Source organism: Asticcacaulis excentricus, from assembly GCF_003966695.1.
GTDB classification, from domain to species: Bacteria; Pseudomonadota; Alphaproteobacteria; order Caulobacterales; family Caulobacteraceae; genus Asticcacaulis; species Asticcacaulis excentricus_A.
Map to the genome: position 1 here is coordinate 1,535,228 of NZ_AP018827.1, position 54,773 is coordinate 1,590,000.

52 protein-coding genes, 3 tRNA genes and 2 rRNA genes (2 of these 57 running past the window's edge) are annotated in these 54,773 nt (G+C 62.4%); 15 read left to right on the forward strand and 42 right to left on the reverse strand.

Annotated elements, in window-relative coordinates; translation table 11 throughout:
- The 18 genes from EM6_RS07115 to EM6_RS07195 form a co-directional block, all read right to left on the reverse strand.
- Positions 1-1,703: the 5' end (the start) of a baseplate multidomain protein megatron gene (locus EM6_RS07115; RefSeq protein ID WP_126421409.1), read on the reverse strand. The gene continues 1,963 nt to the left of window position 1, outside the view; the window shows 1,703 of its 3,666 coding nt (coding positions 1-1,703); it begins with the start codon at positions 1,701-1,703; the stop codon falls past the left edge of the window.
- Positions 1,691-2,230 (reverse strand): peptidase P60, encoded by a 540-nt coding sequence (locus EM6_RS07120; RefSeq protein ID WP_126421411.1) that lies wholly within the window; start codon positions 2,228-2,230, stop codon positions 1,691-1,693. The genes EM6_RS07115 and EM6_RS07120 overlap by 13 nt, the downstream gene beginning before the upstream one ends.
- Positions 2,227-2,805, reverse strand: coding sequence for a baseplate hub protein (locus EM6_RS07125; RefSeq protein ID WP_331875735.1), 579 nt, complete (start codon positions 2,803-2,805; stop codon positions 2,227-2,229). The genes EM6_RS07120 and EM6_RS07125 overlap by 4 nt, the downstream gene beginning before the upstream one ends.
- A 120-nt stretch (positions 2,806-2,925) precedes the next feature.
- Positions 2,926-3,528, reverse strand: a complete 603-nt coding sequence (locus EM6_RS07130; protein WP_126421415.1) for a DUF2460 domain-containing protein — start codon at positions 3,526-3,528, stop codon at positions 2,926-2,928.
- Between the two features lie 3 nt (positions 3,529-3,531).
- Positions 3,532-4,050, reverse strand: a complete 519-nt coding sequence (locus EM6_RS07135) for a phage tail tape measure protein (RefSeq protein ID WP_126421417.1) — start codon at positions 4,048-4,050, stop codon at positions 3,532-3,534.
- The gene (locus tag EM6_RS07140) at positions 4,043-4,216 is read right to left on the reverse strand and encodes a phage tail assembly chaperone (protein ID WP_126421419.1); all 174 of its coding nucleotides are present in this window, start codon (positions 4,214-4,216) and stop codon (positions 4,043-4,045) included. The genes EM6_RS07135 and EM6_RS07140 overlap by 8 nt, the downstream gene beginning before the upstream one ends.
- Positions 4,209-4,496 (reverse strand): GTA-gp10 family protein, encoded by a 288-nt coding sequence (locus EM6_RS07145; RefSeq protein WP_126421421.1) that lies wholly within the window; start codon positions 4,494-4,496, stop codon positions 4,209-4,211. Before EM6_RS07145 ends, EM6_RS07140 begins: the two co-directional genes overlap by 8 nt.
- The gene (locus EM6_RS07150) at positions 4,486-4,893 is read right to left on the reverse strand and encodes a phage major tail protein, TP901-1 family (protein ID WP_126421423.1); all 408 of its coding nucleotides are present in this window, start codon (positions 4,891-4,893) and stop codon (positions 4,486-4,488) included. The genes EM6_RS07145 and EM6_RS07150 overlap by 11 nt, the downstream gene beginning before the upstream one ends.
- Positions 4,894-4,932: 39 nt before the next feature.
- Positions 4,933-5,358: a DUF3168 domain-containing protein gene (locus tag EM6_RS07155; protein WP_126421425.1), complete on the reverse strand. Its 426-nt coding sequence runs from the start codon at positions 5,356-5,358 to the stop codon at positions 4,933-4,935.
- Between the two features lies 1 nt (position 5,359).
- On the reverse strand, positions 5,360-5,683 hold the full coding sequence (locus EM6_RS07160) for a hypothetical protein (protein WP_126421427.1): 324 nt from the start codon (positions 5,681-5,683) through the stop codon (positions 5,360-5,362).
- The gene (locus tag EM6_RS07165) at positions 5,680-5,949 is read right to left on the reverse strand and encodes a head-tail connector protein (protein WP_126421429.1); all 270 of its coding nucleotides are present in this window, start codon (positions 5,947-5,949) and stop codon (positions 5,680-5,682) included. Before EM6_RS07165 ends, EM6_RS07160 begins: the two co-directional genes overlap by 4 nt.
- Positions 5,950-6,075: 126 nt before the next feature.
- Entirely contained in the window at positions 6,076-7,284 is a 1,209-nt protein-coding gene (locus tag EM6_RS07170) for a phage major capsid protein (protein ID WP_126421431.1), read from the reverse strand.
- Between the two features lie 27 nt (positions 7,285-7,311).
- The gene (locus EM6_RS07175) at positions 7,312-7,740 is read right to left on the reverse strand and encodes an HK97 family phage prohead protease (RefSeq protein WP_126421433.1); all 429 of its coding nucleotides are present in this window, start codon (positions 7,738-7,740) and stop codon (positions 7,312-7,314) included.
- Entirely contained in the window at positions 7,740-7,964 is a 225-nt protein-coding gene (locus EM6_RS07180) for a hypothetical protein (RefSeq protein ID WP_126421435.1), read from the reverse strand. The genes EM6_RS07175 and EM6_RS07180 overlap by 1 nt, the downstream gene beginning before the upstream one ends.
- Positions 7,957-9,153 carry a phage portal protein gene (locus tag EM6_RS07185; protein ID WP_126421437.1) on the reverse strand — a complete coding sequence of 399 codons (1,197 nt, stop codon included), beginning with the start codon at positions 9,151-9,153 and terminating at the stop codon, positions 7,957-7,959. The genes EM6_RS07180 and EM6_RS07185 overlap by 8 nt, the downstream gene beginning before the upstream one ends.
- Positions 9,154-9,169: 16 nt before the next feature.
- The gene (locus EM6_RS07190; protein WP_232037017.1) at positions 9,170-10,396 is read right to left on the reverse strand and encodes a DNA-packaging protein; all 1,227 of its coding nucleotides are present in this window, start codon (positions 10,394-10,396) and stop codon (positions 9,170-9,172) included.
- Positions 10,371-10,763: a hypothetical protein gene (locus EM6_RS17345; RefSeq protein WP_172961157.1), complete on the reverse strand. Its 393-nt coding sequence runs from the start codon at positions 10,761-10,763 to the stop codon at positions 10,371-10,373. Before EM6_RS17345 ends, EM6_RS07190 begins: the two co-directional genes overlap by 26 nt.
- 291 nt (positions 10,764-11,054) lie before the next feature.
- Complete coding sequence (locus EM6_RS07195) at positions 11,055-11,966, reverse strand: SDR family oxidoreductase (protein ID WP_126421441.1); 912 nt, start codon at positions 11,964-11,966, stop codon at positions 11,055-11,057.
- A gap of 79 nt (positions 11,967-12,045) precedes the next feature.
- Between EM6_RS07195 and EM6_RS07200 the strand changes: the two genes are divergently transcribed.
- The gene (locus EM6_RS07200; RefSeq protein ID WP_126421443.1) at positions 12,046-12,651 is read left to right on the forward strand and encodes a TetR/AcrR family transcriptional regulator; all 606 of its coding nucleotides are present in this window, start codon (positions 12,046-12,048) and stop codon (positions 12,649-12,651) included.
- Between the two features lie 105 nt (positions 12,652-12,756).
- On the opposite strand, the gene EM6_RS07205 is transcribed toward EM6_RS07200, so the two are convergent.
- Positions 12,757-13,224 carry a YcgN family cysteine cluster protein gene (locus EM6_RS07205; RefSeq protein WP_126421445.1) on the reverse strand — a complete coding sequence of 156 codons (468 nt, stop codon included), beginning with the start codon at positions 13,222-13,224 and terminating at the stop codon, positions 12,757-12,759.
- A gap of 151 nt (positions 13,225-13,375) precedes the next feature.
- On the opposite strand from EM6_RS07205, the gene EM6_RS07210 reads away from it, so the two are divergent.
- Positions 13,376-15,184, forward strand: a complete 1,809-nt coding sequence (locus tag EM6_RS07210; protein WP_126421447.1) for an ABC-F family ATP-binding cassette domain-containing protein — start codon at positions 13,376-13,378, stop codon at positions 15,182-15,184.
- A 147-nt stretch (positions 15,185-15,331) separates the two neighbouring features.
- Here the strand turns inward: EM6_RS07210 and EM6_RS07215 are convergent, their stop codons facing one another.
- From EM6_RS07215 to EM6_RS07225, 3 genes are all read right to left on the reverse strand, one after another.
- The gene (locus tag EM6_RS07215) at positions 15,332-15,700 is read right to left on the reverse strand and encodes a hypothetical protein (RefSeq protein ID WP_126421449.1); all 369 of its coding nucleotides are present in this window, start codon (positions 15,698-15,700) and stop codon (positions 15,332-15,334) included.
- Positions 15,701-16,076: 376 nt separating this feature from the next.
- Positions 16,077-16,685, reverse strand: coding sequence for a DUF2846 domain-containing protein (locus tag EM6_RS07220; protein ID WP_126421451.1), 609 nt, complete (start codon positions 16,683-16,685; stop codon positions 16,077-16,079).
- A gap of 51 nt (positions 16,686-16,736) precedes the next feature.
- A complete protein-coding gene (locus EM6_RS07225; RefSeq protein WP_126421453.1) occupies positions 16,737-17,315 on the reverse strand; it encodes a hypothetical protein in 579 nt (192 codons plus the stop codon).
- Positions 17,316-17,556: 241 nt separating this feature from the next.
- Here EM6_RS07225 and EM6_RS07230 point away from each other — a divergent pair, with 241 nt between their 5' ends.
- Together EM6_RS07230 and EM6_RS07235 are read left to right on the forward strand one after the other, a co-directional pair.
- A complete protein-coding gene (locus EM6_RS07230) occupies positions 17,557-18,870 on the forward strand; it encodes a hypothetical protein (protein ID WP_126421455.1) in 1,314 nt (437 codons plus the stop codon).
- Positions 18,871-18,879: 9 nt separating this feature from the next.
- Complete coding sequence (locus EM6_RS07235; protein WP_126421457.1) at positions 18,880-19,965, forward strand: DUF2336 domain-containing protein; 1,086 nt, start codon at positions 18,880-18,882, stop codon at positions 19,963-19,965.
- Between the two features lie 113 nt (positions 19,966-20,078).
- Here the strand turns inward: EM6_RS07235 and EM6_RS07240 are convergent, their stop codons facing one another.
- Positions 20,079-21,419, reverse strand: a complete 1,341-nt coding sequence (locus EM6_RS07240) for a hypothetical protein (RefSeq protein WP_232037018.1) — start codon at positions 21,417-21,419, stop codon at positions 20,079-20,081.
- Positions 21,420-21,517: 98 nt separating this feature from the next.
- Complete coding sequence (locus tag EM6_RS07245) at positions 21,518-21,997, reverse strand: Lrp/AsnC family transcriptional regulator (RefSeq protein ID WP_126421459.1); 480 nt, start codon at positions 21,995-21,997, stop codon at positions 21,518-21,520.
- Positions 21,998-22,165: 168 nt separating this feature from the next.
- Between EM6_RS07245 and EM6_RS07250 the strand changes: the two genes are divergently transcribed.
- The 4 genes from EM6_RS07250 to EM6_RS07265 all read left to right on the forward strand — a co-directional run bounded on the left by EM6_RS07250 (position 22,166) and on the right by EM6_RS07265 (position 28,724).
- The gene (locus EM6_RS07250) at positions 22,166-25,591 is read left to right on the forward strand and encodes an indolepyruvate ferredoxin oxidoreductase family protein (RefSeq protein ID WP_126421461.1); all 3,426 of its coding nucleotides are present in this window, start codon (positions 22,166-22,168) and stop codon (positions 25,589-25,591) included.
- Entirely contained in the window at positions 25,584-26,621 is a 1,038-nt protein-coding gene (locus EM6_RS07255) for a Leu/Phe/Val dehydrogenase (RefSeq protein ID WP_126421463.1), read from the forward strand. Before EM6_RS07250 ends, EM6_RS07255 begins: the two co-directional genes overlap by 8 nt.
- Positions 26,622-26,806: 185 nt before the next feature.
- Positions 26,807-27,964, forward strand: a complete 1,158-nt coding sequence (locus EM6_RS07260; RefSeq protein ID WP_126421465.1) for an enoyl-CoA hydratase/isomerase family protein — start codon at positions 26,807-26,809, stop codon at positions 27,962-27,964.
- Between the two features lie 82 nt (positions 27,965-28,046).
- Entirely contained in the window at positions 28,047-28,724 is a 678-nt protein-coding gene (locus EM6_RS07265; protein ID WP_172961158.1) for a CAP domain-containing protein, read from the forward strand.
- On the opposite strand, the gene EM6_RS07270 is transcribed toward EM6_RS07265, so the two are convergent.
- From EM6_RS07270 to EM6_RS07290, 5 genes are all read right to left on the reverse strand, one after another.
- The gene (locus tag EM6_RS07270; protein WP_126421470.1) at positions 28,725-29,621 is read right to left on the reverse strand and encodes a hydroxymethylglutaryl-CoA lyase; all 897 of its coding nucleotides are present in this window, start codon (positions 29,619-29,621) and stop codon (positions 28,725-28,727) included.
- 150 nt (positions 29,622-29,771) lie between these two features.
- A complete protein-coding gene (locus EM6_RS07275) occupies positions 29,772-30,932 on the reverse strand; it encodes an isovaleryl-CoA dehydrogenase (RefSeq protein ID WP_126421472.1) in 1,161 nt (386 codons plus the stop codon).
- 124 nt (positions 30,933-31,056) lie between these two features.
- Positions 31,057-32,766, reverse strand: a complete 1,710-nt coding sequence (locus EM6_RS07280) for an acetyl/propionyl/methylcrotonyl-CoA carboxylase subunit alpha (RefSeq protein WP_126421474.1) — start codon at positions 32,764-32,766, stop codon at positions 31,057-31,059.
- Positions 32,766-33,542: an enoyl-CoA hydratase/isomerase family protein gene (locus tag EM6_RS07285; RefSeq protein WP_126422950.1), complete on the reverse strand. Its 777-nt coding sequence runs from the start codon at positions 33,540-33,542 to the stop codon at positions 32,766-32,768. Before EM6_RS07285 ends, EM6_RS07280 begins: the two co-directional genes overlap by 1 nt.
- Positions 33,543-33,546: 4 nt before the next feature.
- Complete coding sequence (locus tag EM6_RS07290; protein ID WP_126421476.1) at positions 33,547-35,151, reverse strand: carboxyl transferase domain-containing protein; 1,605 nt, start codon at positions 35,149-35,151, stop codon at positions 33,547-33,549.
- A gap of 287 nt (positions 35,152-35,438) precedes the next feature.
- Here EM6_RS07290 and EM6_RS07295 point away from each other — a divergent pair, with 287 nt between their 5' ends.
- Positions 35,439-36,335 (forward strand): LysR family transcriptional regulator, encoded by an 897-nt coding sequence (locus EM6_RS07295; RefSeq protein WP_126421478.1) that lies wholly within the window; start codon positions 35,439-35,441, stop codon positions 36,333-36,335.
- Here the strand turns inward: EM6_RS07295 and EM6_RS07300 are convergent.
- Genes EM6_RS07300 through EM6_RS07325 form a run of 6 tightly spaced genes read right to left on the reverse strand, consistent with a single transcriptional unit; the run spans position 36,314 to position 43,403 of the window.
- A complete protein-coding gene (locus EM6_RS07300) occupies positions 36,314-37,948 on the reverse strand; it encodes a thiamine pyrophosphate-binding protein (protein ID WP_126421481.1) in 1,635 nt (544 codons plus the stop codon). The genes EM6_RS07295 and EM6_RS07300 overlap by 22 nt on opposite strands.
- The gene (locus tag EM6_RS07305) at positions 37,945-39,045 is read right to left on the reverse strand and encodes a CaiB/BaiF CoA transferase family protein (RefSeq protein WP_126421483.1); all 1,101 of its coding nucleotides are present in this window, start codon (positions 39,043-39,045) and stop codon (positions 37,945-37,947) included. The genes EM6_RS07300 and EM6_RS07305 overlap by 4 nt, the downstream gene beginning before the upstream one ends.
- Positions 39,042-39,398, reverse strand: a complete 357-nt coding sequence (locus EM6_RS07310; RefSeq protein ID WP_126421485.1) for a hypothetical protein — start codon at positions 39,396-39,398, stop codon at positions 39,042-39,044. Before EM6_RS07310 ends, EM6_RS07305 begins: the two co-directional genes overlap by 4 nt.
- A complete protein-coding gene (locus EM6_RS07315; RefSeq protein WP_126421487.1) occupies positions 39,398-40,567 on the reverse strand; it encodes an acyl-CoA dehydrogenase in 1,170 nt (389 codons plus the stop codon). Before EM6_RS07315 ends, EM6_RS07310 begins: the two co-directional genes overlap by 1 nt.
- The gene (locus tag EM6_RS07320) at positions 40,560-42,071 is read right to left on the reverse strand and encodes an aldehyde dehydrogenase family protein (RefSeq protein WP_126421490.1); all 1,512 of its coding nucleotides are present in this window, start codon (positions 42,069-42,071) and stop codon (positions 40,560-40,562) included. Before EM6_RS07320 ends, EM6_RS07315 begins: the two co-directional genes overlap by 8 nt.
- Before the next feature lie 42 nt (positions 42,072-42,113).
- Entirely contained in the window at positions 42,114-43,403 is a 1,290-nt protein-coding gene (locus tag EM6_RS07325) for an NAD(P)/FAD-dependent oxidoreductase (RefSeq protein ID WP_126421492.1), read from the reverse strand.
- Between the two features lie 96 nt (positions 43,404-43,499).
- On the opposite strand from EM6_RS07325, the gene EM6_RS07330 reads away from it, so the two are divergent.
- The 3 genes from EM6_RS07330 to EM6_RS07340 all read left to right on the forward strand — a co-directional run bounded on the left by EM6_RS07330 (position 43,500) and on the right by EM6_RS07340 (position 46,059).
- On the forward strand, positions 43,500-44,396 hold the full coding sequence (locus EM6_RS07330) for a LysR family transcriptional regulator (protein WP_126421494.1): 897 nt from the start codon (positions 43,500-43,502) through the stop codon (positions 44,394-44,396).
- Positions 44,397-44,404: 8 nt separating this feature from the next.
- Positions 44,405-45,289 (forward strand): quinate 5-dehydrogenase, encoded by an 885-nt coding sequence (locus EM6_RS07335; protein ID WP_126421496.1) that lies wholly within the window; start codon positions 44,405-44,407, stop codon positions 45,287-45,289.
- A 221-nt stretch (positions 45,290-45,510) separates the two neighbouring features.
- Positions 45,511-46,059 (forward strand): class I SAM-dependent methyltransferase, encoded by a 549-nt coding sequence (locus tag EM6_RS07340; protein WP_126421503.1) that lies wholly within the window; start codon positions 45,511-45,513, stop codon positions 46,057-46,059.
- 10 nt (positions 46,060-46,069) lie between these two features.
- Here EM6_RS07340 and EM6_RS07345 read toward each other — a convergent pair whose 3' ends face one another.
- The 3 genes from EM6_RS07345 to EM6_RS07355 form a co-directional block, all read right to left on the reverse strand.
- Positions 46,070-46,387 (reverse strand): helix-turn-helix domain-containing protein, encoded by a 318-nt coding sequence (locus tag EM6_RS07345; protein ID WP_126421505.1) that lies wholly within the window; start codon positions 46,385-46,387, stop codon positions 46,070-46,072.
- A gap of 107 nt (positions 46,388-46,494) precedes the next feature.
- Complete coding sequence (locus tag EM6_RS07350) at positions 46,495-47,271, reverse strand: hypothetical protein (protein ID WP_126421507.1); 777 nt, start codon at positions 47,269-47,271, stop codon at positions 46,495-46,497.
- A 152-nt stretch (positions 47,272-47,423) separates the two neighbouring features.
- Positions 47,424-47,497 (reverse strand) — tRNA-Gly (locus EM6_RS07355).
- Positions 47,498-47,871: 374 nt separating this feature from the next.
- Here EM6_RS07355 and EM6_RS07360 point away from each other — a divergent pair.
- From EM6_RS07360 to hppD, 3 genes are all read left to right on the forward strand, one after another.
- The gene (locus tag EM6_RS07360; RefSeq protein WP_126421509.1) at positions 47,872-48,390 is read left to right on the forward strand and encodes a GcrA family cell cycle regulator; all 519 of its coding nucleotides are present in this window, start codon (positions 47,872-47,874) and stop codon (positions 48,388-48,390) included.
- 109 nt (positions 48,391-48,499) lie between these two features.
- Entirely contained in the window at positions 48,500-49,513 is a 1,014-nt protein-coding gene (locus EM6_RS07365; RefSeq protein ID WP_126421511.1) for a LacI family DNA-binding transcriptional regulator, read from the forward strand.
- Between the two features lie 89 nt (positions 49,514-49,602).
- The gene (gene hppD / locus EM6_RS07370) at positions 49,603-50,664 is read left to right on the forward strand and encodes a 4-hydroxyphenylpyruvate dioxygenase (protein WP_126421513.1); all 1,062 of its coding nucleotides are present in this window, start codon (positions 49,603-49,605) and stop codon (positions 50,662-50,664) included.
- Positions 50,665-51,007: 343 nt separating this feature from the next.
- On the opposite strand, the gene EM6_RS07380 is transcribed toward hppD, so the two are convergent.
- From EM6_RS07380 to EM6_RS07395, 4 genes are all read right to left on the reverse strand, one after another.
- A tRNA-Met gene (locus EM6_RS07380) sits at positions 51,008-51,084 on the reverse strand.
- Positions 51,085-51,289: 205 nt separating this feature from the next.
- Positions 51,290-51,404 (reverse strand): 5S ribosomal RNA (gene rrf / locus EM6_RS07385).
- Between the two features lie 217 nt (positions 51,405-51,621).
- Positions 51,622-54,399, reverse strand: a 23S ribosomal RNA gene (locus EM6_RS07390).
- A 336-nt stretch (positions 54,400-54,735) separates the two neighbouring features.
- Positions 54,736-54,773 (reverse strand) — tRNA-Ala (locus EM6_RS07395); it runs 38 nt beyond the window's last position.

A 54,773-nucleotide genomic window follows, 5' to 3' on the forward strand; every position in this document is an offset into this window, starting at 1 on the left:
ACGCCCGCCGGACGATCGTGATGGAGATGACTCCACCAACCATGAATATCCTTCGGGCGGAACATCCAGTCTTCGCCAAAGGCTCCATCGGCGATAGGTGAACGGACCTGTCCGTCTCTGTCTGCCTGAGAGGCATAAAACCAGTCAAACCCCTCACCGCCACGCACGCGCGAGCGCAGATAGTCGGGATCATAGGGCGTCTGCGCCAGCGCCGCATCGAGGTGCACACCATCGCGCCAATCCGTGAGCGGAGCGTACCAGTCGATGCCGACAAAGTCGATATTCGCATCGGCCCACAGCGGGTCGAGGTGAAACACAGCATGAGTGCCGACGTGATGACCGAAATATTCGCTCCAGTCGGCGGCATAGGACAGCTTTGTCTGCGGCCCGACGATGGCGCGAATGTCCGCCGCCAGCGCCTTGAACGCGGCCACCGCCGGATAGGTGACGGCATCCGAGCGCAGGGTGGTAATCCCGCGCAACTCAGAGCCCAAAAGCAAGGCATCGACGCCACCCGCCGCGACCGCCAGCTCGGCCAGATGGCGCACAAACCGCCGCAGCCCCCAGCCGTCCGCCGTGCCAAAAAAGCTGTCCACGTCCAACGCCGCCTGCGGTGTCAGATTATGCGCCGAAATGATGCGCCCTCGCCAGGGAAAGCCTTCGCAATCCATCAGGATGAAGGGCACCAAAGTCACTTCGTAACCGCGCTGTTTCAGCAGACGAATTGCGGCGATCACTGACGCATCGGACGGCGTGCCCCCATAGACAGGGCGACCGTCCTGCGTGCTGATCAGGTGCGCCGCGTCGCGTCCGATGCCGGCCACGGACCACACTTCGGGTTCTGTGCGCTTGATCGCCTGTTCGACACCGGGCCGCAGGCGGCATACACCGGCCTCCAGACTGTCACCAAACCAGCTTATGATCAGATTGACGCGCTTTACGTTGGGCAGGTGCGCCTCAAGCTGATCGAGCGAGACGAGAAAATCCGGCCGCCCGTCGGCGGTGTTCAGCGTCTCCCAGCGCGCGCCGCTCAGGCCTTCGCGCACGGCATTGTGCGTCGTCGCATAGACGAACTCCCCCGCGCCGGGGATCAGGCACACCCCGTCGATCAGCGTCTCAAGCCCCTCACCCGGCGGGCGTCGAAACACCTCTACCGACAGGTTGGGCGGACGATTGCCAAAGGCGGCCAGCGGCAGGTCTTCGAACACCAGATAAGCCAAGCCGCGATAGGCCGGCGCATCGCCTTCGATGGCGCTGATCAGCGGATCGGGCATCTGATCCGCTTCGCCGCGATAGAGCCGATAAGACAGCCCTGTCTGATCGAGCAACTGCCCATCGGCCCAGATGCGCCCGATGCCGTCAATCGGGCCTTCGCACAGGCCAACGGCAAAGGACAGCGAATAGCTGAAACTTTCCGTCTGCGGCGTACTCTTGGAGGCGCGCGTCCTTGTGCGGTTTTCTTTCAGCCGCGCGCTCCACAGCACGGTCCCGGCGACGCGCCCGCGTCCATAGACCTGCGCCATCGGCGCGCCCTGATCGGCGGCGGCCACGCGCACGCCCTGCAAACGCGGCCTGACCTGCCGCACGGGCGACAGGCCATTGATCAGTGTGCGGTCAATGGCATTGCCGATCAGCCCGCCAATGGCCGCACCCACCGGTCCACCCAGGGCCCCGCCCAATGTACTCAGCGTCAGTTGTGCCATGATAAATCTCTGCGAAAAGCGCCTCCCCTAATTTTAGGGGAGGTGGATTCGAGACCGTCCCGTCTCGAAGACGATGGGGTTAAATGTGCGGCGTCCGGATAGGCGTAGGCCGCGACCAGATGCCGTCGCCACCAGCGCCCCAGCCAGGTTTCGGTCACCGCGTGACCCCAATAGGCGTGGATCAGTTGCGCGCGCGGGTCTTCGATAGGGCCCGTGCTGAGGATCGCCGCGTGCTTAGCCACCGCCGTGTCACGCATACGGAAGATCAGCACGTCCCCCGCCTGTGCGGCCGTGAGCGCGACGGGCCGCAGCCAGCGATCACAGGCCGTTTTCAGCCGCTCCTCACCGCTACATTCCGCCCAGTCGCCGGTGTACGGATCAAGCGCCCACGGCTCAGGCCCGTAGAGGCCGCGCCACACGCCGCGGATCAGCCCCAGACAGTCGCAACCGACGCCACAAACGCTTTGACCATGCTGATAGGGCGTGCCGAGCCAGCGCCGCGCCTCGGCCACGATCTGCCGCCTCACAGCCGCCCCGTCCCGCCGCGCGACGCACCATCCAGCGCGTCCCCTGAGCGCGGATAGAGGGTGATAAAATCCTCACCGGGCAGGTCCGGAAAACCGCGAAAATGGAGGGTATTGGCAAACACATCGCGGCACGTCGCATAGCGTTTGTCGCAGGTGCCCACCGGATCGCTGAGCCCACAGCGCGCATCGCCCAGTTGCGCGTCACACAGCGGTGTATAGCGCCGCCCGATACTCCGCTGAAGCCGCGCCGCCGGACCTTCGACATGGGCGACGAACGCCGCCTGATCCTGCCCGCGCATTTCGATGCGCGCCAGCGTGCCGGAACTCACGGGCACGAAGATGTCGCTGTTGCGCCAATCCACCGCATAGGTGTCGATCTGCGCCCCGTCATAAAGCCCGGCGCGGATATCCTCAGCCCGCAGATCAACGTCCGAAAGCACGCCAGAGACAGACCTATCTCCATTGTCCAGACCCAGCTCGCTGCGCGCCGCTCCGGCGGTCCAGCCGCTGCTGGCCGCGCAGGTGACGCCCTGAACGTGCAGGTCCTGATCGTGGTCGGTGAAGCCCCGCTTCACCCCATCGGCGCGGGTCAGTATTCACACCTGACACAGCGTCACGGCACCGCTGTCGAAGGCCGCCGAAAGAGCGGCAGGTATCTCACGCATGACGGGTTCCCCTCCTTGCGAATATGCCGGTCATACCCGGATCTCGATCAGCGGTATGGCCGCCACGCGACCGGCGTCGAACCCTTCCAGGGTCAGGTCGATGCGGTCACTGTCGAAGCGCACCGGCACATCAAAGTGAAAGCCGGCGGTGACCGTTGCCCCTTCTGCGGGGGGCACCGCAAACCTCACCATACCGGTCGTGTGATCCATGTCGAAACCGCTTAACCGTTCGACGCCATTGACCGCCACACGCACGCTGTCCGCGACGGGTTTGCGGATGGGCCGAACCACCGCGCCATAGGTTTTACAGAGCTGAAAGTCGCGGGTGTGGCCATCGCCCGTGCCGATCACCTGATCGGTCGGCGCGGCGGTAGGACCGCTACGGCCGTCGCTGAAATCGTGGAAGCGAAAACCGAATAACGGCCCTTCGCGCGCCTCGAAGAAATCCAGTAGCGCCGAGGCATCGGCCATACGCCGGATACCCGCGCCGATCAGGTAGCGCCGCCGCCCCAGCGCCCAGCTACTCACCCGCTGCTCATAACCCGACGCCAGAGTCGTCACGCGCACGCGGCGTTCGATCGCGGCCCCTGAGCCGAAGGCCAGCCGCGCCGGAAAGGTCACTTCGTGGAACATGGCCTACCTCATCCCCAGACGAACCGCGCGTTGCAGCGCCGTGGCGATCTGTGTTTCAGATCGGACAAGACTGTCTTGTCCACCGCTCAGATTAAGCGTCAGATGCACCGTTGGCCCCGTGGCCGTGTCGATTTGCCCCGACGTGGCCGGGCGGAACCATTCCGGCCCGCGCTCCCCGACCAGATAGGCGCCGCCCGCGGTCACCGGACCACCGTCGGCGCGCGCCCCGGCGAAACCGGACAGGCCCGAAAACACCTCCCCCAGCACCGCGCTGAGCGATCCGCTGCTTGAGGTGGCGCCCGCCGCATTGAGGGCGCTGATCAGGGCCGAGGCCAGTTCATTGAGGCTGATTTCACCGTCCTTCGCCGCGCGGCTCAGGCTGCGCGCCAGCGACTCCCCGGCCTTGCCGAAGGCGGCTTCGATGCTGGCCGCCGTCTCCTCCGCCGGGCCTTTCAGCGCCTGCAAGGCGACGGCGGCTTCATTGGCCTGTTGCGTCAGACCGCTCAAGGGGGTGTCAGTCATCGGGGAAGGCCTTCTTCATTGTTTCGAACACGTCACGTGACAGGACTGGGCGTGTTGGCGTGGCTGTCAGCCACAGCCATTCACGCCAGCTTAAGCGCCAGAAATCGGCAGGCCTCAGATGGCACTCGCGCACGGCAAAGCGCAGCATCGCCGCCCACTCAGTCATGGGTCATGGCCCGCACGGCGGCGACGATGGCGACGACGGCTTCGCTCAGGCTGAAAGCGTCGGGCGGCGGCAGATCATCCAGCGCCAGCGCGCTCAGAACAACGCAGACATCCTGCGCCCCCATCTGCGTCAGGGCCTGCCCCAGGGCGGCAAAGCCGCGCACGCCGAAATGCGCCTCAAGCTGCGCCAGCGCCCCCAGTGTCACGCACAGACGCACAGACTGTCCGCCCAGCGTCGCCGACACTTCGCCACGCGCGGTATTGGCGGGCTCACAGCGCATCAAAGGCCACCTCCCCCGCCGAAGCGAGCGTCAGGGCGAAGGTCGCCTCCGCGTCGTGCTCACCGGCATATTCCAGCGCGGCGATCAGAAACGCCCCGCTGAAGACGCCGAAACCGGGCACGACGATCTGCCAGGTGCGGGCCGTCTGGGCGAAGAAGGCGTCGCGCATCTGCGCATCGGAGGCGGCGTCTTTGAACACGCCGGAACCGGAGACGGACAGCGACCTGACCCCCGCTCCGGCCAGCAGTTCGCGCCAGCCATTGGGGCTGTCGGAATCGGTGACATCGACGGTGCGGGCATTGAGCGACACGGTGCGCGCCCGCAATCCGGCCACGGTGACGAAGCCCGTCCCGTCCGAAATTTTCAGCAGCATGTCGCGGCCTTTTTGCAGGGCCATGTGAGCGTTCCTTGTTTTGAAAAATCAGAGTCGGAAATGTCAGATCGGTTCTGTCACAGCCCTCAATCGCAGAAGCGCAAAGACCGTCCGATCCGCGCCGCGAAACACATCGAGATAGGTGACACGCAGGCTGACCAGATGGTGGCTGTCGAGCGGCACCTGCGCCTGATCGAGCGCCACGCGCAGTTCGCTGGCGATGGCGCGCGCCTCTTCGGTGCCGTCGAAATCGGAGACGACGCGCAACGTCACCGCCTGTTCGGTCGCGGCGACGCCGACACCGCCGAAGGGTTGCGCTTCGACACGATCTACGAGCACGTAGGGATAGACGGGCTCAGGCGGCACAGCGTCGTGGATACGCACCTGCGCCCCCAACCAGGTTTGCAACGGCGCGTGGTCTTTGAGATGCGCGATGAGCCCTTTTTGCAGGTCGCGCAAAGGGTCGAGCGGTTGAGGATCGAGCGGCATCTTACCGCCTCCTTTCGAGGGTCATCAGGGTTTGGTCATCGGCATCCGACGACACAGACAGGACGGTCCAGTCTTCGCCACGGATCGTCAGCACGCTGCCGCGCACAGCAGGAGCCGCCGACCGGCAGGTAAATTCCGCGTACTGACGAAAACGCAGGACACCCTCACCCGCCGGCGCTTCGGTGGGTGGGCGTGGGGTAAATTCGCCCCAGGTGACGCCTTCGAAGCGGCGCGTTTCGGTGATGCCTCCGAAGGGCGTTTCGGTGCGCAGAAGGGTGAACACCCGCGCCGGGGTTTTGAGTTGCGCCGTGGACAGCCGCGTCACAGCCGCACCTCACGATAGGGCGCGATCCACGGCTCCAGACCATCGAGCGAGACCGTGCCTTCGCCGCGCGTGTCATAGGCGCGCGCGATCAGATCGAGCACAGCCAGACGCAGGGGCGCGGGCGACCCGGCCTCCAGCCTCAGGCCCAGCGCGGTTTCCAGTCGCGCTACGGCAGCGGCTATAAGGGTGGTGATCAGCGCGTCTTCCTCATCGTGAGTGACGCGCAAAAACAGCTTCGCTTCAGCGAGCAACACAGGATCAGACATGAGGGAGGTTCCTATACATCTCAACGTGTTGAGGTCAGGGGTGGGATCTAAGACACCCCACCACCACATCTCGCCTTCGGCTCGTGCGGTCCCCCTCCCCGCCAGAGGCAGGGAGGTGTAATCCGACTACGACGCCGCCACTTTCAGGAGTTTGAGCGCATCGAAATTCTGCACCCCGCCACCGACGCGCCGGGTGGTGTAGAAGAGCACATAGGGCTTGGCCGAATAGGGGTCGCGCAGCACGCTGAGGCCCGCGCGATCGACGATCAGATAGCCGCGCGCAAAATCGCCAAAGGCCACCGGCGTGGCATTGGCGGCGATGTCCGGCATGGCCTCGATCTCCTGCACCGGATAGCCGAGCAGTTGCGGCAACTGCCCCGCCTGCTGGGTCGGCTGCCAGATGTAGTGACCGTCGGCGTCCTTGAACTTGCGGATCGTCGCGGCCGTGCGGCGGTTCATCACAAAGTGCGCGTTCGGACGATACTGTGCCGCCGGGGCGTAGATCAGGTCCATCAGCGCGTCGGTCGGGGCCGATGCGGCGAAGCCCGACGCCGCGCCGCTGGCCACATAGCCGATCTGCCCCCAGCTCGCGGAAGGATTGGCCGCCGTCGCATAGCTGAGGAAGCCCTTGGGCTTGTTGACGCCGTCACCGGAGACGAAGGCCGCGGTTTCCTGTGCCGCGAAGCTATCTTCGATTTCCGCCGCCAGCCATTCATCGAGATTGATGAAGCTGTCGTCCAGAAGCGCCTGAGTGGCCGCCGGCGAGGCGTAAAGCTCGGCCGCCGGAAACTCCATCAGCGACAGGGTGGCCGGGTCGGTTTCCGGGCGGCTGGCCGTTTCCGCCACCCAGCCCGCCGCGACGCCCGCCGTCGAAATCGGCTTACGGAAGGTGGCCGCGCCGACGGTCCGCACCGTGGCCAGAGACCGCATCGGCGACACCTGCGCCAGACGGCGTTCGATAAAACGCTCGGTCTCATAGGGGGCCAGCGCGCCGGTGCCGGAACCGGTCGAAAGCCCGGCCTTCAGCTCAACCGTCACCCGGCCAGAGCGCATATAGCTGTCCCAGGCGGACTTGGTTTCGTCCGGCTGAGGCGACGGGGCCGACAGCTCGGGGCGCGCCTTTTGGCTCATCAGGCGATCGAGCCGCGATTGCGCGCTTTGCAGACCCTGTTCGATGCGCTCGACCTTATCGTCGATCAGCGGATCGGACGACTTCTTTTCGAGCGCGCTGAGGCGCTGATCATTGGCGGTCTTGAAGGCCTCGAAGGCCGACAGCACGTCGTGCAAAGCCGCACGCACCTCGGTCGAAGCGACCGCGTGTTTGGTTTCTTTCATTGATGTCTCCTGAAAATCCGCTCTCCCTCAGGGGAGACGCGAAGAGGTTTGCGCCACGCGGAACCGCGCGCTGGGCAGCATGGGGAAGGTCACCAGCGACACCTCCCACAGAGATACGGCGCTTAAGACCCGCAGGCGGCCCGTGGCGTCGGGGCGCGTCTTTTGCGCCTCAAAACCGATACTGAGCCCGTCGATCAGGCCCGCTTCGGCGACACTGGCCGCCATGCGGGCTTCGGGTGTGACAGGAATGATCCGTCCCCGGACGAACAGGCCGGTCTCATCCTCATACACCTCGTCCCACACGCCTATGGGGGTGCGGACAGTGTGTTGATAGAGCATCCGCACCCCTTCGGGCCCGGAACGGATCAGGCTGTCGCGAAAGGCGCCTGGCACCACCACATCGTCATTGAGATCGCGCTCAAAAAAGCGCGAGGCATAGCCTTCGATGGGCACCATCAACCACGCTCCTGATCGAGCTTGGCCTCGATGCGCGACAGTGCGGCACGGGTGGCCAGCGCCTGTTCCTCCAGCCGCGCCAGACGCTCAACCACGCCCGCCTGCTGTTGCAGGCGCGCCTCCAGCGTATCGAGCCGCGCGCTGGCGCGACCGAACCACATCAGGGCCGCCGCCGATTGCAGGACGATGGTGACGATGACGCCACCGGTGAAGATGTCAGTCATCGGCCCTCCCCTCAGGCTTTTCCGCTGCACTCAGCCCCGCCAGCCGCCGCTTCTCGGCTTCGCTGACAAAGGCCGCCGCGTTGAGCCGCGCCCACAGGGCTTCGCGCTCCACCGACAGGGCGGGCAGCGCATCCAGCTCCGGCACGAGCCGCGCCTGCGGATATTTGGCCGCCAGCCAGTTGGACAGGCCACGCGTCGTCCGTTCGACCAGCGGCAGGACTGTGTGTCGCCAGAAGGCGGCATTGGCTTCGCGGTAATTGGCGTAGCTGTTGTCGCCGGGTATACCCAGCAGTTGCGCCGGAATGCCAAAGGCCAGGGCGATTTCGCGCGCCGCCGCGTGCTTGCCCGCGATAAAGTCCATTTCCGACGGCGACAAGGACATCGGCTTCCAGTCGAGCCCGCCTTCCAGCAGCAGGGGCCGCCCGGCATTGTCCGTACCCGTATGGGTGTCGTCCAGTTGCGCCTTCAGCCGCTCAAACTGATCTTCGGTCAGGCGCTCAGACCCCTTGCCGCCATAGATCAGGGCGCCGGACGGTCGCGCCGAATGGTCGAGCAGCGCTTTGTTCCAGGCACCAGACGCATTGTGCACGTCGATGGCAAAGACGGCGGCTTCCAGCGGCGAAAAGCCGTACCAGTCATCGAGCGGGTGCCACTGTTTGAGGTGCAACACCTTCGGCCAGCCCTCATTATCGCGCCCGATACGCACCGATCGTCCGTCCACACCGTATTCATAGGCGTCGGGCCAGCCGCGCGCATTGGGCACGACCTTCACGCGCTCCGGGCGCAGGGCCCACAGCTCCCTCTGACCGTCCGGGCGTTCCGCCGCCTCCAGATAGGCATTGCCGGCGGTTTGCAAAGACGCATACAGCGCCTCACGCAGGTCGGCCCCGCCCTGCTCGCCATTGGGCCGCTCCATCAGTTGCGCCAGCGGATGCGTGGGGTCGTGACGACCATTGACATCGACGCGCAGCGGTACCGAGGCCGCCGCCTCGGCAATCATCCGTACACAGCGATAGGCCACGGCGTTGCGCGCAAAGCCTTCGCGCGCCAGCGCCTCATAGGCGCGTGGCGTCCACTGCGGCCGCCCGGCCCCGGTCAGGGCGATCAGGGCGCGCGAGGCCGACTCCTTGGTTTCCGGGATTTCGGGCGCACGGCTTCGCCGCCCGAACAGGTCGTTAAGAAAGGTCATAGTGTCCTCAAAAACGTTACATCCGCCGCAGTCGCGGCTCGGCGCGACCGTCGATCAGCAGGGCCGTGATGGCCCAGACCAGCGCGTCGGCACGGTCCGGCGAATGATCAAGCGACCCGTCACCCAGCCCCATCAGCTCCTCTTCGAGCAACGGAAACTGACCCACATGCACCACCCGCCCCTGCTCATAAAGCGCCGCCACCGGCTCAGCGCGCAGCCGTTTGCCGACGCGCGCCCGCACCTTATGTACGGGCACCTCAACGCCCGCGCTTTTGAGCACCGTCTCGACCATATCGCCGCCCTGATTGACTTCGGCCACCACCCGCCGGACGGCGTGCTCACGCACCAGAGCCGCCGCTTGCGTCGCCCATCCGGTGGGCGAGCGGCCGGACACCGAAGCGTCCTTCAGCACATAGGCGCGATCGCCCCGCCGTCCGGCGACGATCAGGCCGCACGCATCGCCATTCTGGGTCACGGGCGGGTCCACCGCCACGATCACCTCATCGAAGGTGGCGGGTGCATTGCCGCGGCAGGCCTCGAAATCCGCCGCGCGCCACAAGGCGCGATCGGAATTTTCGACCACCTGCCCGTCCAGCTCCTGCGCCGCCAGCCGCGTGCCGCCATAGAGGGTCTCAAGGCCGGACAGAAAACTGTCCGACAGAAATTGCGCGTTCTCCTTGGTTGCCGCGCGGCGGATTTCCAGCCCCGGCTCAGCCATCAGTTTGCTCAGCGCCGCCACGGGTTTGGGCGTCGTGGTGACGCACAAACGGGGCCTTTGGCCCAGCCGCAAGCCCATGCGCAACAGCGCCAGAGTCTCCGCCGGCTTGCGCCAGACGCAGAATTCGTCCGCCCACGCATAATGAAACTGCGGCCCGCGCAAACTTTCCGGGTCTTCGGCAGAAAAGGCATAGGCCATCGCCCCGTTGGGCCAGATGAGCCGCCGCCGCGAAATTTCGTATTCGGGCCGCCCGTCGTGCGCTGCGATGGCTTTGAGGCCCGACGGCCCGTCGATCATCACTTCGCGCACATCGTGCAGACTGGGGCCGATCAGGGCGATCCGCACGCCCGGTTCGGCCATTTCCTGCACCCATTCGGCCCCGGCGCGCGTCTTGCCCGACCCGCGCCCGCCCAGCAGCAGCCAGGTCATCCACTCGCCTTCCGGCGGCGTCTGGTGCGGGTGCGCCTGCGTGCCCCAGCGATCGAACCAGTCTAAATCCTCATCCGATACCAGATGCTGGTCCATCCACTGATCCAGCTTGCTCTGCCAGGTCGGCACGCATTCGAGTTGCGATATCAATGAGTTTAGCCCGGACCTCAGCGCGCCGGGTTTCATATCGAGCCTTGCGCTCTTCGGGGCTGAGAAGGGGGGTTGTGGTGTCACCGTCATCCATTTCCGTTTCTCCGAAACGGCTAATGAGCTCATGCACCCCCTGTACGGCCTTGGTTACAAGGGCGAGGTTTTTCGCCTTGCGTTCGATCCCGGCCTCGTCTTGGGAATGTTTGACGCGGGCGAAATCGCGTATCAGCTCCTGACCAAAAGCCAGTAGTTCTGACTGCTGCGATTGCATTTCGATCCGCATTTCTGAGAGTGTGAGCGCATGTCCGTCCATGCGCCCTTTATAGCCCGGCCCCGGAATGCGGGGACAAAACGGCCTTTATAAAAATCAAGTCAATGATCTGATTTATGAAATTCGGACGGATAGCGGGGACAGGTCGTATGCCCAATTTGCATATAACCTGTAAAAAGCTGTCACAATGTTATGCTACCTGTTGTCTCGCACAGATTGGCGATGCGGCGGTTTTCAGCATCATTGGTTTTTTAAGCGTACTTTACCCATTTTTTTCAAAGTCGGGCCGCAGGCAACTGCGGCCCCTTTCTTTTTGTATGGCGACGCGCCGCCTCAGAAGGTCACGCCGGTCAGGGCCTGAGAGGCGTCCCACAGACGCGCACAGGCTTTTGCATCAAGAGCGGCCTTGGGGATGCGGGCCTCGGTCGGATAGCCGCGCACCTCGCTCAACCCATCAGGCCCGTAATAGCCGCCCGAGCGCGCCAGAGGTGAGGTGGCCGCAAACAGGGTCGGCAGCGCGCCCTGCCATACCGGCTGGAACAGGAACCACAGGGCGCTGCGCGTGAAGCCCATGGCGCTGTTGCGGCCCGGCGCATTGTGCAGCAGATCGGTGCGCGCGACACCCGGATGCGACGCCATACTGGCCACGCCCCACCCGGCGGCCTCGCTGCGGTGATGCAGTTCCAACGCGAACATCAGGCAGGCCAGCTTGGACTGGCTATAGACGCGCATCGGATTATAGGCGCGTTCGGCATTGAGATCATTGAAATCGATGACGCCACTGCGTGCCGCGACGCTGGACAAACTGATGACGCGCGCCTGATCCGCCTTTCGCAGCAGGGGCATAAGGCCGGCCGTCAGGGCGAAGTGCCCCAGATAGTTGGTGCCCATCTGCACCTCGAGCCCGTCTTCAGTCTCCAGCCGCCTGGGCGGCATCATGACCCCGGCATTATTGATCAGCAGGTCGAGATGATCGGTCTGGGCACTCAGTCTCTGACAAAAGGCGGCAACCGAGCGCAGGCTGGCGAGATCGAGCGCCTCAAAGCGGACCTGCGCAGTCGGCAACAGAGTGCGTATCTGGCTGACCGCCTGCGTCCCCTTGTCAGCGCTGCGCCCGGCGATGATGACTTCGGCCCCGGCCTTCGCCAGGGCGAGCGCATCCTCGTAGCCCAGCCCGCCGGTGCCGGTAACGACGGCCAGACGGCCCTTCTGCGACGGTATGTTGGAGGCGGTCCATCTGACCATCGGCTTTCCCTTTCAATGAAATTACACTTGGTGTAAAATAGAATTACACTAAGTGCAATTTTACACCAAGAGAAATTTTATGCCCCCCGACACAGAACCGAAAGCCCCGCCCAAGGACGGGCTACGCGAACGCAAGCGCCGCGAAACCTTGCAGCGCATCACCGATGTTGGCATGGGTTTGTTTCTGCAAAAGGGTTATGAGACGACGACTCTGGATGAGATCGCTGCCGCCGCCGGCATTTCGCGCCGCACCTTCTTCTATTATTTCAAGTCCAAGGACGACATCCTGCTGTCGCTGCAAAACGGTATGGGCGAAGTGATTGTGGCGGCCCTGAAAGCCGAAACCGCCGATAAACGCCCGCTCGATGCGGTGCGCGACGCGGTGATCGCCGTGTGCGCCCGCTTTCCGGCCGACGAGATGAGGGCGATTGACCGGCTGATGCGCTCTATCCCGGCCGTACAGGCGCGCAAGCAGGCGAGCTATGTTCAGCATGAGGACGATCTGTTTCGAGCCCTGCGTCAGCGCTGGCCCGACCCGCAGCGCGAAACCGGGCTGCGGCTGGTGGCCATGCTGTCCATGGGGGCGATCCGCCTGTCGTTCGAAGCACTGAACCGCGAAAACGGCAAACGTCCGATTGCCGATCTGCTGCACGAAGCCTTTGCGGCGCTGAAGGCGGAAATCTAGAGCGATATGTCGAAAAGTGTGAGCGGTTTTCGACAAAAATATCGCGATAAAACAAAAATTTAGAGCGGGATGAGGCTTACATTCAAAATCATCCCGCTCTATACCCTACTCGCCCTTGTTGGACATGTCTTCCAGCAGGTCGAAGGCGGCAAAATCGAGTGCGTCTTCCGGATATTCCAGTGCCGTTTCGGAAATCGTCTGCCCACGGACGGACACACCGCGCCGGTGCACCTCTTCGCGGTCGCCGCAGATCAGATAGTGCCAGACAGGCAGGTCTTTCCCTTCGTGCAGGCGGCGATAGGCGCACGAAGCCGGCATCCATTCCAGCGCCTCGATATTGTGCGGCGTCAGCTTGATGCAGTCCGGCACGTATTTGTGCCGCTCCGGGTAGTTGGAACAGGCGCAGGTGCCGGAATCGAACAGGCGGCAATGGACGCGCGTCGGGATGATTTCGCCCGTGTCTTCGTCTTCCAGCCGGATCAGGCAGCACAGACCGCAGCCGTCGCACAGCGACTCCCATTCGGGCACGGTCATTTGCGAAAGGGCCTTGGTCTGCCAGAAGGGTCGGGTCATCACGAACTTACTATGGTGTTTCGCCCCCTCACCCGGCCCTGCGGGCCACCCTCTCCCTTGAGGGAGAGGGTTGAGGTGAGGGGGACTTTCGTACGCATTATCCTATATCGAAGCGCTTTGCAAAGAACACCGAAACCGCTACACCCGCCCCATGAATACACGCGCCCCCCTGCTCGCCCTGAAAGACGTCCGCCTGATGGACGGCCTTAACCCGCTGTTTGACGGTGTCGATATCGCGCTGGAACCGCGCGTGCGGGCCTGTCTGGTCGGGCGTAACGGCGCGGGCAAATCGACCCTGATGCGGCTAATGGCCGGGCTGATCGAGGCCGATTCCGGTGAGCGCGTCGTCATGCAGGGGATGCGTTACGCCTATGTGCTTCAGGAGCCGCAGCCCGTCGGCGACACGGTGCTCGACTGGGTGACCTCTGACGGAGCGGAGCATTACACCGCCGAGGCCGAGCTTTACACCTTCGGCCTCGACCCGACGACGAAGTGCGCCTCTCTGTCCGGCGGCGAAAAGCGCCGCGCCGCCTTGGCAAAAGCCTTTGCCGAAGACCCGGACCTGATCTTTCTTGATGAACCGACCAACCACCTCGATATTTTTGCCATCGAGGCGCTGGAAGACCAGTTGCGTCAGTTCAAGGGCGCGGCCCTGATCGTCAGCCACGACCGCACCTTCCTAGAGCGCGTCACCCAGCGCTGCTACTGGCTGCACGACCGCCGCATCATGCGCCTCGATTCCGGCTATGCCAGCTTTGAAGCCTGGTCGGAAAAGATCATGGAGGAACAGGCTGAGTCGCTGCGCCGTCTGGAAAAGGCCATCGAGCGCGAAACCTATACCTTCTACCGCTCGATCACGGCGCGGCGCACACGCAACGAAGGCCGCGCCGCGCGGCTTCAGGCCATGCGCGCCGAAAAGATGGAGCGCACCAAGCAACTGCCGCGTCAGTTGGAAATGAGCATTGATTCCGGCGGCACGTCGGGCAAGCTGGTGGCTGAGCTGAAAAACATCTCCAAAGGCTTTGGTGACAAGGAGCTGCTGAAAGGCTTTTCGACGCGCATCCTGCGTGGCGACCGGCTGGCTATTGTCGGGCCGAACGGCGCCGGCAAATCGACCCTGGTCAAGCTTTTGATCGGGCAGATCGCGCCGGATGAGGGCGAAATTCGTCTGGGGACGGCGCTGGAAGTCGCCTATCTCGATCAGGGGCGCGACACGCTGAAAGGCGATGAGACCCTGTGGGACGCGCTGGCCAATTCCGGCTCGGATCAGATCATGGTGCAGGGGCAACCGCGCCACGTCGCCGCCTATGCCAAGGACTTTCTGTTTCGCGAAAACCAGTTACGTCAGCCGGTGAAATCCCTGTCGGGCGGCGAGCGCAATCGCCTGCAACTGGCCCGCGCGCTGGCCTCTGCCACCAATCTGCTGGTGCTCGATGAGCCGACCAACGACCTTGATATGGACACGCTGGACCTGCTGGAAGAGATGCTGGCCGACTATGACGGCACGCTGATTCTGGTCAGCCACGACCGTGACTTTATCGACCGACTGGCCACCTCGACGCTCGCGCTGAATGGTAAGGGCAAGGCGGTGGAAACCCCCGGCGGCTGGCAGGACTTCCTGCGGCAAAATCCGGACTTTTTCGAGCAACTGAGCCACAAGGCTCCGGCAGGGAAGACCGCGACCAAAACCGCAACGCCCGCTGCCCCTACGCCCAAGGCCCCGGCCAAAAAGCTCAGCTATAAGGATCAGAAGCGCCTCGAAGACCTCGACAAGCTGATGCCGCAATGGCAGGCCGAGATCAAAAAGCTGGAGGCGACGCTGAACGACCCCAACCTCTACGCCAAGGACCCCAAACGCTTCGACGCCACCATGAAGGCGCTCGAAAAGGTGCGGGCCGATCTCGAAAACGGCGAGATGGAGTGGCTGGAGCTTGAGGAAAAGCGCGAGACGTTGAAGTAAAGCAGGTTTGCAGCCAAGGCAGGTGTGCGTAAAATTGCCGAGCCTCGGAGTTTGATCAATAACAAAGTATTATATCTCAATATATTTTCAGTAATTTCAGCTTTTGGAAAGTGGCGACAAGCGGCTTGGGTAGGCCACTGACTCTGTCTACCAGGCGCTGATTAATGCCCGGAGCGCGCGCTCTTGGCTTCCGGAAAAATAAGGGAAGATAAAAGAGAACATGAGCCAAAATGAAAGTGCCGGTAAATATCCGTAAACATTATTCAATTTCTGTCCAAATATTATCGTTACCCCAGACAACAATACAATCATCATTGCGATATGTATGGCGGAATATCTTTGCCAGACTTCAATCCGTGTGCCGCCCGGCACCTTTTTCAACCTTCCTAAAGATACAACTGGGGAATATGAGCGCCCATGAGAAAACGTTGATATCACGTTTCGTATTTTAAACCTATTAGCTTCTATTTTGCCTTGCCATGGCCTCGTGTCTTCGGGCATGTAAACCAATGCCATATCCCGATCCGTTTGAGAATTCAAAATTTCAAATATGTTTTCAGGATCTATATTTAAATAGATTTTATAACTACAGATTGGGAAAATAAATTTTAATATATTCATACAAATCACATCCCCTAATGTTTATTTTTTATTTAAAATATTAATGCATCAGCATCAATAGCGCTATTTCTGATTAATTTATCCCGAATATTATCCATATTCAAAGAATTTGGAGCAATTGCGTTTGCAATAGCGCACCCCATTGAGCCGTCTGAAACAGACCCAATTATTTTCGGCGCAACACAATCAGCCGGAACTTTGAGGAACTGTTTCTAAAAAAAGCGAGACGGTCAAACCGACCGTCCCACTCAAATCAAACTTCAAGCTCGCCCTACTTGCGATCCGTCGCCTTGGCCTTGGTGACCTTCAGCTTCTTTTCCTGAAACGCCTCTTCGGTCGAAGGGGTCAGGTTTGGACGCGCGCCGATCACGCCCATGGCGATGGATTGGATGACGTAATAGGTCTCACCGGCTTCCACTTCGAGACGCAGCGTATCGCGCGTTTCGAAGGAGATATTGTATTCGTGCGTGCCCGGTTCGGCGACATGCACAAAATAGGTGCCGTTGGTCAGCTTGCCGATGCCCGTATCGCCTTCACGCACCGAAAAGCTGACGGCCGCGCCGACAAAGCGCGAGGGACGGAAGAAGACGATCTGACCCTTGCCTTCCGGCACCGGATCGACGGGGTTCAGCTTGGCCACCGCCTCGCCCGGGGCGGCCGTTGCAGACGCCGAAGACGACGCACTCGACGAGGCGGAAGACGACGAGGCCTCGGACGAAGACGAAGACGAAGACGAAGACGAAGACGACGAAGACGAAGACGAAGACGAAGACGAAGAGGACGCCGTTTGCGGCTCAGTGGTCTGGGCCCAGACGCTGGTGCCCATCAGGGTCAGGCTCAGGCAAAGCGCCATGACCGTTTTCGCGTTGATGTTTTTCATAAAAGTAACCCCCATTTGTGGCTTTTGAAAAAGTGTAGGACCTCGCCATGCCTATTGTGAGGCAGGCGGTGTAGCGGGCGTGAAATCGGCCGCCAGCTTGGCCGAGGCCCGCGTACCGGGCAGGGCCTCCATATGGCCGCCAGTCACCGCCAGACCGAACACGCCCACGGCGATTGTGGTCGCCACGGCCGCCCCCGAATTATCCTTAGCCCCCAGCCCCAGCTTGAGCGCGCGGATAGGAATCTGACGGCCTTCGAATTCGAGATAACGGGCGGCCAGCACCAGCTTGCCGGGCTTCCCCCCCATGCCGGGCTTACCCGTATCAACCACCTGCCCTTTACCGGGCGTGCCTTCGGGTATGACCACGGCGCCATTCAACAGAACCGGTTCTGCCAGCTTGAGCGGGAACATGTCGCCGACCGTGGCGGTGCGTGTGGAGACCAGCTCGGTGATTTCAACCACGATCGGCGTGCCATTTGGCACGACCGCCGCAGCCGGGGCCGCCACGGGCTCAGCCACCGGGGCAGCCGTCGTTTCGGACGGCGGGGTTTCGGTGGATTGCGCCCACACGGTCACAGGCATAAGCGCGGTTAGCGCCGCCAGAACAGCCGCTGTCAGGATTTTAGGCATCTGAATAAAGTCTCCCCCGGTCGTCTTTCGCCGTCTCCGGCACCCCGCACTCGTTTTAACAGACTATCGGGCACCTGCAAATCGTTTTCCGTAGCACGTCGCTGCGCGCTGCGGCTGCAGAGCCGCGTCGTAAAGCACTATTATACCTAAAGGCCGGCAATATCGGCGTTCCATTAGGGCAATATTAAGCGGCGGAGCTTAGGTTAAGCCCGTTGCAACCTTACCGGAACCCGCGCGCCTGATGACCCGCACCCGTCGAACCCGTCTGTCTGCCCCGTCTCAGGCTCTTGTGGGCGTGGCCCTTTTGAGCCTGAGCGTCCACGCGCCCGCCCTGGCGCAGGCTCAAGCTCAGGCTCAGGCACGCCCGTATCTCGACTGGCCCGGCAAGCGCGCGCCGCAAGAATCGACACCGCCCGCCGCACCGGAAACCGCCCCCGCTACGCCGCTGCAACACGCCCTGCCCAATGCCGCCACGGGTCAGCCGGGCTTTGACATCCCGCCGTCGCCCTATGGGCAGGTCGGCAACCCCTATCGCCACGAACTGAACTGGCGCGGTAAGACCGCCCCGGTCACCGCGCAGGCCGCCGCGCCTCAGACGGCCCCGCAAACCGCCCCGAAGACCGAGCTGGCCTCCAACTGGACGCCCGTGCCGCAAACGCGCTTTGACGCGCCGCGCCGCGCCGCGCCTGCACCGGTCGCGCCCCCGGCTCAGCCCGCCCCTCAAAAGGTCGAAGCCGCACCGCTGCCGACACCCCGGACGCCCGAAACCATTCCGGCGCGCGTCGCCAATCCGCTGCCCCTGCCGCAGCCCAAGCCGCCCGTCGTCAGCGCCGAAACTATCGCGCGCGAAACCGCGCCGGTGGCCACGGTGAAACCGGCCCCGACTCCGCCGGTCCCGACCCCACCGGTTCAGGCGCAGGCCGAGCCGAAACCCCAGCTTCCGGTTCAGGTTCAGCCGCAAGCTCAGCCCCAGCCGCGTCCCGACAGCGGCTACCGTCTGCCGGCCAACAGCAAATATGCCGGTCGCGTGTCTCCGGAGTTGGAGGGCCGCCCGGCGCTCCCCGCACAGGCCGCCGCGCCCGTAGCGCAAAAGCCGGATGCCCCGGCCCAAACCGCCCCGCAAACCACCGCTGAGGCCAAACCGGCCGCAACCGCCCAGACTCCGGCAGCCAAGACGCCCGCAGCAAAGGCTTCCGCGCCAAAGGCTGGGGCGAAAACCACAGACACCAAAACCGCCGAAGCCAAGCCGGCGGACGTCAAAACCGCCACCGCTCCGGCCGCCACCGCCCCTCTGGCGCAGGCCGCTGAGCAGGAATCGGCCGAGCCCTACACCCCCTTCGTGCCGGGCAGCCGCGCCACCACGGCGTCGCAGGCCCCGCGCTTCTATTCGCTGCACCGCGCCTATGGCTATGAGCCCGATCCGGCCCCGCATACGGGCGGCGATCTGGCGCTCGATCCCGGTGCCGTGCAGACTCCCGCTCCGGACAAGGCGTCCGAAGGGACCAGCAGCGCGCAAAAAACCAATACGCCCCCCGCCAAAGACAAGACGCTTTAAGGCTCGCCCATGTCCTCGCCCCTGAAACACCTGATTGATCTGGCCAAGGAACCCTCTTCGGAGAAGCGCCGCGAACTGCTGCGTCAGGTGACCACCGTCTTCATGGCCCACCCGGAACAGGTCGAAGGGCCTGAGATGGCCCTCTATGACGAGGTGATGAGCCAGTTATCGTCCGAAATGGAAATGGTCGTGCGCGCCGAAATCGCGCGCAAGCTGGCCGAAGCCAAGGTCGCCCCGCTGGGTCTGCTGCGCCGTCTGGCCTCCGACGATATCGAGGTCGCCGAAGCCATTCTGGTCCGCTCAAAAGCCCTGACCGAAAGCGACCTGATCCACGTCGTTTCGACCAAGGGTCAGGACCACCTGCGCGCCGTCTCACGCCGCGAAGAGGTGCCGGAATCGGTGTCGGGCGTCATCGTCGATCGCGGTGACGACACCACGGTCAACACGCTTTTGCGCAACGACGGGGCCCGCCTGTCGCGCGCCACCAACGAAGTGGTCGTTCAGCGCGCCCAGACCAGCCCGGCCCTGCACGACGCCATCGTCAACCGCAAGGACTTCCCTATCGACCTGATGAACGACATGTATTTTGTCGTCGAAGCCCGCCTGCGCGAACGCATCATGCAGGAAAACGCCCGCGTCGATCCGGCGGTTCTCGAACAGGCCCTGTCGAAGTCGCGCAATACGGTGGCCATTGCCCACGGCTCGTTCCCGCCCGACTATGAAAAGATCATGGCCGAGGTGGAAACCCTCTATAATAATCAGAAACTGACCCCCGCCCTGCTGGCCCGCTATATGCGCGATCCGAACCCGACCTGGTTCCTCTGTGCGCTGGCCATCATGGCCGATATCGACTTCCTGACGGCGAAGCACGTGGTGGATAAGCGCGAACTGGACGCGCTGGCTATCGCCTGTAAGGCCGCGAATCTCGAAAAGTCGCTGTTCCTGACCTATGCCATGATCATGCTGGCCGCGCAGGACAATGCCATGGGCAAGGCCGCCGAATACGGCAAGCTCTATGAGCAACTGCCGCGCGATACGGCGCTGCGCACCATCCGCTTCTGGCGGATGCGCCGCGCCGAAGGCCACGCGGCTTAATGGCCGATTATACCTCCCCAACTTGTTGGGGAGGGGGACCGCACGAAGCGAAGCTGAGATGCGGTGGTGGGGGTGAAATCGTGGGAAACCGCTTTACCGTGCGATCCTAAGCCCTACGCCTGCTCCCGAACCCGATTCAGGTTTTCCAGCGCCGTTTCGGCCAGCGACTTCAGACCGTGTTCCACGAAAATCTCGTGCGCGGCCTCCAGCGCATAGGCGGCTTCGGCGCGATCCAGCATAAAGCCGGTAATGTCACCGCGTGCCACATAGAGACGCCCCAGATTGGTCTGAAGGATGGCCCAGCCGACCGGGTCTTCGCCCGGCTTGACCTGACGCAGCTCCGCCTTGAACGCCGCTTCGGCGTCTTCGAGCGACAGGAGATCGCCCTTCAGCTCGGCCTGGCGCGCCAGACAGGCGGCGCGGTTATTGACGATCTGCGCCCGGATCGACAGGGGTTTGGCCAGCGCCTTCGACAGAGCCAGATCGAAGGCTGCCACCGCCTGTTCCGCCAGCCCGTCCTCCTGAATCAGCTCCGACAGGGCCTGTAGCGCCAGAGCGCGGAAATGCGTCTGCGCCACCCAGTCGAGCGGCGTGTGTTCATAGGTCACCACCTCTTCGGGCGGCGTCAGAAGCGCGATGCCTTCGTTGATCATCTGCGGCTGTCCGTCGATCTGCCCCGCCCAGACGTGGGCCAGCGCCAGACGCTGCGTCACGCGCACAAAGGTCACCGGCTCATAGTCGGCATCAAGCCGCGCCAGAAGCGCTGTCAGATCGTTGATCACCGCCGTCATCAGCCGGCTGTCGTGACGATCAAGCCCGACCAGCATCAAAAGATCCGCGCGTTCCAGCCGCGCATCGGCGGCGCTGATCTTGTCCTTGGCGGCCTTGGTCTGGCGCACCAGCGCGTCGAAACGTTCGATGGCGCGGTCGATATGGGCCATGGCCACCAGCGCCGGTTCAAGGTCTTCGCCAATGCCGTGCCGCACGGCCAGACGCGCCGCCAGCCGCCCTTCGGTCAGGGTAAAGGCCGCCAGCAAGGGCGCATCACCGCCAATGGCACCGCGCCCGGTGGCCACCAGCGTTTCCGCCGAAACCAGCAACTCCGCCGTTTCAAACAAATCATAGCCCAGCAGGCAGATTTCCGCCTGCACCAGCGCCGCACTGGCGGCCTCGCTGAGGGTCTTGGCGGCCTTGCCCGCCGACTCCGCCGCCGTGGTGGCCTTGCTGAGCGCCAGCGTGTCGCCGGTGCGTCGCGCGTATTCGCGCCACACCAGTGCCGATTCGAGATAGGGCTCAAAACGGCTGCGCGTCGAAACACGCCCGCCTTCAACATCCAGGCCGCGCCCCTGCGTGATCAGCAGTTCCAACGTCATCAGCTCATAGAGGCTCACATCGGGCTCATACCGCCCGCCCTGCCCCATGATGCGCCTCAGTTCACGGCCAAATTCAAACATGAAAACTACCCTGCGGCGCGGGTCACCCAATCGTCCCAGAACGGAACGTCCGGCCCTTGCCTATGGGCTGTCTTGCAACTGTGTTGCCGCCACAGACCCTAAACCGACGGAGACGGTTCGCGTTTCAGGCGGCGCAGGCAGAAGGTCGAGCGCGTGTGGCGGATGCCGGGGAATTTCAGCAGCTTCTTGCGCAGGAACTGCTCATAGCCCTCTGTGCCATCGACGGCGGCGATCAGCACATAGTCGTATTCGCCCGTCGTCAGATAGGCGTCGGTCACTTCGGGCAGGTTCAGCACATAGCGTGAAAAGGCTTCGATGCGCTCATCGTCGTGCGACTCGATATTGATTTCGACGATCACCGTATCGGGCTTACCGACCTGTTCCGGATCGAGCAGGGCGACATAGCCGGTGATGACGCCATTTTCTTCCATCCGCTTGATGCGCGACCAGCAGGGGGTGGGCGACAGGCCCACCTGATCGGCGATTTCCTGCGTCGTCAGGCGACAATTGCTGCGCAGCAATCGCAGGATTTTGCGGTCGGTATCGTCAAGGCCACGGCCTTCAGAACTGCGTGACATGGGCATTCCATCTGTAGCAGGCATCCCATTCTGCGGCAAAGCGCCGCAACGGAATGTCATTTTGTCTATGCCCTCAATAGCACGAAATTCGAAAATTCATTCTCCTGATTTCGTGTCATCCTGCAAAAAAATTCCGCGATAGACGGATTGCCTAGCAGGGATGATTAAATGCGCGATCAGGTTTCCTTAAGCGACAAGTACGTCCTCGAAGAGGGCCGCGCCTTTATGAGCGGGGTTCAGGCGCTGGTGCGGTTGCCGCTGATGATCGCGCGGCGCGACCGGCGGGCGGGCCTCAACACAGCGGGCTTTATTTCCGGCTATCGTGGTTCACCGCTTGGCAATTACGATCAGCAGCTACAACAGGCCAAATCCCTGCTCGATCCGCTGAACATCGTGGTGCAGCCGGCCATCAACGAAGACCTGGGGGCCACCGCCGTGTGGGGCACGCAGCACGTGCCTTTGTTCGAAGGTGCGCGTTACGACGGCGTCTTCGGCATCTGGTACGGCAAGGGGCCGGGCGTGGACCGCTCAGGCGACGTGCTTAAACACGCCAATATGGCCGGGACGACGCCGCTGGGCGGTGTGCTGGCCGTGGTCGGCGACGACCATGCGTGCAAATCCTCGACCCTGCCCAATCAGTCGGAACTGGCCTTTATCGACGCCGAAATCCCGGTCTTGAGCCCCGCCACCATCGCCGAGGTGTTGGAATACGGCGTCAAGGGCCTTGCCCTGTCCCGATTCTACGGCGGTTGGGTGGCGCTGAAGACGATTTCCGACCTGATGGACGCTTCGGCCGCCGTCGATCTCAGCGACCGTTTCGACACGCGCGACCCGGTGATCGACCTGCCCACCGATGGTCTGCACATCCGGGCCAAGGACACCCCCGCCGAAAAGGAAGCGCGTCACCGTCATTACCGCCTGCCCGCGGCTTCGGCCTTTGCGCGGCTCAATGGTTTTGACACGGTGGTCTGGCCCCAGGCGCGCCCGCGCATCGGTATCGCCACGGCCGGTAAAGCCTTCACGCAGGTGATGGAGGCGCTCGACCTGCTGGGCATCACCGAGGCCGAAGCGCGCGACATCGGCCTCAGCGTGTGGAAGGTCGGCATGGTCTGGCCGCTGGATGCGCAGGGCGCGCGTGCCTTTGCCGGTGGCCTTGAAAAGCTGCTGGTGGTCGAGGAACGGCGCGAGGTGATCGAGCCGCAACTGCGTTCGGCGCTTTATGCCCTGCCGGATGGTCGTCGCCCGCTGATCCTCGGCAAACGGGGCTTAAGCGGTGAGCCGCTGATCTCCGACGTGCTTGAGCTTGATACGCTTCAGGTGGCGCTGGCGCTGTACGACCTTCTGCCGGAAGCCGCGCGTAATGCTCAGCGGCATGAGCGCGCCGAAGGCTTCCGCCTCCGCCTGACGACCAAGGACGCGCTCAAACCCGACCATATCCGCGCGCCGTTTTTTTGCGCCGGATGCCCGCACAATGGATCGACCGTGGTGCCCGAAGGCTCGCGCGGTCTGGCCGGGATCGGCTGTCACTACATGGCGACCTTCATGCCGCGACGCACCGATATCTGCACCCATATGGGCGGCGAAGGCGTGACCTGGATGGGGCAGGCGCCCTTTACCGACGAAGGCCATGTCTTCACCAATCTGGGCGACGGCACCTACTTCCATTCGGGGCTTTTGGCCATCCGTCAGGCCATCGCCGCCGGGGTCAATATCACCTACAAGATCCTCTATAACGACGTGGTGGCCATGACCGGCGGGCAGTCGGTCGATGGGCAACTGACCCCCGTCAAGGTGGCGCAGCAGGTGCGCGCCGAAGGGGTGGAGCGCATCGCGCTGGTCTCCAATGATCCGGAGCGCTGGGAAGGGGAAATGCCATCGGGCACCACCTATGCCCACCGCGACGATCTGGAGGCCGTGCAGACCGATCTGCGCACGCACAAAGGGGTGTCAGTGCTGATCTATGATCAGGCCTGCGCCACCGAACTGCGCCGCCGTCGCAAACGCGGCACGGCCCCCAAGCCCGCCGCCCGTATCTTCATCAATCCGGCGGTGTGCGAAGGCTGCGGCGATTGTCAGGCCAAGTCGAACTGCGTCGCCATCAACCCGCTGGAAACCGAGCTGGGGCGTAAGCGCGAAATCGACCAGTCGGCGTGCAATATCGACACGGCCTGCGTCAAAGGCTTCTGCCCGTCCTTCGTGGCGGTCGAAGGGGTGGCGCTGAAAAAAGCGGCTGCGCCCGACCTCACGCCGCTGATCGCCGATCTGCCCGAGCTGACGCCGCCGCCCGCTACGGCGCGCCCGGTCAATATCCTGCTGGCCGGGATTGGCGGTCTGGGCGTCACCTCCCTGTCGGCCATGCTGGGGATGGCGGCGCATATCGACGGCTGCGAAGTGTCGGTGGCCGATCAGACGGGTCTGGCGCAACGCGGCGGCGGCGTCGATGCCCATGTGCGTATCGTGGCGCAAGGCCAGCGTTTGCCTGCGCCGCGCATCAGCGCCGGAGAAGCCGATGTGCTGCTGGCCGCCGACATGGTGCAGGCTACGGGTAAGACGGCCCTGCCTCTGGTCAGCCCGGACCGCACCCTGAGCTTCGTCAATTCGGCCCTGACCTCGACAGCGGCCTTTACGCTGAACCGCGACGTGGTGTTCGATAAGGGCGGCCTCATGGGACGCTTGCGCAAGGCGTCGAAGCGCTGTGAGCCGCTGGATGCCGGGGGCGTGGCGCGGCGTCTGCTGGGGGATGCTGTCTATGGCCATATGATCCTTTTGGGGGCCGCCTGGCAGGCCGGGGCCGTGCCGCTGAGCCGTCAGGCGATCGAGCGCGCCATCGACCTCAACGGGGCTGAAAAAGCCAATAACCATAAGGCCTTTGCGCTAGGGCGCGCGCTTTATCTCGGCCGCATCGCCCCCCCGAAGGCCGAAGCACCGTTCGATGTCGAAACCTTTATCACACGGCGGATCGCCGACCTGACCGCCTATCAGGACGCTTCTTACGCGGCGCAGTATCACGCGGTGGTCGAGACGGCGCGCAAGGCCGGATCACCCGCCCTGCTGGAGGCCGTGGCGCGCAATGCCTTTAAGCTGATGGCCTATAAGGATGAATACGAGGTGGCGCGCCTGTACAGCGATCCGGCCTTCCGTCAGCGCCTCGATAATCAATTCGATAATGCCAGAAAATTGGCAGTTTACCTCGCCCCGCCGCTTCTGGCGCGTAAGGACCCGCTGACCGGTGAACCGCGCAAGATGAAGTTCGGCGGCTGGGTCTTCACCGCCTTTGGTGTGCTGAAAGGGCTGAAAGGCTTGCGCGGCAGCCTCTTCGATCCGTTCGGCCATACCGAGGAGCGCCGCATGGAACGCCGCCTGCGCGACGACTATCTGCGCCTGATCCCGGAGCTGGTGGCGAAGCTCTCTCCGCAAACGCTGGAGCCCATTGTGGCGCTGGCCCGCCTGCCCGAAGACATCCGTGGTTTTGGCCACGTCAAGGCCGCTTCGGTCGCAGCCGCCGAGGCGCGCAAGGTCGCGCTTCTGACGCAAATCGAGGCGGTGAAACCCGTCTCTCACCCCCTCTCACAAAAGGAACCCGCCCATGTTTGATACGCCTTCATATGACGCGCACGAAAAGGTCGTCGATGTCAACGATCCGGAAACCGGCCTGCGCGCCATCATCGCGGTCCATTCGACGGCGCGGGGACCGGCGGCGGGCGGCTGTCGTCTGTGGACCTATGACGACGCGGCGGCGGCGCGTACCGATGCGCTGCGCCTGTCGCGCGGCATGAGCTACAAGAATGCCATGGCGGAGCTGCCCTTCGGCGGCGGCAAGGCGGTCATCATGGGCCCGGTCGCGCCGGAAAACCGCGAACGGATTTTCACCGCCTTTGGTCGCGCCGTCGAAGCGCTGGGCGGGCAATATATCACCGCCGAAGACGTCGGTGTTGGCGTGTCGGACATGATGGTCGTGGCGCGTCAGACGACGTACGTCTCCGGTCTGGCCACAGAGGGTTCGGTGGGCGGTGACCCATCGCCCTTCACGGCGCGCGGCGTGGCCATCGGCATCGAAGCGGCGGTCAAGGCGCGTCTGGGGCGCGACAGCTTGGAAGGCGTGCGCGTCGCGGTGCAGGGGCTGGGTCATGTCGGCGGCTATCTGTGTCAGGAACTGCACGCACGCGGCGCGAAGCTGATCGTGGCGGATATTCATACCGCGCGCGTGGTCGAAATGGTCGAACGCTTCGGCGCGGAAATGAGCCATGTGACGGACATCCTCCTGAGCGACGCCGATGTGATTGCCCCCTGCGCGCTGGGGGCCATTATCACCCCTGACGTAGCCGAACGCATGACCGCTGCCGTGGTCGCCGGGGCCGCCAATAACCAGTTGTCAGTGCCGGAAGTGGGCGCGGTTCTGGCGCGTCGCGGCATCCTCTATGCACCGGACTATGTGATCAATGCCGGCGGCATTATTGCCGTGTCGGCGGAATATAATGGCGGTGTTGATCGCGCCGGTATCGACGCGCAGATCGACGCCATCGGCCCGCGTCTGGCTGATATTTTTGCCCGCGCCCAGAGCGAAAAGCGCCTGACGGGCGACGTGGCCGACACGCTGGCCAGAGCGAAAATGGTGCGGGGGTAACGCCCAAAGCGCCTACCGTAGATCGGTATGCCTTTTAATGGAGTCATCATTCAAACGCCTCCCCTGAAATCAGGGGAGGCGTTTTTATACAGTTCCCAATCGGCTGATTCCGTGGTTATCTTTCAAAAAATGCTGCACCCAATGAGGTGCAGCAAAACGCACAGGAAAACGCGAAAGGAAGGCCTATGGACGCGCTCGGTGTTGAGGAAAAACCCGTTCTGGCTCAGGTGGAAAACGGGGTCGGGCGGCTGACGCTCAACCGGCCTCAGGCGCTCAATGCCCTGACCACCGCCATGTGCCGCGACATGGCGCAGACGCTGAGCCAATGGGCCACGGATGAGCGCGTGCGCTATGTCGTTCTGGACCACAACGGACGCGCTTTTTGCGCCGGGGGCGATGTGCGGGCAGCCGCCCGCTCAGGGCGTGGCGACGGCGAAGCGGCGCGCGACTTCTTCCGCACCGAATACCGTCTCAACACCCTGATCAAACGCTTCCCCAAGCCCTTTGTCGCCCTGATCGACGGTGTGACCATGGGCGGCGGCGTGGGCATCAGCGTGCATGGCTCGCATCGCGTTTCGACCGAAAACACCCTGTTTGCCATGCCTGAAACCGGCATCGGCCTGTTCCCGGATGTCGGCGGGGGGTGGTTTTTGCCGCGGATGGGCGCGCCCGCCGAAACGTGTGAAGCGGTTTTCGCAGACGAGGGCGCGCAAAACTATTCCGAGATCGGTACGTGGCTGGCCCTGACCGGTGAGCGGCTGAAAGGGGCCGATGTGCGCGCGGCGGGGATCAGCACGCACCATGTGGCGGCCTCTGACCTGCCCGCATTGAAGGCGGAACTGCTGGCGGGCCCGGAGCGCCATCCGAAAAGTGGGAACCGGTTTTCGGAGTCAATGGCGCGACCAAATGAATTCATCGACAATATTCTGTACCGCTATGACCGCCCCGTCGGTGAGCCCTCCTATCAGGAGCATCTGGAGGCCATCAACCGCATCTTCGGCAAGAGCCGTCTGGCCGACATCGCCATTGCGCTGAAGCTGGAGGACTCCGACTGGGCGCAGCATCAGGGTGAGGTGCTGGCCACCCGCTCGCCCTTCTCGATGAGCGTGACGTTGCGCCATCTACGCGAAGGCCGCCGTCTGGAGACGTTTGAGCAGGTGATGCAGATGGAGTTCCGCATCGCTTCGCGCCTCTGCCAGAGCCACGACTTCCTTGAGGGCGTGCGCGCCGTGCTGGACGACAAGGACCACTCGCCGCACTGGCTGCCGCAATCCATCGGCGGCGTCAGCGCCCACAGCGTCGAAGCCCTGTTTGCGCCCCTGTCGCGTGAGCTTTATGACTAACGCCGCTTAAGCCTGTTTCTTACCGGAAACTTTACATCTGAGGCCACACCATGTCCGCCTTAAGCCTAAGTCGGGGATGGCTATGCGGGCAGTGGTTTTATCCGTTCTGGTATGGGTGCTGTATGCCGGTGCCAGCGCGGCGGACGAGAAGATTCAGCGGCTGGATGCCACAGCCGAAGCGGCGGTTGACGCCCTCCTGACACCACCTTCGCCACAGGCCGGGACCACCGGCATGACTTATCGCCACGTCAATACGGTGGTCAAGGCGCCCGACCTCAGCGCGGCGCTGGTGCCGGATGCGCCCCGCTTTGTCATCAGCGAAGACATGCAGCATCAGGCGGCCATCCTGCTCGAACGGGTCAATCAGGTGCGGGCCGAAAACGGCTGCGGTCCCTTGCGCCTCAGTGATCAGTTGATGCAGGCAGCGCAGCGCCAGAGCGTTTCCATGTCTGAGAAAAACTACGTCTATCACTATACGGACGACGGTATAAAGTTAAAGGACCGGGTGCACGCCACCGGCTATGTGTATACGCTTCTGGGGGAAAATGTCGCGGCGGGTCAAAAGACGGCTGATCGCGTGTTTGAGGAATGGATGACCAGCCCCGGCCACCGTGCTAACATCCTCAATTGCGGCTATGAGGAGATGGGCGTCGGCTATGTCCACGACACGCAGGATCAGCCGGTGGGACGGGCGCAGGTCCCCTACTACTTCTACTGGACGCAGGTCTTTGGTCGTCACATGAAGGTGGCCGGGAACTGATCAGCGGCCGCGGGCCACGGCGGCCTTGGAACGTGGCGGCCGGCCCAGCGCATCGGAGATAAACCATGCCGTGTCGATCACCTTATCTAGATCGACACCCGTCTCTATGCCCAAGCCCTTGAGCATGTAAAGCACGTCTTCGGTAGCGACATTCCCCGACGCGCCCGGCGCATAGGGACAACCGCCCAGACCCCCGACCGAGGCATCGATCGTGGCGATCCCATAGTCGAGCGACACCAGAATATTGGCCAGAGCCTGCCCCCAGGTATCGTGGAAATGCACGGCCAGCTTCGCCGCTTCGACGCGCCTTAACACGACGTCCAGAAGGCGCTGCGTATCGCCCGGCGTGCCGCGCCCGATGGTGTCGCCCAGTGACACCTCATAGCAGCCCATCTCGATCAGTCTTTGTGTCACCTCGGCCACGGCGTCCGGAGCAATCGGGCCTTCATAGGGACAGGCGATGGCGCAGGAGACATAGCCACGTAAGCGCACGCCGTCTTCGCGCGCGCGGGCGGCGACCGGGGCGAAGCGCGCAAGGCTTTCGGCGATGCTGGCATTGATGTTTTTCTGGCTGAAGGTTTCGGACGCCGCCGCAAAAACAGCGACGCTTTGCGCCCCGGCCGTCCGTGCGGCCTCATAGCCTTTGAGATTGGGCGTCAGCACCGGATAGGTCAGGTGGGGCGCACGGGTGATCCCGGCCATGACCTCAGCGGCATCGGCCATCTGCGGCACCCATTTCGGCGAGACGAAACTGCTCGCTTCGATAAAGCGCAGACCCGTTTGCGACAGGCGGTCGATCAGGGCGATCTTGGTCGCGGTGGGGACGAGCTGCGCCTCGGCCTGAAGGCCGTCGCGCGGGCCGACTTCGTAAAGGGTGACGTGGCTGGGGCGGGTCATGACAAAGTGCCTCCCCTGATTTCAGGGGAGGGTGGCGCGTAGCGACGGGTGGGGTTAATGGCACCGCTTAACCCCCCTCCGGCTTTGCCGGTATCCCCCTGAAACGCCAGTTCGGCGTAGCCAAATCAGGGGGGAGGCTTTCTTCCTGCATCACTTCGTTTCCTCGAACAGTTCGCGTCCGATCAGCATACGCCGGATTTCGCTGGTGCCCGCACCGATTTCGTACAGCTTGGCGTCGCGCCACAGCCGCCCGGTCGGGTACTCATTGACATAGCCATTGCCGCCCAGACACTGGATCGCTTCCCCCGCCATCCACGTCGCCTTTTCCGCCGCATAGAGGATGCAGGCGGCGGCGTCTTTGCGCGTGGTCTCGCCCCGGTCGCAGGCGGCCGCCACGGCATAGACATAGGCGCGGCAGGCCCCCCAGGTGGCGTACATGTCGGCAATCTTGCCCTGCATCAGTTGAAAGGTGCCAATCGGCGCGCCGAACTGCTGACGTTCATGCACATAGGGGATGACCACGTCGAGGCAGGCGCGCATGATCCCCAAAGGCCCACCGGACAGCACCACGCGCTCGTAATCGAGACCCGACATCAGCACCGCCGCGCCGCGCCCTTCATGGCTTAACACATTCTCTTCCGGCACCTCGCAGTCGGCAAAGACCAGCTCACCCGTATGCGAGCCGCGCATCCCCAGCTTGTCGAGCTTTTGCGCCACCGAAAAGCCGGCGAAATCCTTTTCGATCAGGAAGGCGGTGACGCCCTTTGAGCCTTCGCCGGTGCGTGCATAGACGACCAGCACATCGGCGTCCGGGCCGTTGGTGATCCACATTTTCGAGCCGTTGAGCACGTAGCGGTCGCCGCGCTTTTCGGCCCGGAGCTTCATCGACATGACGTCTGAGCCCGCCCCCGGTTCCGACATGGCGAGGGCGCCGACGTGTTCGCCATTGATCAGGCGTGGCAGGTAGCGCGCCTTTTGCGCCTCGTTGCCGTTGCGCACGATCTGATTGACGCAGAGGTTGGAATGCGCGCCGTAAGACAGGCCGACCGAGGCCGAGGCGCGGCTGATTTCTTCCATAGCAATCGTATGGGCCAGATAGCCCATCTCCGCCCCGCCATACATGTCTGGCGCGGTAAGGCCCAGAATGCCCAGCGCCCCCATCTTGCGCCACAGCGGCATGGGAAATTGATCCGTGCGGTCGATCTCAGCGGCGTGCGGCGCGATTTCGGCGGCGGCGAACTTCGCCACCGTATCGCGCAGGGCGTCGATTTCATCGCCGTGGGCGAATTGCAGATGCGGAAAATCGGTCATGGTCGTTTCCTGTGGCTCTCCCCCCTCACCCCATCCCTCTCCCTCAAGGGAGAGGGGGCAAAGAGGCTGTTGTAACGTGCCTCTCCTTGAGGGAGAGGGTGGCGCAAAGCGCCGGGTGAGGGGGTTACGTCACGTTCAGCAGCACCGCTTTTTCGATGACCTGCTCGCCCGTGGTGGCGCTTAGGCCCGTCACCACACCGGCGCGCGGGGCCTTCAGCGTCAGTTGAATCTTCATGGCCTCCAGCACGATCAGCGGCTGGTTCTTCTCGACCGTTTCGCCCTCTGTGACGTACACCGCGACGACCAGTCCGGGCATGGGCGCGACCACCTCAGAGGCCTCATGCGCCTCGTCCAAAGCCTTTGTGAGATGCCGCACATCGACCGGCGACGCAGGCGGCAGGTTGAGGCGGAACCCCGTCGCATCGTGCCACGGCGAGGGTGATGTATCCGTCGGCAAATCATAATCGGGCCAAGGCGCGGTCAGGCGCTCGACATGGCGGCCGATAAAGCCCGTATCAATCTCCCCGGCGCGGAAGGCCGGGTCAGAGGCGATGCGTCGCAGGAAGGCCAGATTGGTCCTCAGCCCTTCGGCGCGGGTGTGGATCAGGGCGGTGCGAAGCGCGTCTAACGCCGCAGCCCGATCCTTACCATGCACGATCAGCTTGCTGATCATCGGGTCATAAAAGACGCTGACCGTATCGCCCTGCGCCACGGCGGAATCGGCGCGCACCCCGGACGGAAAGACGAGACGGCTCAGCGTGCCGGTGGACGGCATAAAGTCGTGTTCGGGGTCTTCGGCATAGAGACGCGCTTCGATGGCGTGGCCGTTCAGCGGCACCTGAGCCTGCGTCAGCGGCAGGGCCTCACCGGCGGCGACGCGCAACTGCCATTCGACCAGATCAAGACCCGTAATCGCCTCGGTCACCGGGTGTTCGACCTGAAGCCGGGTGTTCATCTCCATGAAGTAGAAGGCCGCTTGCGTGATCCCCTTGGACACATCGACGATGAATTCGATCGTGCCCGCACCGCGATAGCCAATGGCCTTGGCGGCCTTCACCGCCGCCTCGCCCATGGCCTGACGCATGGTGTCGGGCAGGCCGGGGGCCGGGGCCTCTTCGATCACCTTCTGGTGGCGGCGTTGCAGCGAACAGTCGCGTTCAAAGAGGTGGAGCGCGTTGCCGTGGCTGTCGGCAAACAACTGGATCTCGATATGGCGCGGCACCTCGATATATTTTTCGATCAGCACGCGCGGATCGCCAAAGGCGCTTTGCCCTTCGCCCTGACAAGATTTCAAGAGTTCCGGAAAATCAGACTCATTATCGACGCGACGCATCCCCTTGCCGCCGCCGCCGGCCACGGCTTTGATCAGGACCGGGAAGCCGATCTCACGCGCGGCCTCTAGCAAGGTGGCTTCGTCCTGAGCCTCGCCATGATAGCCGGGGGTGACGGGCACGCCCGCCTCTTCCATCAGCGCCTTGGCTGCGCCTTTCAGCGCCATGGCCCGGATGGCCTCAGGCGTCGGGCCAACAAAGACGATCCCGGCGGCGGCGCAGGCCTCCGCGAATTCGGCGTTTTCCGACAGGAAGCCATAGCCCGGATGGATGGCCTCAGCCCCCGTGCGTTTGGCGACCTCGATAATCACGTCGCCGCGCAGATAGCTTTGGGCCGCCGGGGCCGGGCCGATCAGGTGCGCCTCATCGGCCTGACGCACAAACAGGGCCTGTGCATCGGCTTCGGAATAGACGGCGACGGTCTGGATGCCGAGGCGTTGACAGGTGCGGATGATGCGGCAGGCGATTTCGCCGCGATTGGCGATGAGGAGTTTGCGGAACATTATCTCACCCACCCCGGTTTACGCTTCTCAAGGAACGCACTGATGCCTTCGCGGCCTTCGTCGGAGGCGCGGCGCTTCGCAATGCGGCGGGCCGTCAGGCGCAGCAGGTCGTCATCGACGGGGCGGCCCGACACGTCACTTATCAGCGCCTTGGCATCGGCCACCGCCTCCGGCCCGCTGGCCAGCAGGCCGTCGATCAGCGGCGCGGCGGCGGCATCGAGACCGGCCTTCACCTCATGGACCAGGCCGATGCGGCGCGCCTCTTCGGCGCTGAAGCGTTCCCCGGTCAGGACATAGCGCCGCGCCGCCGACGCGCCGATCTTTCCCACCACAAATGGCGATATGGCCGCCGGGATCAGGCCCAGCCGCACCTCGGTCAGACCGAAGCGCGCATCGGGGGCGGCCACCACCATATCGCACGCCGCCGCCAGACCCACACCACCACCAAAACACGCCCCGTGGATCAGGCCGATCACCGGTTTCGGACAGGCGTTTATCGTATGCAGCATGGTCGCCAGCGCCAGCGCATCGGCTTCGTTTTCGGCCTCGGTCTTCTGCGCGGCGCGCTGCATCCAGTGGAGGTCGCCGCCGGCGCAGAAGCTTTCGCCCGCGCCATTGAGCACCACCACGCGCACGGCAGGATTGGCCCCCAGCGTCGTAAAGGTCTGCGTCAGGTCAGCGATCATCGCCTCATCAAAGGCGTTGTGCCGGTCGGGCCGGTTGAGCGTCAGGCGGGCTATGCCATTAGCGGCGATGTCGAGTTTCAGTGTGGTCATCATCCTACATCCTGAACACGCCGAATCGCGTCGGCTCTATGGGCGCATTGAGCGCCGCCGAAAGGCCCAGCCCCAGCACGCGGCGCGTATCCGCTGGGTCGATCACGCCGTCGTCCCACAGGCGCGCCGAGGCGTAATAGGGATGGCCCTGCGCCTCATAGGTCTCCAGCAGCGGGGCCTTGAAGGCGGCCTCCTCTTCGGCGCTCCAGGTGCCGCCCTTCGCCTCGATACCGTCGCGGCGCACGGTGGCCAGCACATTGGCCGCCTGTTCGCCCCCCATGACCGAGATGCGCGCATTGGGCCACATCCACAGGAAACGCGGATCGAAGGCGCGCCCGCACATGCCGTAATTGCCTGCCCCGTAGGAGCCACCGAAAACAAGGGTTAGTTTGGGCACATTGGCGCAGGCTACCGCCGTCACCATCTTGGCCCCATGCCGCGCAATACCTTCGTTTTCGTACTTGCGCCCCACCATGAAGCCGGTAATATTTTGCAGAAAAATCAGCGGAATATTGCGCTGGCAGCACAGTTCGACGAAGTGCGCGCCCTTTTGCGCGCTCTCGGAAAACAGCACGCCATTATTGGCGACAATGCCGACCGGATGGCCGTACAGGTGCGCAAACCCGCAGACGAGGGTTTCGCCGTACAGTGCCTTGAACTCATCAAATTCCGAGCCATCGACGAGGCGCGCGATGATTTCGCGCACATCAATGGGGATGCGCTTATCGACCGGGATCAGGCCGTAAAGTTCGCGCGCCTCATACAGCGGTTCAATGCTGTCGCGCACCTTCAGCGACGCCGGTTTTGTGCGGTTGAGATTGCGCACAATGCGGCGCGCCATCGCAAGCGCTTCGGCGTCGTTGGCGGCCAGATGATCGACCACGCCGGACACGCGCGCATGGACATCGCCACCGCCCAAATCTTCGGCTGAGACGACTTCGCCCGTCGCCGCCTTGACCAGCGGCGGGCCGCCCAGAAAAATGGTCCCCTGACGGCGCACAATGATGCTTTCGTCCGACATGGCCGGCACATAGGCCCCGCCGGCGGTGCACGAGCCCATCACTACGGCGATCTGCGGGATGCCTCTGGCCGACATCTGCGCCTGATTGAAGAAGATGCGGCCGAAATCGTCCTTGTCCGGAAAGACCTCGTCCTGATTGGGCAGGTTGGCCCCACCGGAGTCCACGAGATAGACGCACGGCAGGTGGTTCATCTGCGCCACCTCCTGCGCCCGCAGGTGCTTTTTGACCGTCAGCGGATAGTAGGTGCCGCCCTTCACCGTCGCGTCATTGCACACCACCACGCATTCGGTGTTCTCGATGCGCCCAATGCCGGTGATGATCCCGGCGGCGGGCACCACGTCCTCATAGACGCCGTGCGCCGCCAGAGCCGACAGCTCCAGAAACGGCGAACCGGGATCGAGCAAAGCATCAACCCGTTGGCGCGGCAGCAGTTTCCCGCGCGACACATGCTTTTGCCGCGCGCTGTCTGAGCCGCCTTCGGCAATGCGCGCGGTCAGGGCGCGCAGATCATCGACCAGCCCCTGCATATGGGCGCTGTTGGCGGTGAAATCGGCGCTGTTGGTGTCGATCTGGCTGGTGAGGCGCATGGGACGTTTCAAACTTTTGTTTTGTCGCGATGTTTTTCGCAAAAAACCGCAAACACTTTTTTGCACATCGCTTTGAAAGGGAAATCTACACCGCGCTTGATCATTGGAAAAATTGATAATAAAAATAGAATGAATAGATGATGCCTATGAAACTCCTCCCCTGCGCAGCGGGGGAGGGGGACCGCGAAGCGGTGGAGGGGGCGGGTTTTGCCCCATGCCCCCTCCGTCTCGCCGCGCTGCGCTGGCTCGACATCTCCCCCGCTGCGCAGGGGAGGGAGGGAGATTGAATGGAACCCTATCTTCTTCGCTATTTTCTGGCCGTGGTCGAAACGGGCTCCTTTACCCGTGCCGCCGAAGCCTGCCTGATCACCCAGCCGTCGCTTTCCTCCGGGATCAAACGCCTTGAGGAACAGCTCGGCGTCACCCTGTTTATCCGCAACAACAAGCGGGTGTTTCTGACCACGGCGGGGACGCGCTTTTTGCCGCGCGCCAAGACCATTCTGCACGAATGTAATGTGGCGCTGGCCGAACTGGCGCAAACCGAACAGGCGCGTGTCCTGCGAATTGGTGTGTTGCAGACCCTGTCCGGGGCCTGGGTGGCGGGGCTCCTCAAAGGCTTTCGTGACGCCGGTCTGACCGAAGAGATGGGCGGCCGTTTCGACCTGTTCGAAGGTACCGAGCAGGAGATCTTAAACCGCTTTGACGAGCGGGGGATAGATTACGCCCTGTCGATCCGCCGCGTCGAAGACGACAGCTCGGTGCCGCTTTATACCGAGCCCTATGTGCTGGCCCTGCCCGCCGACCATGCTTTGGCCGGGGCGGCGCAGGTGCGCGGCGAAGACCTCTCGGATCAGCCGATGATCGTGCGTTCGCGCTGCGAGGTCCTGTCCGAAACCAGCCGCTATTTCACCGACCGTAATGTGCGCCCGCCTCTGGCCTATCGCACGGCGAATGACGAGCGGGCGCTGCGCATGGTGGCCGCCGGTATCGGCGCGACCGTGGTGCCGCAAAGCCATGCGGCGCAAGGGGTGGTAACCACCACGCTGCACGGCTTTACCCATAGCCGCACCGTGGCCCTGTTCCGCCCGCGCCATGCCCTGCCGGACCATCTGACGGCCATGGGGGCCGCATTTGAGCGCTATCTTGTTACCTCTCCCAAGCCTCACTCGCCGCGCGATACCTGATCCAGCGTTTTCGCGGGCGTGATGGCCTGCGGGTCGATCAGGCAGTGCAGGATGGCCGGTTTGCCGGACGCCTGCGCCCGTTCAAAGGCCGGAGCAAACTCCGCCGTGGTGCGCACGGTTTCACCATGCCCGCCAAAGGCCTTGGCGTATGCGGCAAAGTCCGGATTCTTCAACTCCGTCCCGATCGGGCGGTACGGATATTCGCGCGCCTGATGCATACGGATCGTGCCCCACATGCCATTGTCGATAACGATGATGATCAGCGGGATATCGTACTGCACAGCGGTGGCGAATTCATTGCCGTTCATCAGAAAGCAGCCGTCGCCGGCAAAGGTCACGACCGGCGCGTCGGGGCATTGACGCTTGGCCATGATGCCCGCCGGGACCGAATAGCCGACGCTGCCCGATGTCGGTGCCACCTGCGTAAAGGGCCGCTCGTGCCGCCAGTAGCGGTGCACCCAGATGGCGTAATTGCCCGCCCCATTGGTGATGATGGTCTCCGGCGGCAGGTGCTCGCGCAGCCACACCATCACCTCGCCATACTGAAAATCACCGGGGATGGGCAAAGGCGTGGTCGTCCATTTCAGCCAGTCCTGATGCGCCGCCGCGCCCCTGCTGATCTGCGGCGATGGGGCTTCATCAATCCACGACAAGGCCCTGGCAAACTGATCCGGCGTGCTGACGGTCCCCAGAGCGGGCGCATAGACCCGCCCGATTTCCTCGGCCTGCGGGAAGATGTGCACCAGCTTTTGCCCGCCGATCAGCGTGTAGCCATTCGACGGCACCTCGGCCATGCGCGCGCCCAGCAGGATCAGCAGATCGGCCGCCTTCACCCGCTGCGACAGGGCCGGATTCTGCCCGAAGCCGAGATCACCCGCATAGCAGGGGTGGTGCGCCGGAAACAGCGACGTCCGGCGAAACTCGGTCGCCACGGGGATGTCGTAGCGCGCCGCAAAATCGGCCACCGCCGCGCAGCCTTCGGCCGTCCAGCGCGATCCGCCAAGGATCATCAGCGGACGCTCCGCCACCTTTATCGCTTGCGCAAACGCCGTCATATCCGCGCGTGTTGGTGCGGCCTCCACCGCCTCGACCGGCGGCGCATCGGCGACCTCGACCCCCTCGGTCAGGATGTCTTCGGGTAGCGAAATCACCACCGGACCGGGGCGGCCCTGCATGGCCACGCGAAAGGCGCGGGCGATAATTTCCGGGATGCGCTTAGGGTCAGAAATTTCCACCACCCATTTGGCGATGCCGCCAAAGGCCGCCACGTAATTCAGCTCCTGAAACGCGCCGCGGCCCAGAAAAGCGCGTTCGACCTGCCCCACAAACAGGATCATCGGCGTGGAATCATGCTGCGCAATATGCACGCCGTGCGCCGCATTGGTCGCCCCCGGGCCGCGCGTCACAAAGCAGATACCGGGTCGCCCGGTGAGCTTGCCATAGGCTTCGGCCATCATCGCCGCCCCGCCTTCGTGACGGCAGATCAGCACGTCGATGTCGGCATCATACATCGCATCCAGCGCCGCCAGATACGACTCCCCCGGCACGCAGGTCAGGCGCTCCACGCCATTGCGCGTCAGTTGATCGACCAGTACCTGTCCGCCGGTTCTCATGCTTTGTCCTCACGTTTCGGCGACGGCGTTTCTGCCGTCATCCGCACGCCGTCGATCACTATGGGCGAGGCGACGCCCGGCACGCCGTCGATCTCGATCCGCAGGCCGCGATGCACGATCTGCGGGTCGTTGAACACGTCTTCGATGCGATTGATCGGGCCCGCCGGAACGCCTGCACCTTCCAGCGCCGTCAGAAGCTCTGCGCGCGTCATATTGCGCAAAAACGGCTCCAGTTCGGCCACCAGTTGATGCCGCGCCGCCACACGCCCGGCATTGGTGGCATAGGCCGGGTTTTGCGCGACGTAGTCGGCTTCCAGCACCTCGCAGAAGCGCAAAAACTGATGGTCATTGCCCACCGCGACGATGACGTGGCCGTCCTTCACCGCAAAGACCTGATAGGGGGCAATGTTCGGATGCGCATTGCCGAGCCGCGTCGGCGACACACCGGACGCCAGATAGTTCATCGCCTGATTGGCCAGCATGGCCGTGGCCACATCAAACAGGGCCATGTCGATATGACAGCCCTGCCCCGTCGCGTCACGCTGCCGCAAAGCCGCCAGCACCGCGGTTGAGGTGTAGACGCCGGTGAACAGGTCGACCACCGCCACGCCTACCTTTTGCGGCTCACCATCCGGGTCGCCGGTAATGTCCATCAGGCCCGACATGCCCTGCAGGATGTAGTCATAGCCGGCGCGCTGCGCATAGGGTCCGTCCTGCCCGAAGCCGGTAATCGACACATAGATCAGACGCGGATTGACGGTTTTCAGGGTGTCGTAATCGAGGCCGTAGGGGCGCAGGCCGCCAACCTTGAAATTCTCGATCAGCACGTCGGACTCGCGCGCCAGATCCCGGATGGCCGCCTGACCTTCGGGTGTGGTGATGTCGATGGCGACCGAGGCTTTGCCACGGTTACAGGCGTGGAAATAGGCCGCCGCGTCGCCGATAAAGGGCGGGCCCCAGCCGCGCGTATCATCGCCCGTGCCGGGGCGTTCGACCTTGACGACCGTGGCCCCCAGATCGGCCAGAATCTGACCGGCCCACGGCCCGGCCAGTATGCGCGCCAGTTCGAGGACTTTCAGTCCGGCAAGGGGTTTCACCTGAACAATCCTAAAAACCGAGATAGAAAAGTGTTTTGGGCAGTTGAATTGGACCAACTGCCGTCTGTGTTGCGAACAGATTTCTGGCCAGCAATCTCCACGGCTGTTCCAGCACCATGGTCGACGAACTCGACCAACTCCGGCGCAAACCACAATGCCTCTGATGCGTCTTCAAAATAGACATTGACCGCGTTGTCTTTGGGAGATTGGCCAATCATTTCGATTCCAGTGACCGAAGGCGTGGTTATCCCATAAACCTGTCCATTTTTCCCAGCCACGCCGAGCTTAATTGTCTCGGGTGTTGAGGCAATTCGAACGTTATCGCCAAAAGATATAGTCGGGCTTTCATCCATCAAAAAAACGCCTGTAAACCCGTCTGCGCGCGACCGAGGATCAGGGCGTGGACATCGTGCGTGCCCTCATAGGTATTGACCGTCTCCAGGTTCTGGGCATGGCGCATGACGTGGTATTCCTCGTGTATCCCATTACCACCGTGCATGTCGCGGGCCATGCGCGCAATATCGAGCGCCTTGCCGCAATTATTGCGCTTGATCAGGCTGATCATTTCCGGCTGTACCTGCCCGGCGTCGAACAACTGCCCGACGCGCAGAGACGCCTGAAGCCCGAGCGTGATCTCCGTCTGCATGTCGGCCAGCTTTTTCTGGAACAGTTGCGTCTGCGCCAGAGGCCGCCCGAACTGCTGCCGGTCGAGGCCGTATTGCCGTGCGCGGTGCCAGCAGTCTTCGGCCGCCCCCATCACGCCCCAGCTAATGCCATAGCGCGCCCGGTTGAGACAGCCGAACGGCCCTTTCAGCCCCTCGACATGGGGCAGCAGGGCGTCTTCACCGACCTCGACATTGTCCATCACGATCTCGCCGGTAATGGAGGCGCGCAGACTGAGTTTTCCGTGGATTTTGGGCGCACTGAGGCCGGCCATCCCCTTATCCAGCACGAAGCCGCGAATGACGCCCTCAAGCTTGGCCCACACCACGAACACATCGGCAATCGGCGAATTGGAAATCCACATCTTGCTGCCATTGAGCACATAGCCACCCTCGGTTTGGCGCGCCGTCGTGCGCATAGACGCCGGGTCGGAACCGGCATCCGGCTCGGTCAGGCCGAAGCAGCCGATCCATTCGCCCGACGCCAGTTTCGGCAGGTATTTTTGCCTCTGCGCTTCCGAGCCATAGGCATGGATCGGATACATGACCAGTGAGGATTGCACGCTCATCATCGACCGATAGCCCGAGTCCACTCGCTCGACTTCGCGCGCGATCAGGCCATAGGCAACATACGACGCCCCTGCCCCGCCATAGGTTTCCGGCAGGGTCGCGCCCAGCAAGCCGCGCTCACCCATTTCGCGGAAAATGGCCGGGTCGGTCTGCTCCTCGGCATAGGCTTTCAGCACGCGCGGCAGAAGCTGCGACTGCGCGTAGTCGTGCGCCGCGTCGCGGATCAGGCGCTCCTCGTCGGACAGTTGCGCGTCGAGAAGAAACGGATCGGACCAATCGAACTTAGACATCGAACTTCACCCCCTGAGCCAGAGGCAGGCTGCGGCCATAGTTGATGGTGTTGGTGGCGCGGCGCATATAGGCTTTCCATGAATCCGATCCGGATTCACGCCCGCCGCCGGTTTCTTTTTCGCCGCCAAACGCCCCGCCGATTTCCGCGCCCGACGGCCCGATATTGACATTGGCGATGCCGCAATCCGACCCGGCGGCGGAGACAAACAGCTCGGCCTCGCGGATGTCATTGGTGAAGATCGAGGACGACAGACCCGCGCCGACGGCATTCTGCATCGCGATGGCGTCTTCTATATTTCCATACTTCATGACATACAGAATGGGCGCAAAGGTTTCCCGCAGCACCGGCCCCGCATGGGCGTCCATTTCGACAATGGCCGGCCGCACATAATAGCTGTCCTTACCGTTCACATCGACGCGCGCCCCGCCGGTGACCTGACCGCCGACACTGCGGGCTTCGTCCAGAGCCTTTTCAAACAAACCAAAGGCCTGCGCGTCAATCAGCGGCCCGATCAGCGTGCCCGCTTCCAGCGGATGACCGACCTTCACCGAGGCATAGGCCTGTTTCAGGCGCGGCACGAAGGTGTCGTAAAGGCTTTCGTGCACGAACAGGCGGCGCAACGTCGTGCAGCGCTGACCCGCCGTGCCCATAGCCGCAAAGGCCACACCGCGCAAAGCCAGATCGAGGTCCGCCGACGGCGCGATAATGGCGGCATTATTGCCCCCCAGTTCCAGCAGGGCCCGCGCAAAACGGGCGGCCAGCTTTGGCCCGACCGCACGCCCCATAGCGGTCGAACCGGTGGCCGAGACCAGCGGCACCTTCTCATGTTCGACCAGCGCTTCGCCGATCTCTTTACCGCCGATCAGCAGGGCCGACAGGCCTTCGGGCACGTCGTATCCGGCGGCCCTATAGGCGGCGACGGCGCGCGCAAACAGGGCATGGGTGGCCAGCGCCGTCAGCGGCGTCTTTTCCGACGGCTTCCACACAATGGCGTCACCGCACACGAGCGCCAGACAGGCATTCCACGCCCACACGGCGACCGGGAAGTTGAAGGCCGAAATGATGCCGACCACGCCCAGCGGATGCCAAGTTTCCATCATGCGGTGTTCCGCGCGCTCGGTGGCGATGGTCAGGCCGTACAGTTGCCGCGACAGGCCGACCGCGAAGTCGCAAATGTCGATCATCTCCTGCACTTCGCCGAGGCCTTCGGACGTGACCTTACCCGCTTCGATCGACACCAGCCTGCCGAGAGCGTCCTTGTGGGCACGCAATTCTTCGCCGAACAGACGCACCAGTTCGCCGCGCTTGGGTGCCGGGATCAGACGCCATTTGAGAAACGCCTCATGTGCGGCGTCGATGCGCACCTTCGCCTGATCAACCGAGGTTTCGACCACCTCCCCGATCCGTTCGCCGGTATTGGGCGAATGGACCTTCAAGGTCCCGCCCGTATGGCCGCCGGTGACGCCCAGAGACTCCAGCAAAATACGTGTATCCGCGCTCATTTGTCTTCCCTTTTCATCCGCCCGTGCCTCAGGCGCGGATGCTTAAAACCTGTGTTCCACCGCGTGCAGCACCGCCGCACCGGCCTCGTAATAAACCTCTTTGGCCGCCCGGTGCTTCGCCTCTTGCGGCGGCGTCACCGGCAGCGGCAAATCGTCTTCGGACAGCTTACCCAGCACGTGTTCGGCCAGAATCCGACCCATCACCGTGCCCGGCGCAATGCCCCGGCCATTATAGCCCGACACCCCCATTACGCCGTCGGCAAATCGATGGAAGCGCGGCAGGTTATCGTCGGTCATGCCGATCCAGCCATACCATTCGTGTTCAAACCCTATCCCTTTAAGCGCCGGGAACAGCCGCGTCATGGCGCGTTGCCCCCAGCCGCTGTGCACGCCCTGCGCCGGCCCGCGCAAGGCCCCGACGCTGCCGAAGACCAGCCGCCCGGCGGCATCCCTGCGGAAAGACGACAACACCTCCGCCGTATCCCACGCCCCCTGCCCTTCCGGCAAAATGCTGCGCAAAATATCGTCTGGCAAGGGTGGGGTGGCGCAGTTGAAATAGGGCAGCCAGACCTGCGCCTTGCGGATAATCTCCCACGGTCCTTTCGTATAGGCATCGGTGGCCATGATCACCTTCGGCGCCGTCACCGAACCGCCCCGCGTCGCCACGCGCCACTGATCACCAAAAGCCTCCAGCGCTTCGACCGGGCTTTCGCTGCGGATATCGACGCCTGCCGCCACCGCCGCCGTGGCCAGACCGCGCACATAGGCCAGCGGCTGGATCACCCCGGCGCGGCGGTCCAGCAAGGCCATCGGATAGGCGTCTGTGCCGACCATCCGTTGCGTATCGGCGGCATCCAGCAGGCGCACATCGGCCCCGCGCGCCTGCCATTGCTGCGCCCGGTCACGCAGTTCGCGCACCCCCGCTTCGCCCACGGCGCAATGCAGCGTCCCTTCGCGCCTGAGTTCGCAGGCGATATTGTGGTTATCGACGCGCGCAAAAACCTCCGCCGGGCCGTTGCCCAGCACCTGCAACAGCCGCTCGCCGTGCACCGGCCCCAGCACGTTGGGCAGTTCGTCGGGCATCACCCACATACCGGCATTGACCAGCCCGACATTGCGCCCGGCCCCGCCAAAGCCGATCTCACGCGCCTCGATCACCACCACCTTCGCCCCGGCTTCGGCCAAGGTCAGGGCCGCCGACAGGCCGGTATAGCCCGCCCCGACCACCGCCACATCGGCGCGCAGATCACCGCTCAGCGCTACGGTCAGCGGCGCAGCGGGGGCCGTGGCGGCCCACAGTCCGTGGGTAAGGGGCTCAAGCGCAGGGGCCAAGGGTTCATTCTCTTGCGTAATGGCTAAACCGGTTGTACCGTGCCCGAAGGGCCTCAACAAGGGCCATTTTGACAAGACTTCATTCCGAAACCGAATATGCGCTCACCTCGCCGCTTCCTCCCGTCCCTGTCGCTTCTGGCCGCGTTTGAAGCCACGGCGCGGCTCGGTTCGGTCACTGCTGCCGCACGCGAACTGAACCTGACCCAAAGCGCCGTCAGCCGTCAGATCGCCGCCCTAGAGGCCCAGTTGGAGGTCGAACTGTTCCACCGCGAACGCCAGACCGTGCGCCTGACCGCAGGCGGTGAGGCCTATGCGCGTGAGGTGCGCGAAGCGTTGAAAATCATCTCGTCGGCCTCGCTCAGCTTGCGCGCCAATCCGCACGGCGGGACGCTGAAACTGGCCATACTGCCGACCTTTGGCACGCGCTGGCTGGCCCCGCGCCTGCCCGATTTTTTGCGCAATAATTCCGGCATTCAGGTCAATCTGATCACGCGCATCGGCGTCTTCGATTTCCGCAGCGAAGGGCTTGATGCCGCCATACATTTCGGCCGCCCCGACTGGCCCGGCGCGGAAAGCGCGCTGTTGCGGCCCGAAGTGGTCATCCCGGCCTGCGCACCGGAGCTTAAGGTGCAGTATGGCTTTGCCGCGCCCGCCGATCTGCGTCAGGCGCCTTTGCTGCACCTGACCTCGCGCCCCGACGCCTGGGAAAACTGGCTGGAGGCGCACGGCGCGCCCGCCGACCATGTGCACGGCATGTTGTTCGATCAGTTTGCCACCGTGGCTCAGGTGGCGCGTTCGGGTCTGGGGATCGCGCTATTGCCGCAGTTTCTGGCCGAAGAGGAATTTGCCTCCGGCGCACTGGTCCCGGCGCTGGAGGCCCCACTTACGACCGGTGAGGCCTATTATCTCGTCTGGCCCTCTGAGCGTGGCAATCACCCGCCGCTCAAGGCCTTTCGCGACTGGCTGCTGAAAGAAACGGCTATATACAGATAGGAAACCCCATGCGCCTGATCACCGCCGAAGACCTCAAAACCGCCCTGCCCTATGCGCGGCTGGTGCGCGAATTGCCGGCACGGTTGCGGGCCGGGGCGCAAACGCCACAAAGGCCGGTCTTCGATCTGGGGCACGACGCCTCGCTGCTGCTGATGCCGGCGTGGTCTGAGCGTCTGGGCGGGGTCAAGATCGTGCACGTGACGCCCGACAATGCGGCGCGCCACCTGCCGTGCGTGGCGGCCTCCTATCTGGTGTTTGACGGTGAAACGCACCGGCATCTGGCCCTGATCGACGGCGAGGAACTGACGGCTCGACGCACCGCAGCCGTGGCCGCCGTGGCGATGGACCGCTTGGCCAAACCTAAGGCACGCCGCCTGCTGCTGATCGGCTCAGGACGCATCGCCTCGGAGATACCTTTTGCCTTCCGTGCCGTGCGCGCAATCGATAGCGTCTCGGTTTTCAGCCCGACCCGCGCCCATGCCGCAGCCCTTGTGGCGCGCCTGACGCAGGCCGGGTTTGACGCTTCGGTGTGCGAAGATATGGCGTCGCAAATCCCGCACGCGGACCTGATCGCCTGCGCCACCTTGAGCCGCACGCCGTGGATCGAAGGCCACCGCCTCAGCGATCAGCACGTATCGCTGATCGGCGGTTTTGCGCCGGACATGCGCGAAGCCGACGCCGAAACCTTGCGCCGCGCCTGCGTGTATATTGACACCCCGGCGGCCCTTTCGACGGCGGGTGATCTGAGCGGCCTTACGCTTAAGGATATTCGCGGCACCCTGCACGACCTGTGCGACCCGGCCGTTGCGCCACACAGCGGCCTCAGCGTCTTCAAAAGCGTCGGCGAAGCGGCGCAGGACCTCGCGACGGCTGAGGTGCTGTTGAGGTCTTGAGAGGAACCACAGATTTCACAGATGACACAGATTAAGGGTGTCGATGAGCACCCATTCGCCCCTATGACTAAAGGCGCGAAGCGCCAATCTGTGAAATCTGTGAAATCTGTGGTTCTCTCTCTTCCCCAGTACGTCGGGGGATAGCTTCAACGCAGGGCCGAGAAACAGGCTTCACACCCGCGCAAACCCCGCCTAGTCTCGCTTCAAACGGAGACACGCGCATGGGCTTTCTGGCCAGTCTGTTCAAATCCAAACGGTCCGAGATTCACGACCTGCCCGACCGGCGGCTGATGACCGACGCCTATCTCCCCGCCTTTGCCGCGCTGAAAGGCCGCCTGCTGTTTGTCGGCTGCCGCGGCTATAATCGCGGCTATTACCGCCTTCTGGAACAGCATGGGGCCGAAGCCTGGACCACCGACATAGACCCGCGCTCGGCCCGCTTTGGCCACAAAACGCGCCACCGCACGGGCGATATCTGCGACGCCGATAGCCTGTTTGCCGACCTGCGTTTCGACGGCATCGTATGCAATGGCGTTCTGGGCTATGGCGTCGATTCCGAAGCCCAGCAAGTGCGCGCCCTCAACGCTCTGGCGGCGATCATGCCCCCCGGCGGGCACCTTCTGATCGGCTGGAATACGGACAAGATCAGCGACCCCATCGCAGCGGGCCTGACCACCGCCCACTTCACCCCGGCCCCCTTCGCCGACCAGCCGTCGCGCGTGCGCTTCGACGCCGTGACGCACGTGTATGACCATCTGGTGCGGAACTAGAGGCGGTCCCTCACGCGATCGCCGACAGCCCCTTGCGCTCCACCAGAGACAGCAGCTTGAGCGACGGCCCCGCCGGTTGCTTCTGGCCGCGTTCCCACTGACTGACCGAGTCTTTTGAGACGTTCAGATAGGCCGCAAAGATCGTCTGGCTGACCTGCTCGCGTTCGCGCAGCTTGCGGATGTCCTCAGCCGTAAATTCATGGATGGGCGTAAGACAGCTCTCATCAAAATGACGCATGGTTGCCTTGTCGATCAGACCGACCTCATGCAGATCGCTCGCCAGTTCATGCAGGCTGGCCGAAACGTCGCTCTTATAGGTCTTGGTCATGGCTTGATCTCCGTAAACTTACCCGTCCTCAGCAACATCTCTATCTGCGCGTCCGTCGCCCCCAGCAGCACGGAGCCAGCTTCCTGAACCTGTCCAGTTCGTCGCGCTCAATATTCGCCTGACAATTCGCGACGGGCGTCGGCCATGTAGGAAGTTCCGGAACGCGCCTCGAAAAAGGTCATATAGGCGTCTATTTCAGTTTCAAGGGTTTGGTCGCCGCAGACACTTGCTGTCGCTCGAAAAGAAAGCAGCCCGCGATAATGCTGGTTCCAAAAATCCTCTTCATGCTCTCGAACACGGTGCGTTCCAAGTAAACCCTGTAGCAAAAATGTGCAGTCATTACCTTCACACATCTCCATAACAAACGGCGCTGCTGCATGTACAAACCCTGAATAGGCTTGGTGGAGAATGGCCGCGGCTCTCTCGCCTTGTTGTGTACTGCTTTTTGTCCGCTTTTCGATGTAAGCTCGAATCTGTCCGCGCGGAATGTGGTAGCGGCCCTTAGACTGCTCCATTATAGGCACGCCTTCTTCAAACTCTTCGGCCCAAAATCGTTTCAAATAATCCTTTCGTAGCCCGCGTCCCTCACCGGTCGCAGGCGGTTCAAATAGAAGAAATAAAATGTCTTCGTGAATTTCATCAAGTGTTCGCTGCAAAACCGCTAGCTCTTGAACATAACCATTTTGTAAAAGCAAATCACCGGCGTTGAGGCCGCTGATATATCGGGCCAGTTTGAGAAGCACCGCTTGCTGGACTGTTTCTTCTTGATAGCGGCGCGCGTATCCGCCTTGAATGACTTTTTCAATAGGTCGAGGAGTCTGCTGCTCTAGTCGCCTAAAGGCACTATGCATAACAGCCACCGCGTTACGATAAAGATCGCGCATTCTCTCCAACCCCTGTTCATACTTGAGATTAGCGCAATTCGGGCACTTACAGCAAACAAGAGCATAAGGGCGGGGCACTTATACCCTTTTCGACAAACTTCGAGGAAAGGGAAGCTAAATATGATCCTCGACGTATTCAAATTTAAAGAGATTGGAGCGGGTGAAGGGAATCGAACCCTCGTATTCAGCTTGGGAAGCTGCTGCTCTACCATTGAGCTACACCCGCGTCTGAGGCGAACGAGGCCTGCATTTGCGTCCCGCTCTAATGCCTCAGCGGGCCCGTCCCTGTCAACACGAACCCTGCCCCGCCGCCATTTGTTCCACAGGGCGGCCGCGCGACTCAACTTCCGCAGGGGATAAATAGCCGATACCCCAAAATCTGTGGATCACCCCTGTGGAAAGGCGCGATTTTCCACAGCGAAACACTAGATATAGATTGTTGTGGACATCCCCCAACAGGCGAAACACTAGATATTGCGGTTTTTAACTTTTTGTTTACGATTAGCGGTAGGGAGGCCGGTTTTATCGTAATCGGCGAATCCATATCTAGTGCTGAGGCTTGACGGGTGCGCCCGTCATTTAGGGGACGGAGGCTTGACCATGAGCTGGACAGACGAACGGGTCGAAACGCTGAAAAAGCTGTGGCAGGAAGGCCATTCCGCCAGTCAGATCGCCAAGACCCTGGGCGGCGTGACGCGCAATGCCGTCATCGGTAAGGTGCACCGTCTCGGCTTGTCGGGTCGTGCGGCCCCGTCGCAACCGGCCCGTCCGCTGTATAAGCCGGCCAAGCCGCCGCGTCCCGCTGCTCAGGCCCAGCCCGCACCGCAACCGGCCCCGCGCCGCGTCTCGGTTGAACCCGCGCCGCGCCCCGTGGCTCAGGTGCCGGCCGTACCGGTGATCGAAGGTCCGGGCACAGCCACGGTCCTGACTCTGGGGTCCAAGATGTGCAAGTGGCCGATCGGTGATCCGTCGTCGGACGAATTCACCTTCTGCGGCCGCCGCGCCGCCGACGGCATCCCCTACTGCGTCGAACATTCGCGCGTCGCCTATCAGCCGCAGCAAAAGAAGAAGAAGGATACCGGCACCGAGCTGTCGCGGTCGCTGCGCCGCTATCTATAACGCGCTTCCTTTAAATTTCTCACGGCCCGCTTCCCCCCGGAGGCGGGCCGTTTGCGTTTCTGCGCCTGTCGCCCTTCCCCCTCTCGCCGCTTGCTGTTAGCCTTAGCGCATGACGACGATTTACGATGTGTCCCGCCTGGCCGGGGTTTCGGCCAAGACCGTGTCGCGGGTGCTCAATGAGCCCGACCGGGTCAGGCCGGAGACGCGCGCTCAGGTGCAGGCGGCCATGAAGGCGCTGGACTACACCCCCAACCCTTCCGCGCGGCAGTTGCGGCTGGGTGGGGCCAGTTCGCTGGGCCTGCTGCTCGAAGACCCGGTGTCGGGCTATCTCAGCCGTTTTCATCACGCATTACTGACCGCCTGTATGGAGGCGGGCAAGCACATCAGCGTCGAGCTGTTCGACATGCAGCCCGGCTGGGCCGAGCGGTTGGATCGCTTTCTCGACGAAGGTCGGGTGCGCGACCTGATCCTCTTGCCGCCCCTGTGCGATTTTGCGCCGTTAAAGGCGCATCTGCGCCAACGCGAAGCGCGCGCCGTGCTGATCGCGCCTTCGGTCTTCGATCCGCACTTTCCGTCGGTCGTCATGGACGACCGCGCCGCCGCGCGTGAGGTGATCGAGCACCTGTTTGCCCTGGGGCACCGCCGCATCGGCCACATCAGCGGCCACCCGGACCATTCGGCCGCCATCCTGCGCCGTCAGGGCCTGTTTGAAGCCTATGATGCCGCAGGTCTGCCGCGCCCGGAGCCCGACCTGCTGGTCGCCGGTGATTTTCAGTTCCGCAAGGGGATCGAGGCCGCCGAAGCCCTGTTGTCCTTGCCACAGCCGCCCACGGCCATCTTTGCCGCCAATGACGAAACCGCAGCCGCGGTCAGCGTCGCGGCCCACAAACGCGGTTTGAGCATCCCCGGCGAACTGTCGGTCATCGGCTTTGACGACGCGCCCATCGCCGCCGCCGTGTGGCCGGCCCTGACCACCATCGCCCAGCCCTATCTCGACATGTCGCGCCGCGTCGTGCAGGCGCTCGACAACTGGGAGGCCAATTTCAGCAGCGGCACAGCGGCCACCTATATGACGGCCCACAGCCTGATCGTACGCGACTCCGCCGGTAAAGCCCCGAAATAACAGGACTTCATTACGCAAGGTTAACTGGACTTTCGACCTCGTTTCGTTTTTTATTTGAATTGTAAGACAATTCGAGAAATCGCGAACCAATGGCTTTCAGTTGCGAAAACCCTCTGGGACTGGAAGGGATCGCCTTCGTGGAGTTCGCCACGCATGACGCGGACGCGCAGGCCGATGCCTTTGAGCGGCTGGGCTTTGTCGAAACCGCGCGGCACGGCTGGCAAAATGTCGGCCTCCATCTTCAAGGGGCCATCCGCTTTGTGCTCAATGCCGAACCGTCCGGTTACGCCGCCGCCTTTGCGGCGCAGCACGGGCCGGGCGTGTGCGGTATGGGCTTACGTGTACGTGACGCTCAGCGCGCCCGACGACTGGCCCTGCAAAACGGCGCCGAAGCGGTCGAAGGCCAGCTCACCCCGTTTGCCGAAGACGTCCCGGCGCTGAGAGGCGTTGGCGGCACCCTGATCTACCTGATCGACGACACGCACCTGAGCGGGCACCTGTTCGACGGCTGGCGCGCCCTGCACAGGCCGCCCATCCAACAGGTGCAGGGCGCGGGTCTCATAGCGGTCGATCACCTCAATTACGCCCTGCGCAAGGGACAGATGCAGACCTGGGCCGATTTTTACGTGCGGGTGCTGGGCTTTGAATCGCAACGCTATTTCGACCTCGACGCCCACGCCACAGGCATGGAGACGCAGGCCCTGATCTGCCCGCAGGGCCCCATCCGCATCCCGCTGAACGAGAGCCGCTCGGCCTACAGCGCCACCGAGGCCTTTCTGGAGGCCAATGGCGGCGAAGGCGTGCAGCATATCGCGCTGGAAACCTTCGATATTCACGCCACGGTCGAAGCCCTGCGCGCCCGCGGCGTGCGGTTTCAGGCCGTGCCTGAGCCCTATTATGACCTGATCGCGGCGCGCGTCCCGCACCACGAAGAAGACGTCGCGCGGCTGCGCCACAACGGCGTGCTGATCGACGGCAATGCGCGCCGCGAAGGTATTTTGCTACAGGCCTTCTGCGAAAGGGGCGTCGGTCAGCTCTTTTTCGAGATCATCCAGCGCAAAGGCCACACGGGCTTTGGCGGCGGCAATGTGCAGGCCCTGATGGAGGCCGCCGGACTGGACCAGATGCGCAAGGGGTTACTGAGGGTTTAGGACAGGCTCAGACGTTGTCATGGCTGCGGCGGATACACGATCACGCGAGCCATCGAAGATGGGAATGTCCTTCGGTTCAAGGCCCACTACATCATAAAGCCGAAACACCTCTGGACCAGCATCGCGCATATAATGCGCACGCAAGATCCCGAACTGCTGCACACCCTGCAGATGGGCTTCAAATATATCGAGAACGAGTCGTTCCAAATCACGTTCGGCGGGCTCTTTTCCGCACATCGCTCTAAAATCATTTCGATCTGGACAAGTGCTAGGCGGATTTGAAGCCTAAACGCATAAAGGCCTCCCGAAGGAGGCCTTTAATGCATTGTATTTACTGGAAAGTTGGGTGCGGGAGCCAGATTTGAACTGACGACCTTCAGGTTATGAGCCTGACGAGCTACCGGGCTGCTCCATCCCGCGGCACCTGGACTTTATCAGAGCGGAGAACAGCCCTGATTTTGGAGGGTTTTGTCTGTTCATCTGTTGATGACCAGACCGGGCGGCTCCATCCCGTGACACGTTTAACCAGAGGGGTGTCTGGTTAAGCAAAAGACCGGCCTGAGTTTTTGGACCGGTCTTTGTGTTGAGTGGTGTGCCTGAAGGGTTAATTACTTGTGTTTGATAGACCTGGCGGCGACCTACTCTCCCGCGCCTTAAGACGAAGTACCATTGGCCCAGGCAGGCTTAACGACCGAGTTCGGAATGGGATCGGGTGGGGACCGGCCGGCATAGCCACCAGGTCAATCGAACACAAGATATGGCTCTCACATCAAAGTGTCCTTGGCCTTGCCTGCGGTACTTTGATGTGGGAACAACATCGACAAAAACATCTCGGGGCGGCCCTTCGATATTTTTGGCTTTGTTAAGCGAGGACATTGAATGAAGAACGAGCACGGTGTTTTTGTATGCGCTAACGCTCTCGCTGTTTGAGCGCGCACGGTGCGTTTATTTGAGGGAACGATCAAGCCGATCGGATTATTAGTACTGGTTAGCTTCACTCCTCACGGAGCTTCCACACCCAGCCTATCAACGTGGTCGTCTACCACGATCCTCAGCGAGACCTTGTTTTGAGGTTAGTTTCCCGCTTAGATGCTTTCAGCGGTTATCTATTCCATACTTAGCTACCCTGCTGCGCGGCTGGCGCCACGACAGGTCCACCAGAGGTATGTCCATCCCGGTCCTCTCGTACTAGGGACAGATCCTCTCAAGTCTCGAACACCCACGGCAGATAGGGACCAAACTGTCTCACGACGTTCTGAACCCAGCTCACGTACCACTTTAAATGGCGAACAGCCATACCCTTGGGACCTGCTCCAGCCCCAGGATGTGATGAGCCGACATCGAGGTGCCAAACTTTGCCGTCGATATGGACTCTTGGGCAAAATCAGCCTGTTATCCCTAGAGTACCTTTTATCCGTTGAGCGATGGCCCTTCCACGCAGGACCACCGGATCACTATGGCCGACTTTCGTCTCTGCTCGACTTGTCAGTCTCGCAGTCAGGCGGGCTTATGCCATTGCACTCAGCGAACGATTTCCGACCGTTCTGAGCCCACCATCGCGCGCCTCCGTTACACTTTGGGAGGCGACCGCCCCAGTCAAACTACCCACCACGCCATGTCCCGGACCCGGATAGACGGGCCGCGGTTAGACGCCAACAGCAATAAGGGTGGTATTTCAAGGATGGCTCCACAGAGACTGGCGCCCCTGCTTCATAGCCTCCCACCTATCCTACACATGTTGCTGCTAACGCCAAGGCGAAGCTATAGTAAAGGTTCATAGGGTCTTTCCGTCTGACCGCGGGAACCCCGCATCTTCACGGGGAATTCAATTTCGCTGAGCCTATGCTGGAGACAGTGGGGAAGTCGTTACGCCATTCGTGCAGGTCGGAACTTACCCGACAAGGAATTTCGCTACCTTAGGACCGTTATAGTTACGGCCGCCGTTTACCGGGGCTTCAATTCGGAGCTTGCACCCCTCCTTTTAACCTTCCGGCACCGGGCAGGCGTCAGACCCTATACGTCGCTTTACAGCTTCGCAGAGCCCTGTGTTTTTGATAAACAGTCGCTACCCCCTGGCTTGTGCCACTCAGTCCTGCTTGCGCAAGGTGAGTCACGCTTATCCCGAAGTTACGCGTGTAATTTGCCGAGTTCCTTCAGCATAGTTCTCTCAAGCGCCTTGGTATGCTCTACCTGACCACCTGTGTCGGTTTCGGGTACAGTCTATGTATGAGTTATTTCCAGGGACAGCTTCGCTGCACGTACAATCCAATAAGCACGTACAACTTACACCATCCGTCACTTCATACTGGCTCCGGAATATTCACCGGATTCCCATCGACTACGCCTTTCGGCCTCGCCTTAGGGGCTGGCTAACCCTGCGCAGATTAGCTTTACGCAGGAACCCTTGGTCTTTCGGCGAGAGTGTCTCTCACACTCTTTATCGCTACTCATGTCAGCATTCTCACTTCCGATACCTCCAGCCAACCTCACGATTGACCTTCTCAGGCTTACGGAACGCTCCGCTACCGCTCACTTACGTGAACCCATATCTTCGGCGTATGGCTTGAGCCCCGTTACATTTTCCGCGCAGGATCGCTTGATCAGTGAGCTGTTACGCTTTCTTTAAAGGATGGCTGCTTCTAAGCCAACCTCCTGATTGTCAATGCAATCCCACATCGTTTCCCACTTAGCCATAACTTGGGGGCCTTAGATGATGGTTAGGGTTGTTTCCCTTTTCACGACGGACGTTAGCACCCGCCGTGTGTCTGCCGGACAGTTCTCTTGGGTATTCGGAGTTTGGTTAGAATTGGTACAGCTCGCGCCGCCCGCATCCATCCAGTGCTCTACCCCCCAAGGAATACATCCGACGCTCTACCTAAATAGATTTCGCGGAGAACCAGCTATGTCCAGGTTTGATTGGCCTTTCACCCCTATCCACAAGTCATCCGAGTCTTTTTCAACAGACACCGGTTCGGACCTCCAGTAGGTGTTACCCTACCTTCATCCTGCTCATGGATAGATCACCTGGTTTCGGGTCGTCATGCGACGAACTTAACGCTCTATTCAAACTCGCTTTCGCTACGCCTACACCTATCGGCTTAAGCTTGCTCGGCACATGAAGTCGCTGACCCATTATACAAAAGGTACGCCGTCACCCCGCTTGGGGGCTCCGACTGCTTGTAGGCTTCCAATTTCAGGTTCTGTTTCACTCCCCTTGTCGGGGTGCTTTTCACCTTTCCCTCACGGTACTTGTTCACTATCGGTCGCAGAGGAGTACTTAGGCTTGGAGGGTGGTCCCCCCATATTCAGACAGGATTTCACGTGTCCCGCCCTACTCGAGGATCTTGCTAGTTGACGCCTACGGGACTATCACCCGCTATGGTCAGCTTTTCCAAGCTGTTCGGCTTTATATCACAAGATCACTGGCCTGGTCCGATTTCGCTCGCCACTACTTTCGGAGTCTCGGTTGATGTCCTTTCCTCCGGGTACTGAGATGTTTCAGTTCCCCGGGTTCGCTTAATGAACCTATGTATTCAGTCCATTATACCTTTCAAACCACCAACTCATTTTAGTGCGAAGCACTAAAATGAGAGGGCAATCAAAGGTGGGTTTCCCCATTCAGAAATAACCGGATCAAAGGGTGCTAGCGCCTCCCCGGTTCTTATCGCAGCTTGCCACGTCTTTCTTCGCCTCTCTGCGCCAAGGCATCCGTTAGAAGCCCTTCAACGCTTGATCGTTCTCTCAACTAAACGCACCGACGACATCCGTCGTTGGCCGCGTTCGTTCTTGTTTCAGACGCTTCACTCACCGCCGCCCTTGGAAAGAGGGTATGGACGACAGTGGACTTAACATCGTGTCTCTTGGACACGACGCAAAGCGTCTAGTCAGACAATGTCTTCAGGTTCCCCTGTGGTCTATGAACCAGACCGGCGGGATAACCCTTCATTCACAATAAGAAGGTGGGTCAATCGACCCACACCCGTCAGACCAAAGGTTACCCTCATAATCCGACGAAACTCATTCGCATCGTAAGTCGTTCTCACTTCGCTCAACTCATCAAAGGAGCAGAAGTGGTGGAGCCAGACGGAGTCGAACCGACGACATCCTGC

Coding starts and splice junctions, on each gene's coding strand:
- EM6_RS07140 (WP_126421419.1), bottom strand. CDS start 4,216: ATGACTGAGTGGGCGGCGATGCTGCGCTTTGCCGTGCGCGAGTGCCAT.
- EM6_RS07275 (WP_126421472.1), bottom strand. CDS start 30,932: ATGACCGATTTTCCGCATCTGCAATTCGCCCACGGCGATGAAATCGAC.
- EM6_RS07365 (WP_126421511.1), top strand. CDS start 48,500: ATGACGACGATTTACGATGTGTCCCGCCTGGCCGGGGTTTCGGCCAAG.
- EM6_RS07165 (WP_126421429.1), bottom strand. CDS start 5,949: ATGTCTGATCCTGTGTTGCTCGCTGAAGCGAAGCTGTTTTTGCGCGTC.
- EM6_RS17345 (WP_172961157.1), bottom strand. CDS start 10,763: ATGGACGGACATGCGCTCACACTCTCAGAAATGCGGATCGAAATGCAA.
- EM6_RS07210 (WP_126421447.1), top strand. CDS start 13,376: ATGAATACACGCGCCCCCCTGCTCGCCCTGAAAGACGTCCGCCTGATG.
- EM6_RS07155 (WP_126421425.1), bottom strand. CDS start 5,358: ATGCCGCTCGATCCTCAACCGCTCGACCCTTTGCGCGACCTGCAAAAA.
- EM6_RS07295 (WP_126421478.1), top strand. CDS start 35,439: ATGGAACCCTATCTTCTTCGCTATTTTCTGGCCGTGGTCGAAACGGGC.
- EM6_RS07285 (WP_126422950.1), bottom strand. CDS start 33,542: ATGACCACACTGAAACTCGACATCGCCGCTAATGGCATAGCCCGCCTG.
- EM6_RS07255 (WP_126421463.1), top strand. CDS start 25,584: ATGTTTGATACGCCTTCATATGACGCGCACGAAAAGGTCGTCGATGTC.
- EM6_RS07360 (WP_126421509.1), top strand. CDS start 47,872: ATGAGCTGGACAGACGAACGGGTCGAAACGCTGAAAAAGCTGTGGCAG.
- EM6_RS07320 (WP_126421490.1), bottom strand. CDS start 42,071: ATGAGCGCGGATACACGTATTTTGCTGGAGTCTCTGGGCGTCACCGGC.
- EM6_RS07350 (WP_126421507.1), bottom strand. CDS start 47,271: ATGCGCGATCTTTATCGTAACGCGGTGGCTGTTATGCATAGTGCCTTT.
- EM6_RS07250 (WP_126421461.1), top strand. CDS start 22,166: ATGCGCGATCAGGTTTCCTTAAGCGACAAGTACGTCCTCGAAGAGGGC.
- EM6_RS07200 (WP_126421443.1), top strand. CDS start 12,046: ATGCCCCCCGACACAGAACCGAAAGCCCCGCCCAAGGACGGGCTACGC.
- EM6_RS07185 (WP_126421437.1), bottom strand. CDS start 9,153: ATGACCTTTCTTAACGACCTGTTCGGGCGGCGAAGCCGTGCGCCCGAA.
- EM6_RS07330 (WP_126421494.1), top strand. CDS start 43,500: ATGCGCTCACCTCGCCGCTTCCTCCCGTCCCTGTCGCTTCTGGCCGCG.
- EM6_RS07130 (WP_126421415.1), bottom strand. CDS start 3,528: ATGTTCCACGAAGTGACCTTTCCGGCGCGGCTGGCCTTCGGCTCAGGG.
- EM6_RS07270 (WP_126421470.1), bottom strand. CDS start 29,621: ATGACCCGCCCCAGCCACGTCACCCTTTACGAAGTCGGCCCGCGCGAC.
- EM6_RS07300 (WP_126421481.1), bottom strand. CDS start 37,948: ATGAGAACCGGCGGACAGGTACTGGTCGATCAACTGACGCGCAATGGC.
- hppD (WP_126421513.1), top strand. CDS start 49,603: ATGGCTTTCAGTTGCGAAAACCCTCTGGGACTGGAAGGGATCGCCTTC.
- EM6_RS07150 (WP_126421423.1), bottom strand. CDS start 4,893: ATGGCCCTGCAAAAAGGCCGCGACATGCTGCTGAAAATTTCGGACGGG.
- EM6_RS07175 (WP_126421433.1), bottom strand. CDS start 7,740: ATGGTGCCCATCGAAGGCTATGCCTCGCGCTTTTTTGAGCGCGATCTC.
- EM6_RS07180 (WP_126421435.1), bottom strand. CDS start 7,964: ATGACTGACATCTTCACCGGTGGCGTCATCGTCACCATCGTCCTGCAA.
- EM6_RS07280 (WP_126421474.1), bottom strand. CDS start 32,766: ATGTTCCGCAAACTCCTCATCGCCAATCGCGGCGAAATCGCCTGCCGC.
- EM6_RS07240 (WP_232037018.1), bottom strand. CDS start 21,419: ATGTTTGAATTTGGCCGTGAACTGAGGCGCATCATGGGGCAGGGCGGG.
- EM6_RS07245 (WP_126421459.1), bottom strand. CDS start 21,997: ATGTCACGCAGTTCTGAAGGCCGTGGCCTTGACGATACCGACCGCAAA.
- EM6_RS07265 (WP_172961158.1), top strand. CDS start 28,047: ATGCGGGCAGTGGTTTTATCCGTTCTGGTATGGGTGCTGTATGCCGGT.
- EM6_RS07215 (WP_126421449.1), bottom strand. CDS start 15,700: ATGGCATTGGTTTACATGCCCGAAGACACGAGGCCATGGCAAGGCAAA.
- EM6_RS07335 (WP_126421496.1), top strand. CDS start 44,405: ATGCGCCTGATCACCGCCGAAGACCTCAAAACCGCCCTGCCCTATGCG.
- EM6_RS07230 (WP_126421455.1), top strand. CDS start 17,557: ATGACCCGCACCCGTCGAACCCGTCTGTCTGCCCCGTCTCAGGCTCTT.
- EM6_RS07260 (WP_126421465.1), top strand. CDS start 26,807: ATGGACGCGCTCGGTGTTGAGGAAAAACCCGTTCTGGCTCAGGTGGAA.
- EM6_RS07235 (WP_126421457.1), top strand. CDS start 18,880: ATGTCCTCGCCCCTGAAACACCTGATTGATCTGGCCAAGGAACCCTCT.
- EM6_RS07145 (WP_126421421.1), bottom strand. CDS start 4,496: ATGCGCTGTGAGCCCGCCAATACCGCGCGTGGCGAAGTGTCGGCGACG.
- EM6_RS07340 (WP_126421503.1), top strand. CDS start 45,511: ATGGGCTTTCTGGCCAGTCTGTTCAAATCCAAACGGTCCGAGATTCAC.
- EM6_RS07190 (WP_232037017.1), bottom strand. CDS start 10,396: ATGGACCAGCATCTGGTATCGGATGAGGATTTAGACTGGTTCGATCGC.
- EM6_RS07205 (WP_126421445.1), bottom strand. CDS start 13,224: ATGACCCGACCCTTCTGGCAGACCAAGGCCCTTTCGCAAATGACCGTG.
- EM6_RS07310 (WP_126421485.1), bottom strand. CDS start 39,398: ATGGATGAAAGCCCGACTATATCTTTTGGCGATAACGTTCGAATTGCC.
- EM6_RS07290 (WP_126421476.1), bottom strand. CDS start 35,151: ATGCGCCTCACCAGCCAGATCGACACCAACAGCGCCGATTTCACCGCC.
- EM6_RS07170 (WP_126421431.1), bottom strand. CDS start 7,284: ATGAAAGAAACCAAACACGCGGTCGCTTCGACCGAGGTGCGTGCGGCT.
- EM6_RS07135 (WP_126421417.1), bottom strand. CDS start 4,050: ATGACTGACACCCCCTTGAGCGGTCTGACGCAACAGGCCAATGAAGCC.
- EM6_RS07225 (WP_126421453.1), bottom strand. CDS start 17,315: ATGCCTAAAATCCTGACAGCGGCTGTTCTGGCGGCGCTAACCGCGCTT.
- EM6_RS07345 (WP_126421505.1), bottom strand. CDS start 46,387: ATGACCAAGACCTATAAGAGCGACGTTTCGGCCAGCCTGCATGAACTG.
- EM6_RS07315 (WP_126421487.1), bottom strand. CDS start 40,567: ATGTCTAAGTTCGATTGGTCCGATCCGTTTCTTCTCGACGCGCAACTG.
- EM6_RS07220 (WP_126421451.1), bottom strand. CDS start 16,685: ATGAAAAACATCAACGCGAAAACGGTCATGGCGCTTTGCCTGAGCCTG.
- EM6_RS07195 (WP_126421441.1), bottom strand. CDS start 11,966: ATGGTCAGATGGACCGCCTCCAACATACCGTCGCAGAAGGGCCGTCTG.